Raw genomic sequence first — 57,013 nt, forward strand, 5'->3', positions numbered from 1 at the left:
TGTACCTGATCTCGCGCTATCAGGATATCCTTACGATCCAGCAGGATCCGATCACCTTTTCAGTGAACAAGGGCTATCACACGCAGCAGGCCAAGGGCTTTCAGGAAGAGTTCCAGGACATCCTGAAACGCGATGGCGGCGGCTATTTCCCCGACGCGATCATGTCGGACCCGCCCTATCATACGCGCATCCGCAAGCTGATGGAAAACGCGTTCACCGCGCACCGGGTGAAGGAGCTTGAGCCGCGCATCACCAAGGTTGTCGCCGACCTCATCGACAGCATAGCCGACACCGGCGCCGCGGACGCGATCCACGATTTTTCGGTGCCGCTGACCATCCGTATCATCTGCGAACAGCTCGGCCTCGACTGGGATATCAAGGATCGCATCCAGCGCTGGTCGATCGCGGTCACGGCGCAGATCGGACGGATGCAGGACCGCGAGCAGATGGTCGCGCATGCCCGGGAAATCTGCGAGCTGCAGCAATATCTCATCGGCAAGATGAAGGAGCGGAAGGACGATCCGCGCGAGGACATGATCTCCGATCTCGTCCATGCGAAGATCCAGACCGACGATGGCACGGTCGAGACGCTGACCTTCGAGGAAGCCGTGTCGCTCGTCCGCGCTCTGCTGATCGCGGGCAACGAGACCACTGCGACCGCGCTCGGCAATCTGTTCTACATCCTCGCGACCCAGCCTGAGATCGCGCAACTGCTCAAGGACTCGGTCGATGACGACCGCCTGCTCAATCGCTTCGTCGAAGAGCTGCTCCGCATCGAGCCGCCAGTGCGCGGGCTTTCGCGGATGACGACCAGGGAGGTTGAGCTCGGCGGCAAGACGCTGCCCGCCGGCGCGCATTTGCTGCTGATGTACGCCTCGGCGAATGATCAGGCCGATGTGTTTCCCGAACCGCGTAGCTTCGACATCAACCGGCCCAATATCGGGCGGCACGTGTCTTTTGGGGGCGGCGTGCACCGCTGCGTCGGACTGGCTCTGGCGCGCATGGAGATCAAGGTGGCGGCGCGAGAGATCGTCCGGCGGATGGACAATATCAGGCTCGCTATTCCGGTTGAGGATATTACCTATCTGCCGACCGTCGCCACCCAGTCGATCGAGCGATTGCCCATCACCTTCACGCGACGATGACACGCGCCGAAGTGTTGTTGAAGCAAGTGAATACAAGCCCTTGGAGGGGTGATTGAAGAAAGAACTCGAAGGCAAGGTCGCGGTCGTCACGGGTGGTGCCGGCGGGATTGGCAGGGCGACCGCCGAACTGTTTGCGGCCGAAGGCGCAAAGATCGTCATCGCCGATCTGGATATCGAGGCGGGTGAAGCGCTCGCGGCCTCGATGGGCGACGCGGCTGTTTTTCAGCGTACCGATGTGGCCGACGCAGCGCAGGTGCAGGCGCTCGTGGACAAAGCCGTCGCGCATTTCGGCGGTCTGCACATCATGTTCAACAATGCCGGCATGTCGTGCGCGCCGTTTCCGCGCTTTCTCGACGACACGCTGGCCGACTTTCAGCGGGTCATGGGCGTCAACCTCTATGGCCCGATGGTCGGAACCCAGCGCGCTGCGCGGCACATGAAGGATCATGGCGGCGGCGTGATCCTCAACAACGCGTCGATCGCGGGCATGCTCGCCGGTCAGGCGATGATGACGTATCGCGCGTCGAAGGCGGGGCTTATCCAGTTCAGCAAGTCGGCGGCGATCGACCTTGCCCAATATGGCATTCGCGTGAACTGCCTCGTTCCCGGTCATATCCGCACCGAGCTTTCCTCGTTCAGGCAGGCCGACGCCGAGGATGAGGTGGCCGCGCGTGTCGAGGTGGCGGTGAGCGACGTCTATCTCTCGAACCAGCCGCTCAAGCGCCGTGGCCTGCCGCAGGACGTCGCAGAGGCGGCGCTGTTCCTGGCAAGCGACCGCGCGCGGCAGATCACCGGCATCACGCTGCCGGTGGAAGGCGGCGTCACCGCGGGCGATCCGGTCAATCACCTGCAGGACATTTTGGAGGCACGCGCCCGGGCTATGTCTGGCTGATCGTGGCTGCGTGGCTGGCCATCGCCAGCCAGAGCGCCCTGATCAAAACCGTCAGTGTGATCGTCGTGTGGCGTCGAAGCGGGGCGCCGGCAAGGTGGCCAGCGCGATGCTGCTTGCGACCATGAACACCATGGACAGCCACAAGAAGGGCCCATAGCTCCCATAGGCGTCAAATATCCGCGATGCGGCAAGCGGCCCGGTTGCCGTCCCGATCGACAGGGCGACCAGCAAGCCGCCATAGAGCGCCCCGAAATTCTTGAGGCCAAAATGCTTGGTCGTCAGATAGACGATCACGTCGACCTCTGCACCCAGGGTGAGGCCTATCAGCGCAGCCGCGAGGGCGGCGGAAGCATATCCGTCGCCACCGGCAACGAGCAGCAGGCATGCCGCAACCGGAAGTACGAAGACCGCCGCGCCGACATGAGATCCCCGAAAACGATCAAGCAACAGACCCGTGCCCAAACGGCCGAAAATCGAAAAGAACCCGACGAGCGTGGCAATTCCGGCGGCTTCCAGCTTGTCCATACCGCGGCCGGTGAGGATTGGCAGGAAATGCACAACGAGCGCGAGGATCGTAAAGGTAAAGAGCAGGCTCGCGAGAAGCAGCCGGAGATAGACCGAGGAACGAAGCCCTTCTGAAAAGCTGAAGCCAACGGCTTCCGCCATCTCTGGCGCCGGAGCTTCGTCACGTGCTTTTTTGGGCTGCCTGTCGCGCGCGCCGCGGAAGAAGAGCAGGATGACGGGGAAGGCCACAACCACCCAGACAAGCGCCTGGATGGCCATCGCGGTCTGCCATCCATAGGCCGCGATCAACCTGGTGCCCAGATAGGGAAACAGCGCCGCTGCAACGGACGCTCCGCAGAGAGTGACGGCAAATGCCAGTCCCCGCGACGCTTCGAACCGTGTCGCCACTGCGCTTGTCCAGATCGTCGCCTGAACGGGGAGCGTAGCGGCGGCCATCACGACCCAAAGCATGTACCAGTTGGCAGCCGCGCCCGTCGCCGTTCCGATCAGGGCAAATGCCGCGCAGGTCAGCACCACGCCGACAAGGCCCAGTGGGCGCGGACCGATACGGTCGACAAGGAAACCGATCGGAACGCCGAAAACTGCCTGGATCAGCGTGGCGATCGTCAGCCCGGCGGTGGTTTGCGTCCGCGTCCAGCCGAATTCGGCGCTGATCGGTTCGATATAGGGGCCAAGACCATAGATATGGATTACGCTGGTGGCGTAGCCGAGCGCCGCAGCGATGGGCAGCATCGGATAGCGTTGCCATTCGCCAGCCCGGCCGGTTGCGATTGCGGTCATGTTCCCCCCTTGAGCATCTATCAAGTTCTGCCACGCGAAACGTGATCGCATCCGGCTACTAGTGCGCCTGTTTAACGGGTGTCGTCTGCCGTGAAACGGATTTCGCCCAGTATTTCCTCGCTATGTTCTCCAAGCGTTGGCGTGGCCCCTGCGACGCCACCGGGCGTGCGTGAGAACCAGGTCGGTACGCCCGGGTATCGGACAGGACCGTGTTTGGTCTCGACCGTCTCGAAAAAGCCGACCGCGTTCAGATGCGGGTTGTCGAAAAGCTCCTCGGGCGTTCGCAGCGGGGCGGCAGGGATGCCGAGTTCGCGCAGCAGATCGAGCCATTCCTGCGTCGTGCGTTCAAGGAAGGTTTCGGCCAGCAGTCCGTAGACGCGGTCGATCTGCTTCGCGCGCGCCTCGAGCGTGGCCAGGTCGGGCCCAACCCAGGCGGGCTTCACGGCATTGACGAACAGCGTCCAGTGCTTGTCATTGTAGATAAGCGCGGAGACGTAGCCGTCCTTCGTGCGATATGGCTTGCGATTGGGCGCGACCACGCGCGGATAGCAGGCGGGGCCAAGCGGCGGGTTGAACATTGCGCCATTGGCGTGTTCGACGAGCATGAATGAGGCCATCGTCTCGAACATACCGACTTCGACTTCCTGCCCCTCGCCCGTCCGTTCGCGGTGGAACAGCGCCATGACCGTCGCGTAGAGAGAGGTCAGCCCCGCGACCTTGTCCGCGACGATCGTGCCGACGAAATTGGCCTCGCCCGTCAACATCTGCTGGACGGCGGGCAGCCCGCATTCGGCCTGGATCGTATCGTCATAGGCGGGCTGGTCGCGGTCGGGCCCGCGATGACCATAGCCATAGCAGTTGGTATAGACGATCGAAGGGTTGATCGCGGCGACCGCTTCATAGCTGAATCCCAGCCTGGCGATCGCCTTGGCGCGCATCGAATGGATGAAGACATCGGCGTCCGCGATCAGCGCGCGCAAGGCAGCCTTGCCCTCGTCGCTCTGGAGGTCGAGGACGATGCTGCGCTTGCCGCGGTTCACATTGACGAACACGCCCGACATGCCCGGTTCGGGCGCGACCGAGATGAAGCGGGTATTGTCGCCCGCCGGCGGCTCGACCTTGATCACATCGGCGCCCATGTCCGCCATGATCTGTGTCGCATAGGGACCCATCACCATGGCGGTGAGGTCGATGACGCGGACGCCGGCCATGGGGCCTTTGCCGCGGGTGCCATTACCCATCCATTCCTCCAAACTCACCCTTAAGCGGCTAGTTCAAGCGGGTCGGGAAATCCATTCGCGTTCACTTCGCCCCGCCGATATGTGCAAGGCGTCCGGTTGTGTATGCTCGGGGGCCACTGCTACCCGCAGGGCATCCAATATTCGCAAACGGGGCAGAGAGCCGTGGATTTTTCGTTCACCGACGACCAGCAGAACATCCGGGACGCGATCCTGAAGCACTGCACGCAATATCCTGACGAGTATTGGCTTGAGCGTGACAGGGAAGAGGCGTTCCCCGAGGACTTCTACCGATCGCTTGCCGATGCGGGGTGGCTTGGGGTCGCGATGCCCGAAGCGTTTGGCGGGTCGGGCCTCGGCATCACGGAGGCCGCGATCATGATGCAAGCGATCGCGGAATCGGGCGCGGGGATGAGCGGCGCTTCGGCGGTCCACATCAACATCTTCGGGCTCCAGCCGATCATCCTGTTCGGGACCGAGGAGCAGAAGCAGCGCTCTATCCCCGGCATCATCAGCGGCGCCGACAAGGCGTGTTTCGCGGTGACCGAGCCCAATGCGGGGCTCAACACCACGCAGCTCAAGACCCGCGCCGAGCGCAAGGAGGGCGGCTATCTCGTCAATGGCGAGAAGATCTGGATCTCGACCGCGCAGGTCGCGAACAAGATGCTGCTTCTCGCGCGCACCACGCCTCTCGATCAGGTGAAGAAGAAAACTGATGGGCTCTCGCTTTTCTATACCGACCTCGACCGCTCGAAGATCGATGTGCGGCTGATCCACAAGATGGGCCGTCATGCGATCGACTCGAACATGCTCTTCATCCAGGATCTGTGGATCCCGGAAGAAGACCGGATCGGGCCAGAGGGCGAGGGCTTCAAGATCATCCTGCACGGCCTCAATCCCGAGCGCGTGCTGCTCGCGGCGGAAGCCGTCGGGCTCGGTCGCGCCGCGATCAAACGCGCCGCGCGTTATGCGCGGGAACGCATCGTGTTCGACCGCCCCATCGGCCAGAACCAGGGTATCCAGCATCCGCTAGCCAAATGCTGGGCTCAGCTAGAGGCTGCCAACCTGATGGTGATGAAGGCCGCGTACCTGTTCGACAAGGGCGAGGACTGCGGCGTCGAGGCGAATGCCGCCAAATATCTGGCAGGCGAGTTCGCGTTCGAGGCGTGCCACACCGCGATGCTGACGCTCGGCGGCATGGGCTATGCGCAGGAATATCATGTCGAGCGCTATGTCCGCGAAAGCCTGATCCCGCGCACGGCCCCCGTGAGCCCGCACATGATCCTCAATTTCCTCGCCGAAAAGGTGCTGGAACTGCCCAAATCCTACTGATCAACCGGGGAATGGAATGACGATGTCCGAAGACCTTCCGCTGCAGATGCGGTCCTGGCTGTTCGCGCCGGGGGACAGCGAGAAGAAGATGCAGAAGGCCGCAGCCAGCGCCGCCGACATCGCGATCTTCGACCTCGAGGACGCGGTGGCGACCGAGGAAAAGCCCAAGGCGCGCGTGATGGTGCGCGAATTCCTGGAAAGCCAGCCTGCCGACGCGCTCCACCGCCTTTGGGTGCGCGTCAACCCGCTCGACGGGCCGCACACGCTGGCGGACCTCGCCGCCGTCATGTCAGCGCGGCCCGGCGGCATTATGCTTCCCAAGGTTTACGGCCGCCCCGATGTCGAGCGGCTCGACCATTATCTCTCCGCGCTTGAGGCTGCGCATGGCATCGATCAGGGCGCGACGCGCGTCATCGTGCTCGTCACCGAAACGGCCGCCGCGATGTTCACCACCGGCGACTATGCCGGTGCGCCGCGCGTCGTCGCGCTCACCTGGGGCGCCGAGGATCTGGCGGACTCGATCGGCGCGAGCTCCAACCGCAATGCCGATGGCAGCTACAGCTTCACCTACGAACTGGCGCGCAGCCTGTGCCTGCTCGGTGCGGCGACCGCGGGCGTCGCGGCGGTCGAGACGATCCAGGGCGATTTCCGCGATCTGGAGGGGTTGAAGGCGCGCGCCGAAAAGGTCCGCCGCGACGGCTATCGCGGCATGCTCGCGATCCATCCCGCACAGGTCGACGTCATCAATGCGGCCTTCTCGCCCAATGAGCAGGAGATCGCCGAAGCACAGGAGATCGTCGATATTTTTGCCGCGAACCCCGGCGTCGGCGCGATCGGCTATAAGGGCGGGATGCTCGACCGGCCGTACCTTGCGCGCGCGGAGGCGCTGCTGCGTCTGGCGGGACGTTGATGACCGTCGTCACCGACGCTGACAGGCTTGATCTCAGCCAGTACCTCAAGGCTGGCGACCGGATCGTCATGGGGCAGGCCTGCGGCGAGCCCACGACACTGGTCGAAGCGCTGATCGCGCAAGGCCGCGATATCGGCGGGCTGACCGCCTTCATCGCGACCAGCTTTTCGGGCCTGTTCACGCCCGAAACCACCGACAGCTTCGCCCTGTCGAGCATGGGCGCGATCGGCGCCCTCCGCAGCATGACCAAGGCGGGCAAGCTTGCGGTCATCCCGGTGCATGTTAGCCAGGTCGCGCCGATGATCGCGGCCGACATCATTGGCTGCGACGTTGCCTTCATCCAGGTGAGCCCCGCCGATGCCGACGGCAACCATAGCTGCGGTCTGATCAGCGACTATGTCCGCGCCGCGGTGGACAAGGCGCGCATCGTCATTGCCGAGGTCAATGATCAGGTTCCCTGGACGCCGGGCGAGCTCATCGCGGGCTCGCAGATCGACGTGGCGGTGCATGTCTCGCGCGCGCCCGTGGAGGTGCCGCCGGCGAAGATCACCGGGACCGACGAGGCCATCGCGCGCAACTGCGCCGCCTATATCGGCGACGGCTCGGTGATCCAGACGGGCGTGGGCGCAGTGCCCGACGCGATCCTCCGCCTGCTTCTCGACCGGAAGAATCTGGGCGTCCATTCGGGTATGCTGGGCGACGGTCTTGTCGAACTGGTGGAGGCGGGCGTCGTCACCAATGCATGCAAGGAAATCGACGCGGGCGTTTCGATCAACGGCGCGCTGATCGGCACTGAGCGGCTCTACAAATGGGCGCACCACAATCCGGCGATCCGCATGTGCGCGACCAGCTACACGCACGATGCCGCGGTGTTGGGCCGGCTTTCGCGCCTCGTCACGATCAACTCGGCGCTCGAGGTCGATCTGACCGGGCAGGTCAATGCCGAGCAGAGCGGATCGGCCTATCTCGGCGGCACCGGCGGTCAGCTCGATTTCGTCCGCGCGGGCGCCCGCTCGCCCGGCGGCCACGCGATCATCGCGCTTTCGGCGACCGCAAAGGGCGGTACGCTCAGCAAGATCGCGCCCGCGCTTTCGGGGCCGGTAACCACGGCGCGTACCGAAGTGGACGTGATCGTCACCGAATTCGGTGCGGCCGAGCTCAAGGGGCAGACGCTCGCCGAACGCACCCGCCGCCTGATCGCGATCGCGCATCCCGATTTTCGGGAAGAACTCGACCGAGCGGCGCATGTCATCCAGCAAAGGGGTTTCTAGATGAGCGACGCGGTTCTGTTCGATGCGCGCGATGACGGCATCGCGATCATCACCATTAACCGGCCCGATCAGCGCAATTGCCTCTCGCTTGAGGTGCGCGAAGGGCTGCGCGCAGCATGGACCCGGTTCGAGTGCGACCCCGCGCTGCGCGTCGCCATCCTTACGGGCGCGGGCGAAAAGGCGTTCTGCGCGGGCGGCGATCTCAAGGAAATGGTCGAGACGGGGATGACGGTGCCGCCACGCGACATGTTCGCGCTGCCCTATGACAGTATCGAACTGAGCAAGCCGACGATCGCGGCGGTCAACGGCGTTGCCTTCGCGGGCGGCTGGATGATCGCGCAGGCATGCGACCTCTGCGTCGCGAGCACGAGCGCGAAGTTCGCGATCACCGAGGTCAGGGTGGGGCGCAGCTCGCCCTGGGCCGCGCCGCTGATCCACATGATCCCGCAGCGGATTATGATGGAGATCATTCTGACCGGCAAACCGATCACCGCGCAGCGCGCCTATGAGATCGGCCTTGTGAACCGTCTGGCCGAGCCCGAGAGCCTTATCGCCACGGCGTTGGAATTGGCGGGCGAAATTCTTGACGGCGCCCCGCTTTCGGTCAAGGCTGGCCGCGATACGGTGATGCTGTCGACGGAGATGGGACGCTCCGCCGCGTTGCAGGCCGCCAGGCACGCCTCGGAACATTGCTATATGAGCGAGGACGCGCAGGAGGGCCCAAGGGCCTTTGCCGGGAAACGCCCCCCTGAGTGGAAGGCGCGCTAGGATTTAGAAGCGAGGATAAGATGAACGAGATGAGCAAGGTCGCCGGAGCGGGCGAGGAACTGATCGAGCCGGTCACCGTCCCTGCCGAAGCCTATATCTCGCAAGATTATGCCCGCGCCGAGCGCGAGCGGCTGTGGCATAAGGTCTGGCTGCAGGCGGGCCGCGTCGAGGAAATTCCCGAAGTCGGCAATTTCATCACCTATGACATCATGGAGACCTCGGTCATCATCGTGCGGACCGCGCCCGATGCGATCAGGGCCTATCACAATGTCTGCCCGCATCGCGGCCGCCGGCTGATCGACACCCCAGCGGGCGCACGCAACGCCCGCGGCAAGAAGACCAGTTTCATCTGCGGCTTCCACGGCTGGACCTTCGACAGGGAAGGGCAGTGCACCTTCGTCAACCATCAGGACGACTGGCAGGGCGCGCTTACGCCTGAGCGCACGAGCCTCGGCAAGGTCAGCGTCGACACATGGGGTGGCTGGATCTGGATCAATCTCGATCCTGATTGCGGCCCGCTGGCCGATTATCTCGGCCCGGTGCCGGAGATGCTCGATCCGTTCGAGCTGCAGAACATGCGCTATCGCTGGCGCAAATGGATCGTCTTCGAATGCAACTGGAAAGTCGCGCTCGAGGCGTTCAGCGAAACCTACCACGTCCAGACGACGCATCCCGAATTCAACGCTTTCGGCGAATTCCGCGGCTGGGCGCGCAGGCACGGCCTGCACACCAATATCGGCTATGAAGCGCCCAAGAACATGGACGAGAACCAGGCCAAGCTGCGCATCGGTTCGGGCGAGGATCCGCGCCTCTCCACCGCCGAAATGCAGGTCTATACCTGGGAAAATGCCAACACCAACACGACGATGACGCTGGTCAATGCGGCAAAGCGCCTCAAGGACGAGCTCCCCGAAGGCACCCCCGCGATGGAAGTGCTCCAGCACTGGCTCAAGTCGGCGCGCGCGGATGATGAGCAGCGCGGCGTCTTCTGGCCCGTCGTCGATCCCGCGCATACCGCGAAGAGCGGCACCGCCTGGCAGATCTTCCCCAATTTCCAGATCGGCCACGCCGTCAACAACATGCTCTGCTATTCGGCGCGGCCCTATGGCGGCGATCCCGACAAGTGCATCTTCGAAGCCGCGGTTTACGAGCTGTTCCCCAAGGGCGAAGCGCCCGAGACCGATTGGGAATATACCGATCCCCAGAACTGGCCGCCCGTTCTCCAGCAGGATTTCGCCAATATGGCGGCGGTCCAGCAGGGCATGAAGAATGTCGGCTTCCGCGGCACCCAGCCCAATCCCTATATGGAGCGCGCGATCGCCAGCCTGCATCAAAACCTTGCGGGCTATATGGGCACGGGGGCCCCACAGCCGCTCAAATAGGGTGATCGGGTCAGACTGCAGATTTATCGGCCGCGATGTCTGCCATGGCTGGCTCGTGGACGGGCCTGATCCTCCGGCGTCGCGCGAAATAAGAACCGCTCATCCTGAGGAGCTGTTGAGCGAAGTCGAAACGGCGTCTCGAAGGACGCACCGAGCCAGTCCTTCGAGACGGATCTTCGCCGTCGCTCAGTCCCTCCTCAGGATGAGCGGATTTGTGGTGCTGATATAGCGTACGGTGCTCTAAACCATGCGGATGACACCGCCTTTACCCCGTCTCTATTCCTTCCGCCGCTGCCCCTATGCGATGCGCGCGCGGATGGCGCTGCTGGTGAGCGGCGTGTCCTTCAGCCTGACCGAAGTCTCGCTCAAGGCCAAGCCGCCCGCCATGCTCGCGGCTAGCCCCAAGGGAACGGTGCCCGTCCTCATTTTTCCGGGCGGGCAGGTGCTGGACGAGAGCCTCGACATCATGCGCTGGGCGCTGGGGCAGAATGATCCGGAGAACTGGCTGGTCGATGATCGCGAGGGCAGCGAGACGCACGCCCTGATCGCCCGCAATGACGGCCCCTTCAAGCATCACCTCGACCGCTACAAATATGCGACCCGCTACTCGGACGATGGCGATGCGATGTCGGCGGCCGCCCATCGCGCCGCCGCCATGGAAATCCTCGTCGACCTCGATACCCGCCTTGCGGGGCGCCTCAATCTCGTCGCCGAGCGTCCGACCCTCGCCGATATCGCGCTCTTTCCATTCGTTCGACAATTTGCGAGGCATGATCCCGACTGGTGGGCCAGCCAGCCCTTCGCACATCTTCAGCAGTGGCTCGAGCGGCACCTGTCATCACCGCTCTTCCAGATCGCAATACGCAAGGACGCATCCGTCGACGCGCCATAACGTGCTTGGCCATCTGCATGTCTGAGATGTCGTGGTGTCCGGACATTGCCCTGAGCCCTCTCCCGCCTTCGCGGGAGAGAGTTGGGTGAGGGTCTTCTTCTCTCGCCTCTATTCCGCTCAAGAGGCTGAAAACGAGTAAAAGACCCTCACCGACTTCGACTAGGCCGCGAGCGGCCAAGTCTCCATTGCCTCTCCCGCGAAGGCGGGAGAGGGCTCATATCAAACGTCCGACTTGTGGGCGTGTCCGGACGGTCCGGTTTTGTCGAGGGCAAACGATGTCGCCAGCGTCGAAAAGGTCGGGGTTAGCGGACGTTTCGTAACCTCGTCACCCCGGGCTTGACCCGGGGTCCCGCTTTTCACATCCATCGGTGATGGAGCGCGCGAGACAAGGCGGCTGGGTTTATATCATGGCCGATCTCGCGCACGAAAAACGTTTCAAGCGCTGGCATCGCCAATGGAAGTTCGACCTGATCGAATGCGGCAATCCCGACTGGCAGGATATGTTCGCCTTACTGGCCTGATCCAAAAAGCGGGACCCCGGGTCAAGCCCGGGGTGACGACAAAGGAAGCGTCTCCTTTGCCGGCGTGTCCGGACGGTCCGGATTCTGCATCCGCTTTCGAGGACGGCACCGTCCGAGATTGGGTCGAAACCGGCCGACAAGCGTTCGAGACGCCTCACCGAAAGGCCGGAATGACCTCGTTCGCGAAGAGTTCTGCGTAAGGCACGAATTTCGCGGGCGGCAGGCCGGACGGGAGCATCATCATGAAGTGCTCCACGGGGATCCGCGCCTGCATCGCCCTGAAATAGTTGACCGCCTGTTCAGGCGTCAGGATCTTCAGGATCCCGCTCGTCTTGAAGGCCTCGAGCGACATGGGCTTGAGCGCAACATCGTCGATGCCTGAGGCCTTGTCCTCGTTCAGCCACTGGCCATAGGTATTGTTGACGTGATGGAAATAGGGCGCGAGCTCTTCCATCGCGGCGTCGGGATCGCGCGCGACCGTCAGGAACAGCCCCTGGATGCGGATGCGCGCCTCGGCCGGGTCCTTGCCCTCTTCGCGCAGCTTGTCCGCATAGAGGCCGCACACGTCCTCATTGCCGAAATAGCCGTCGGCATATCTGGCGACGCGCGCCAGCGCCTTTTCGGCAAAGCCGCCGATATAGAGCGGGATCTGGCCGCGTGGGGACGTCGGCATGATCGCCGCGTTGCTGACGTTGTAATGTTTGCCTTCGAAGCTGACCGTCTCACCCGCCCACAGCCTGCGCACGATCTCAAGAAACTCGTCGAACCGGCTGCCCCGCCTGGAGAAGTCGACGCCGTAAGCTTCGGTCTCGCGGCGACGATAGCCGATGGCCAGCGCCATTTCGAGGCGGCCATTGGACAGGATGTCGAGCACCGCGCATTCCTCGGCGAAGCGCACGGGATGGTAGAGCGGGGCGAGCGCGATCGCCGAACCGAGCCTGATCCGTTTGGTGCGCGCGGCAATCGCGGCGAGCGCAACGAGCGGGGAGGGCATATAGCCGTCTTCGGCGCCGTGATGTTCGGGCACCCACGCACCCTCGAACCCGACCGTCTCGCTCCACGCGATGAAATCCAGTATCTCGGCGTAGAGGTCGGCAGATGGCCGCTGCCACTGCGGCGGATTCCGGAAATCGCAGAGATAGCCGAACGTCAGTTTATTGAGCATGGCGCGTTTTCCACCGTTCCGGAGCTTGCAGCCAGAAAGAGCGTTGTGTTCATCCATTGAGTACCCCGGCGAAGGCCGGGGTCCAGAGGCTACAGACCTCCGCGCCCGGGATTCCTGGACCCCGGCCTTCGCCGGGGTACTGGTTCAGAAGCCATCTGCTTATTCGAAGGGCTCTTCGCCCTGCAGCTTGGTCCGGTGCATCATGCGGTTGCATTCGGGATCATATTTCTCGGCGCGGTGCATGGTGCCGGTATTGTCCCAGATCACGAGGTCGCCGACGCTCCATTCGTGGCTGTAGCTGAATTCGTCGCGGGTCGCCCATTCGCGCAGGCCGACCAGGATTTCGGCGCTCTTGGCCGGCTCGACATTGGTGACGCGGTGCGCGGTGCAGCCCAGGATCAGCGACTTGCGTCCCGATTTATGGTTCCAAACCAGTGGCAGTTCATTCTCGCCGATCGCCTGCATGCCCTTGATCTTGGCGAGGCTCGGCTCGGGCTCGTAATAGAACACCGTCGCCCAGACCGAATGGATGACGCGCAGCTTTTCATATTCGGCCTTCTGCTCGTCGGTCAGCGCTTCATAGGCGGCGTAGGTGTTGCAGAAGCCGGTGTTGCCACCCCATGTGGCGGGCACCTTGCACGACAGAAGCGACGCCAGGATCGGCACCTCGTTCATCGTGCCGTCGATATGCCAGTAAAGCGAGCCCTTGAGATATTCGGCGCTCTGCGGGTTTTCCTTCACGTCGAGCGTGATCTTGTGGATCTTTTCCTCGCCGCCGTCGCGCATCTCGGGCGCGAATTCGCCGAGCGTCTTGGTGAAGGCGATCTGCTCCTCGTCGGTGAAGCTGATCTTCGGGAAGACGAGCACGCCGCGCTGTTCGAGGAGTTCGCGGATCTGCGGGCCGAGCTCGCCGGCGAGCAGCTCTTCCTTGGTGTTCAGAATGCGGCTGCCGATGCTCGGCTTGATCTCTTCATGTGCAAAGCGCGTCATTTCCCCGACGATCATCGCCGACTCTCCTCTCGATGCGAATGTGTTGAACACATGTTCAGCACGAGCGTCATCCGGAGTCAAGATTCCTGGCTCGGCCCGGCGCGCGCTGGCAGCAATTCGTCCAGCCATTTGTCGACAAAGGCGCGGGCTTCCGCATGTCCGGAATGCACGCCGAGCGCACCTTCCATCACCAGCGCGCGGCCAATACCGGCGAGCAACAGGCTGAGACCTGCGGGCGCGCATCCACCCGAACCCGCCAGCCGTTCGCCCAGAATCTGCTCGAACAGTTCCGATTGACGCGCGCGCATCGCCTCGCTGTGCTTTGCGATTTCGGCCCGGATGGCCTTGCGGTGGTTGGCCAGCGCCATGAACTCCAGCGCCAGCGCCGTGCGGCTGGTATCGGCGAAGAAGCGCCAAAGCGATCGTACGGGATCCTCGCTCGTCAGCGCCTGTTCGATCATGGCATCGCTCTGTTCGGCGCCGCGCTGGAAGACCGCGAGGAACAGGTCGTCGGTCGTCGGGAAATAGTAATGGACAAGCGAGGGTTGCAAGCCCGCATGTTTGGCCACCTGCCTTGTGCTGGCGGCGGCATAGCCCTCGTCGCGGATAACCTGCTCGGCCGCCTCGACAATGCGCGCGCGGGTTTCAGAGCTTTTTGCGCCAATTCGCCGTTTTTGCGTCATGGCGCAAGCATAGGAGCCGGACGGCATGGCGCAAGAACGTAGCGCGGGACGCGCACCGGGCTAATCATATTGGCGCGGCTCAGCCGTTTTTCACGATCAGCGCAAGGTCCCTGCGTCTGGCCCGACTTTCCTGTTCGGCTTGCGGTTCGTGCGCCGGTATTGCCAGCAGCCGCTGCAGCATGGCCACAAGGCGCATCGCAATGGGCGAGAGCACTTGCCCTCTCATCGTCACGATGCAGATTTCGCGGGAGAGCGGCGGATCCACGATCGGCAGCGCGACCAGCCGAACGTCAGGCGTCGCGGGAATAGCGATGCGCGGCACGATGGCGGCGCCAAGGCCCGCCGCCGCCATCGCAATCTGCGTCTGCACCTGGCGCACTTCATATTTGATGTTCAGCTTCACGCCTGCGATGTGCTGGGCATCGTCAAGCACGGACTGGATGGCCGACGAATTGGTCACGACGAGCAGCGGCAACCGCGCCAGTTCGGCAAAGGCGATGTTCCGCGCGCCCGCATAGCCGAGATGCGCGGGGATAAGTGCGCAAATCTCGTCCACCATGATCGGTTGAAACTGGAACTCGGTTGCGTTGGGAACACGGGGTCCGATTCCAAAATCCACGTCCTGCCGGCGGATCGCATCCAGCATCTCGGCCGAAGCGATCTCGCGGATGTCGGCAGTGACGCTGGGCAAGGATTTCTGGAGTGCGTTCAGGATTTCGGGAAGACGCGTCGAGGCGATCGTTGGCACGCAGGCAAGCGACAGGTGCGCGCGTTGCATGTCCACCACGTCCCTGATCTTTCTCAGACCCGTCTCCAGCTCCTGAATCGCCTTGCGCGCGGAATCGAGCAGCATTTCGCCTTCGCGCGTCAACTGGACCGTGCGCGTCGTTCGCTGAAACAGGGATACTCCCAGTTGCAGCTCTAGCTGGCGCACCTGCATGCTGACCGCGGACTGTGACCGGTTGGATTCCTCGGCGGCACGCCTGAAGCTGCAATGCTCCGCCACCAGTAGGAAGGTGTGGAGCAGCTTCAGGTTGATGTTCATTTGGCGAATGCCTGGACCGAAATGCCGCTCATCGCGCTCCAGCCCGCATCGTTGTTGAATGAGGCGCCGGTTGCGAAACTGGACTCGTCGCTGGCGAGGAAGAGCGCCATCATCGCCATTTCCTCGGGCTGCGCCATGCGGCCGAGCACACCCATCCGGTCGATCAGCGCATTGGACGTCGGCAGGCCCTGTTTCTGCATTTCTTCGCGCTGGTGGCGCGCCATCGGGGTCTCGGTCGCGCCGGGGCAAAGCGCGTTGACGCGGATCCCGTGGGGTCCGAGCTCGACCGCGGCGACCTTGCTCAGCATCACCACGCCCGCCTTGGACGCGCAATAGCCCGCCGAACTGCACACGGTGAACGCACCGATCGAAGCCGTGTTGATGATGGAGCCGCCGCCCGCCTCGATCATCCGGGGCGCGACATGCTTGATCATCAGCCACACGCCCTTGAGGTTCACCTCGACGCAGCGATCGAAGGCCTCCTCGGAGATGTCGAGGATCGACTGCTTGTTCTCGGTATCGACGCCCGCATTGTTGAACAGGACGTTGGGCAGGCCCAGTTCGGCGACCGTGCGATCGGCGATGCGCTGCACGTCCGCCGTGCGGCTGATATCAGCGCCGATGACGATCGCCGTGCCGCCCGCCGCGCGAATGGCGTCGACAACGGGCGCGACGCGGGCCTCGTCGAGGTCGACGGCGGCGACCTTGGCGCCTTCGCGCGCAAAGAGCAGCGCGGAGGCCTCGCCCATGCCGCCCGCGGCGCCCGTGATGATGGCGATCTTCCCCGCGAGCCGCATGATCCGTCCCTTCCGTTATCTGTTAGTGCGAGCCCATGTAGCGGCCGCCATTGGTGCTGATCGTCTGGCCGGTGATGTAGCTTGCCTCTTCGGAGGCGAGATAGGCGCAGGCGGCGGCGATATCCTCGGGCTTGCCGACGCGCTTCATCGGCAGCGTCTGCGCGAAGGCCTCGACGTCGATGGGCGCGGCCCGCAGCATCGGGGTATCGATAAAGCCTGGTGGCACCATGTTGAACGTGACGCCACTCGGTGCGAATTCGAGCGCCAGCGCCTTGGTCATGCCCATCAGACCGCCCTTCGAGGACACATAATGCCCCTGCGCGAAGGAACCGGACTGGACCGAGGAGGATGTGATGTTGATGACCCGCCCCCAGCCGGCGGCCAGCATATCGGGCAGCACTTCCTTGACGACCAGATAGGGGCCGCGCAGGTTGATGCGGATGACCTTGTCGAACAGGTCGTCGTCGATGTCCATGAACGGCGTGAAGGGCGCGATCCCTGCATTGTTCACGAGGATCGCGACAGGCCCCAGCTTGGCGCGCGTTTCCTCCGCCGCGGCGTGGATCGCGGCCTTGTCAGAGCAATCCGCATCAATCGCAATTGCCGTTCCGCCCGCGTCCTCGATCATCTTCGCGGTTTCGGCGGCGCCTGCGGCGTTGATGTCCCAAATGGCGACCTTGGCGGTGTCCTCGGCAAGGCGGATCGCGATGGCGCGGCCAATGCCCGACCCCGCGCCGGTAACCACGGCTGCCCTGCCGTTCAGAGACCTCGTCATCGCAATTCCTTCCTGTGCGTGTGTTCTGCTGAGCCGGCGTCAGGCGCCGACGAGTTGCTCGATCGCCTCGATCGTCGTGCGGTGCATCATGCGATTCTCTTCCAGCGGATAGGGATCGACGCGATGCATGGTGCCGGTATTGTCCCAGATGAGCAGGTCGCCCTCGGTCCAGTCATGGCGGTAGACGAATTGCGGCCGGATCGCCCATTCGCGCAATTTGGACAGCAGCACGCGCCCCTGCGCCGGGTCCATCCCCTCAATATGATCCGCCGTCGATCCCAGCACCAGCGACTTGCGCCCGGTCTCGTGGGTCCAGACCAGCGGATGCACCTTGGGCGTGCGCATCTGCCAGAAGTTCAGCTCGCCGACCGTTGGTTCCGGGTTCACGTAACGCTGCGACGTTTCAAAGCTATGGACGACGCGCAGCCCGTCATAGGCCTGCTTCTCGTCCTCGGGCAGGTCGTCCCAGGCGGCATAGGTGTTCGCGAAATAGGTGCTGCCGCCGGTCTTCGAGAGCGCCTTGGCATTCAGCGTCGCGGCGAAGTTCGGCACATCGTCGCTCGCGCCGTCGATATGCCAGAAAAAGGCGCCCTTGATATATTCCGCGCCCGGATTTTCCTTGGGATCGATCGTGACCTTGAAAATGCCGCCTTCGCCCTGCGGCTGCACCTGGCCCAGCGTATGCGAAAAAGCGAGTTGATCCCCGCGGCTGAGATGCAGGCCGCGCATGACGATAACGCCGCGTTGCTGCAACAGCTCGCGAATCGTATCGGCATGTTTGCCGGACACGAGCGTTGCCGCGTCCGTCCGGATTTCGGTGCCGATGCGTGGAGTCAGGTCGATAGTTTCAAGGCCCATTATCCACTCCAATGCCGCACCCCGCGCGGTCTATTCTGCGCTTCATGAACAGCATTGTTGATTAGAGTGTCAAGCAAGCCTCGTCTTAAATCGCCTCGGCGAAGCATCGCGCTTTCGGCAGGGAAATCAGCCGAAAATCGCGATTGGGGCGGTCATAACCGCGTCCGGTTTCAGGTGCGCCCGCCGCGGGCAAAGAGGCTGGTGAGCAATTCGCCATAGCTCGGATCCTTTTCAGGATCGGGCTTGTCGCCATGATCCGCCGCAGGCTGGATCAGCTTCATGTCGAAGGACACGACGCGCTTGGCGAAACGCCATTTGCCGTTTTCTCGGCGGTAGCGATCGATATAGCGCACGCCCTGAATATCGTGGAGCAAACCGCCCTTGCCGTCGGGGATCAGATGCCAGGCAATGGCATAGACTTCACCTTCCCCCGTATCACCGTTGACTGTCACCAGATGGTTGCAGACGAAATGGCCGCCGACATGCATGTGCGGCAGGGATCGCTCGAGAAAGCCGATATATTCGTCCGCCGGCCCATCGAAATGGTGACCGTGACGGTCGATTCCGTCGGCCGTGTAGAGCGTCTTGAGCAGGCCGATGTCCTTGCGGTCGACGCCGCGCGAATAGAGCTGTGCCAGTTCGCGGATTTCGTCCTTGGCGACCAGCATTTCGAGCGCGTCCATCAATCCCTCCTCATTCGTTGAGGGGGAGCCTAGCCTTACGTCCGGTCGCAGGTCACCACCGCATTGCGCAATTCATAGCTCTGCAGCATGTCCGACCAGCCAATATCGGGGGCGCGATCAAGGCGGATACCGGGCACGCGGAACAGGGCGTCGAGGAACATGCGCGTTTCATGCAACGCCACCTGCGAGCCCGGACAGAAATGCGCGCCGTCGCCAAAGCTCAGGAAGGAACCATTGGCCTTCACCTTCGTCGCGCGGTCCGGATCGAGCGCGTGGGGGCAGGCACCGACGGCGGCTTCATCCATATTGGCGTCGCGCAGGCAGAGCGCATAGAAGCCTGTATCGGATTTGCCCCCCGTGGGCGCAGTCGGGTCCGCTTCCGCCCGGCGGTATAGGAACGCGGCAATCGGCTCCAGCCGCAATATCTCCTGCAGGATGGTGAACTGGTCGTCCTCGCTGCCGTTCAGAAAGCGCTCGCGCAGCGCATCATTATCGAACATGTGCCACGCGGCCATCACGATGAACTCGCGCGTCGTCACCATGCCCGCGGCGGCATAGGTCATGCACTCGATCAGGATAGACTTGTCCGAATAGCCCTCCTTGACGAGGTGGGAGAGGACGTCGTCCTGCGGATTGGCCCGGCGGTCGCGGATCGCCGGCTTTACGTCGTTGTAGAAGAAGTCGATCGAATTGAAGAACTTCGTGGCAACAGCATAAAGGCGGCCAAGATAGTTGCGCTGGTGATAAAAGGCGGCCGACAGCGATACCGCGAGCCTCCGCGCCATCTTCTTCCGGTCGGTGACGGTCAGGCCGACAATGTCGGCCGCGACCGCGACGGCGAGGTCGAAGCTCATCAGGTCGAGCCTACCCTTGCCCGTGCGGCGCAGTTCGCCAAGCTGTTCGGCGGTCACCTGCTCCATGATGATATGGTAGCGGTTGGCGATGGCCTTGGGCGTGAAGTAGCGGGCGATGGTGGCGCGCTTTTTCTTGTGCGCCGGCCCGTCGAGAAAGAAAACCGGCGCGTGATCCGGGTTGCTCGTGTCGAAATGCTCAGCGCCGCCGCCGGCCTGCTTCATTGTCGTGCTGCGCAGGACCTCGCGTGCCTGGGCAAAGCTGGTGATCGGCGTGGAGCCTTGCTCCCGCTTCGCGCGGGCGGCAACGATGTCCGCGGTCTTGCGATCGTCGCGATTTGCAGCAAAGGTTGAGGAATGCGCTTGTCCGACGGTCGCCATGTTGAAACCTCGCCTTCTTATGATACACTGTGTATCATAGAAAAATGAGCACCTTTCAGTCAACCCTGACCGACGCCCGACAGGTCCGTACGCGCGGCAACCTGTTTGAGGCGCTTCTACGTTTGATCGAGACGCGCCCGTTCGAACAGGTGACGATCCGTGAAATCGCGCGCGAGGCGGGCATCGGCTATGCCACCTTCTTTCGCCATTATGCCTCGAAAGAGGCGCTGCTTCACGATCTTGCGGCCAATCAGATCGCCGAGCTGCTGAACCAGGCGCTGCCGGTGCTGTTTTCGGTGGACAGTCGTCAGTCCTGCATCGCGCTGTTCGACTATGTGGCCGAACGGCGGGTGCTGTGGTCGGCGCTTCTCACCGGCGGCGCGGCCACCATGCTCAAGCAGGAATTCACGGCGCAGGCAAAGCGGATTGCGGACGCCCAGGGGCCGGTGGATGGATGGCTGCCAGACGATCTGCGCGTCACCTTCGCGGTTAGTGCGACGGTCGAGATCATTGCCTGGTGGTTGCAGCAAGCGCCCGACTTCCCCGTGGCGCGTATGGCCGAAATCCTCGACCGCCTGGTCGTCATGCCCGCCATCGCCACCGACTGAGCAGGGCGCAAAACCGCTCCCTGCCATAGGCTTGCATCGCCCTGCCGATGCCTGCCGCGAGGTGGCGGTTGGCATTGTGCGCAGAGCGGTGTTTCCAATAGCCTGCCAGCCGAAAGGCAGGGCAGGCATGCAGCGTGTTGCTCAACTCATCGACAAGGCCAAGGCCGCGACGGGCCTTGTCGACTTCGGCGACGTCTCTTTCCGCGAAGGCCTGGAAATCCTGACCGGCTCCGTCGATCGTGAGGCGCGCTTCACCGAAATGGGCGCCGCTGCCTTCGACATGCAGATCGTCGATCTTCTGGGCTGCCGGTTGCAGGTCGAGGACTGGTATCGGCGCCATCCCGAGATCGACGCGCAGGAGATTGTGGCGCCGCTGGTCGGGCTCGGCTTGCCACGTACGGGATCGACCGCGCTTTCGCATTTGCTCGGCGAAGACCCCGCGGCGCGATCGATCCGCGGCTGGGAGGCGATGGCGCCTTGCCCGCCGCCCGAACTTGCCACGCAGGACAGCGATCCGCGCATCGTCAAAGCCGAGGCGTCGATGGAACGCCGCAACCGGCTGTTCCCGCGCATGAAACAGATGGTACCGAGCACCGCGACGTCGCCGACCGAATGTCAGACCTTCATGGGCTATGACTTCAAGTCGCAGCTTTTTCAGGCCTTCGCGCATGTGCCGACCTATGTCGAATGGCTCAATCACAAGGCCGATCTCGTTCCTACCTATGCCTATGTGAAGCGCGTGCTCAAGCTGCTCCAGTGGCGCTGCCCGCCGACCCGCTGGCGGCTCAAGAACCCGTCGCACATCCTCTTCATCGGCGCGCTGACAGAGGTCTTCCCCGACGCGCGTTTCTGGATGACCCACCGCGATGTCACGAATGTCATCCCGTCGGTCGCCGATCTCTATTGCGAACTCTCCAGCGCCTACTCCGATCAGATCGACAAGGCGTGGCTCGGCGCGGTGACCACCGATTTCTGCGAGCTTGGCATGCGTCGCATGATCACCTTCCGCGACGCCGGCCATGACGACCGCTTCTTCGACATCCAGTTCGCGCCCTTCATGAAAGACCCGTTCCCGGTGATCGAGCAGCTTTACGGCTGGATGGGCGAGGATTTCACCGAAGAGGCGCGGGGACGGATGCAGGCATGGCGCGCGAATACGCCCAGAGACAAGCACGGCAGCCACACATATGACCCGGCGGAATTCGGCCTCGACATCGCCGCGCTGCGCGCGCGTTTCGCATTCTATTCCGATCGGTATGGCGTCAATTAGGAGAGGCAGGAATGCAAGCTGGCCTGTGGACCGCGGGGCTGGAGCCCGAAAAGGATCTCGTCTTCCCGGCATGCCCCGACAATCCCGACATGCGCGAAAGCGTCTCGCTCTGGTTCTTTGAGGAGAATGGCCGCTTCGCCGCCCCGCGCATGGGGATAGAGGCGGAGGCGTCGTCGTGGGAGGACCGGCTCTACCAGGGCAATTTCGCTGCCGAAGGCGGGCGCGTGCTGATCGGGCCGGGGAAGGGGCCAGCGCCCTCTGCCATCGACGCCAACGGGCAGCCGACGATCATCGGCGCCGGGCCCGTGACCTTCCAGTGCATCGAGCCCTTCAAGCGCTGGACCGCGCGCTTCGACGGGACCGCCGCCGACGGCCATGTTTCCGAGCAGATCGCGCGCACTCTCGACCCGCAACGGCGTTCGCCGCTTTCATTCGAGATCGAGATGGAAATGGCGGTGCCGCCCTGGGGGCAGATCGTATCGGGCGATGACGCGGAGGCGGGCTTCATGGGCGTCGGTTATCGCTTCGAGCAATTGTTCCGCGCGCACGGAACGGTCGAACTCGACGGCGAGCGCCGCGCGATCAGCGGCACGGGCCTGCGCATCCACCGCCAGAGCGTCCGCCAGCTCGAGGGCTTTGCGGGCCATTGCTGGCAGTCCGCACTGTTCCCCGACGGTCGCGCCTTTGGCTATATCGCCTATCCGCCGCGCGACGACGGCAAGCCGAGCTACAATGAGGGCTATATCTGGGACGGCAAGCGGATGATCGCCGCGCGCGCTGCCGAGGCTCCATGGCTTCGCCGCATCATGCCAGAGGGGCTGGACGTGTCGCTCATCCTCGAATCCGAGCTTGGGCTGACGCACATCAAGGGCAGCACCACGCTGTCGACCTTCCGCGTCGGCAATCCCGATATCGGCGGGCTCAACCTGCAGCAGAGCGGGGTGCTGTATGAGTGGGACGGGCAGCAGGCCTACGGCATGATAGAACGGTCGGCGCATGAAAGCCTGACCGCCATCGGATAGGGGGAATGATGGAAGACCTGACAATCACCACGACCGCGGGGGCGGTCCGGGGCGAGAACCATAATGGCGTGCACCGCTGGATGGGCGTGCCCTATGCGCATGTCGAGCGTTTCGCAGCACCCGGGCCCGTAGAGGCGTGGGACGGGGTGCGCGACGCAACGCAGCCGGGTTCGCAATGCCCGCAAATGTTCGGCAACAGCCCCAAGCGCGCGATGCTCGCGGCGCCCGAATTCGCCGAGGATTGCCTGTCGCTTAACATCTATGTGCCCAAAGGTGGCGCGGATCTGGGCGGGAAGCCGGTCTATGTCTGGATCCATGGCGGCGCCTTCGTCGTCGGTTGCGGCAGCACCTATGACGGGTCGGAGATGGCGCGGCGTGGTGACATCGTCGTCGTCACGATCAACTACCGTGTCGGCGTGCTCGGCTTCGTGAACTTCGGTGAGGCGCTGGGCCTGCCCGACATCCCCTCCAATCTCGGCCTGCGCGATCAGATCGCGGCGCTCGAATGGGTGCGCGACAATATCGCGGCCTTTGGCGGCGATCCCGACCGGGTAACGATCGGCGGGCAGTCCGCGGGCTCGATGTCGGTCTCGCTGCTCCTCCACGCCAAAAGCGCATGGCCGCTCTTTCGCGGCGCGATCATGCAGAGTGGCGCAATCAGCCTGATCCACAGCCGCGAGATGAGCCGCAGGATCGCGCGGCGTTTCGCGGAGATTCTCGGCCTCGATCAGGGAAACCTTGAAGCGCTCAGGACGATGGACCTCAAGCGCTTGTTCGAGGCTCAGGGGCAGGTGGGCGCCGAAAATCCGGGGACGATCCCCGCCGCGCCGTGGTTCGACGGCGACCTGCTCCCCGCCTCGCTGGAGGAGGCGATTGCAAGCCCCACCGCGCCAATCCCCCTCATCGCTGGCGCGGCACGCGACGAAATCCGCCTGTTCGAGCTTATGCCAGGCGATATCCTGCCCACCAAATGGCCCGAGCTGGAGGCGCTGCTCGAGGGGCAGCTCGGCGCGGAGCACGCCGCGCGCGTGCTCGCCGCCTATCCGCGCACCAAGGCGGGCCGGCGCGCGCTGGCGAGCGACCTGACCTTCCTGATGCCCACGCGCAACTTCGCCGAGCGCCATGCCCGGCACAGCCCGACCTGGTGCTACCGTTTCGATTATAGCCACCCCATTGCGGGCGCGACCCATGGGCTCGACCTAACGATCACCTGGCCAATGCAGAGCTTCCGCGCGACGCTGGCGCGCGGCGGCCCGATGCGCGGCAAGCGCGCCGAACTGGGCGGCCGAATGACCGGCCATTATGCGCATTTCGTCCGCCACCTGACGCCCGGTGCGGGCTGGCCCGCCTACGCGCCGGAGGAGCGCCCGGTGATGATCTTCAATCTGGAAGATCGGATCGAAGCCGACCCCGAAGCCGCACGCTTCGCAGCCTGGGGCGGGCGTGACGCGGGGCCAGGGATCGTCGAAGGCTAGGCTCGCAGAACGGAATCCAGCAGGGCGAGCGTACCCGCCCAGGATACCCGATCGGCGAGCGCGTCATAAGCGACCCCCGGCCGCCCGAGCGAAGCCGCGTCGCGATCGGTGAAGCTATGTGCGGCGCTGGCAAAGACGGTGATCTGCGATGACGCGCCCGCCGTCGCCATTTCGGCGCGGAACCCCTCGATATGGCCGGACGGGACAAAGGGATCCTGCCCGCCGCACCATGCCGCGACCTCGCCCCTGATCACACCGGGCGTGGCGGGAAGCGAGGTGGTCAGCAGGCCGTGAAAGCTGACGGCCGCCTTCACCGCCGCGCCGCTGCGCGCGAGCTCGAGAACGCAAAAACCCCCAAAGCAGTAGCCGATCGCCGCGGTCCGGTCGATATCGACATCGGGCAGGCCGGCAAGCCTGTCATGCCACGCCACGACGCGGGACCGCAGCACATCGGGCTGCGCCTGCAACGCCGCGAAATAGGCGCCCGCCCTGGCCGGATCACCACCAAACTCGGCACCGAACATGTCGGTCGCGAGCGCGGCAAAGCCGCGTTCGGCGAGGTCAGCCGCGACTTCGCGCACCTGCGCGCCCAGTCCCAACGCATTGTGCATCACGAGCACGCCGGGATGCACACCGGTCCCCTTGGGAAGGAAGAGTTCACCGTTGAGCACGGCTCCCTCATGCGCCAGCGTGACCGGCTGCATCATGCCGTCCCCAGCTTCGCGATCACATCCTGTCCGAAGCGCTCGGCATTGTCGCACCATTCGGCGCGCGTGCGGCCCTCGATGTTCATGCCCGCCGCGACGACGCCCATTTCGGCGAACTGTCCGGCGCGGTCGACGATCATCTGCGGTGTCCAGCTCTCGCCGGGCTTCACAATGCTGCCGATCGCGACAACGGGCGGGTTTTCGCGGCCCACGGCCTCGCAATGCGCGCACATATAGACGAGCGCCTCGGCAAGGTCTTGCTCATTGGTGATGTCGGCCGTCCGCGTCGTCGTGGTCGAGACGCCGCCGACGGTAAAGAACGGATACCAACCGTCGCCAAGCTCGACCGCGCGACGGATGGCGCGCCTTGCATTGCCGCCGACATAGAGCGGCGGGTGCGGCCTTTGCACCGGGCCGGGTTGGATGCGGTTGCCGAACGCCTGATAGCCCGTGCCCTCAAAGGCGAATTCCTCCCCCGAGAGCGCAAGCTTCAACGCCTTCAGATATTCGTCCATCAGCACGTTGCGCTGCTCGAAATCGACGCCCAGCGCGCGATATTCGCCTTTCAGGTAACCCGCGCCCATGCCGATCGTCACGCGCCCGTTCGAGAAACGGTCGAGCGACGCGATCGAGCGCGCGACGATGAAGGGGTTGCGATAGGGGAGGACGAGAATGCCCGTCTGCAGCCGGATTCGCGTCGTCACTGCCGCGACCAGCGACAGCATCACGAACGGGTCCTGCGCATGGTGCCCGCCCGCATCGAGCCAGCGTCCGGTGGGGCAGGGATGATCGGTAACGAGACAGGCCGAAAAGCCAGCGCGCTCGATCGCGGCACCGACATCGCGCACCGCCTCCATCGTCAGGAATTCCTCGCCGGCGGCCAGATGATCGAAGGGAAGGGGGATATTGAACTGGAGCATCGGCTTCGTCCCTGTTCTCAGATTTCGCTGAGGACCCATTTGCCCTGGCGATCACGCACCCACCCGCTCGATGCCCAACTGCCGCCGTCAACGGGCAGGACAATGCCGGTGACATAGCTGCTGGCGGGCGAAGCGAGGAACAGCGCGGCCTGCCCGCATTCTTCTGCCAGCCCCGGTCGTCCCAGCGGGATCCGCCGGGCGATGCCATTTTCCTGCTCGGGCGTGGGCTGGATCCACTTGCTCTCGTCCACGGGCCCGGTGACGTTGCCGCGCAAGCCGGGCGTGGTCGTGAAATCGGGCGCGATCGCGTTCACGCGGATGCCGTCATCGGCGAGTTCCAGTGCCATGGTGCGCGTGAAATTGTTCATCCCCGCCTTGCATGCGGCATAGACCGCATAGCCCGGCGCAGCACGCGCGGCCTCGATGCTCGTCACGTTGATGATCGCGCCTCCGCTGCCGCCGCGGACCATGATCGGGATGGCGGCCGAGGTTGCCGCAAGCATGCTCACCAGATTGAGGTCTATATGCTTGCGCCACGACCGTTCCGACTGCTCCGAAAACGTCCGCCGCGAAACGCCACCCGCATTGTTGACGAGGATGTCGAGCCGCCCGAACGCGGCATCCGCCGCCTCGATCGCGGCACGAATCTGGTCGGTGTCGGTCACGTCGGTGGGGCAGGCTACCGCCCGGCGGCCAAGTTCGCGCACGCGCGCAGCCGCTTCGTCGCAACGCTCGGGAACGATGTCGGCGATCGCGATGTCCGCGCCAGCGCCGGCAAATGCCAGCGCGATGGCGCGACCGATACCGCCGCCACCGCCTGTGACAAGCGCTGCTTGTCCTGCGAGCGGCTGGATGGGGTCTAGCGCCATGTCCGCCTTTCTCCTCTCAGGTCCGAAACTGGCGGAGAGGCTTTGGCCAAGTCAAATGGCAGGCATCGGTGAGCGTCTCATATCGGGCAGGCGATGGACGTAGCGCCCGATTTCAGGGCGAGCTCAAGATCTTCCGGCGTGTCGACGTCGATCTGGAGGCCAGGACGCTCGACGAGCGCGGCATTGGGCAACAGCGCCCGATGTCGTGCGAAACTGCCCTCTCCGAACGCAGGGACAAATGACGTGGCCTGGGTAAGCGCCAGCGCATTGGTGCCCGTTCCCAACCGATCGGGCGCAATCGCCGCGCCGGCGTCAACCGCTTCGCGCAGCAGCGCCTCCACCTCGTTCGCGGCGAGCAACGGCAGGTCGGCGTGGATGACGAGCACACGTTCGCCGCCCAGCACGCGGGCAAGTTCCTGATTGAGCCCGTCGCCTGTGTCCTTCAGCCATTGAACGCCGGAAAAACCGGGCTTTGCGGGCGACAGAACACGAACCTCGGCAACACTTGGCGCGGCGCGGAGCTGATTGATGACATGCAGCGCCATCGCTTCGACAAGGTGTTCCCGTTCGCTGGCCGAGAGGCGCCCAGCAAGCCGTGTCTTGCGCTCCCTGCCCAGATTGAGCGGGATGATCGCCCTCCAGCCGGTCACGCCTTCAACGCTTTTGCAAAGGCGATCGCACCCCTCGCGACGCGGATCTTGTCGTCGAGACTGGTCATCAGGGTTGCGGTCGAATGCGCGGGCACGGACGTCGGCGGCGTGTCGCCGCTATCATGCAGCAGGCCGCTGACAAGACCCGCATAGTGACGGGCAATGGCCTCATTGTCCGCATCGATGCCAAGCTCGGCCATCAATTTGGTCGTCGGCCCTTTGACCGCCTTGCCGCCGACCAGCGGCGAGATCGCGATGACGGGAGCGGATATTGCGCGCAAGGCCGCGGCGATGCTGGGTACGGCAAGCACTGGATCGACCGAAAGCCATGGATTGGAAGGCGCGATGAAGACTGCGTCCGCATCGGCCAGCGCTTCCAGTACGCCGGGTGCCGGGCGAGCCTCTTCGGCACCCTCGAAGCGGATCGCGCGCGTGACCGGGCGGCACTGTCGCTCGACGAAATAGCTCTGGAAGGGCAGCGCTCCTTCGTCGGTTTCCAGCCAGGTCGCGACCGCATTGTCGCTCATCGGCAGCACCGACGCGGCGATTCCCCAAGCTTGGGCGAAACCGGCGGTGAGCGTGGACAGCGTTTCGCCTTGCGCAAGTCGCTCCGTCCGCAGCACGTGAAGCGCAAGGTCGCCATCGCCGAGGTTGAACCAGTCCGGGCCGCCGAGCCCTTTAAGCGCCGCCATGAAATTCCAGCTTTCGCCCTCGCGCCCCCAGCCTTGCATGGCGTTGGCCTGCCCGGAAAGCGTGTAGAGCAGCGTGTCGATATCGGGTGAGACGTGCAGCCCCAGATGCCGGAAGTCATCGCCCGTGTTCACGATCGCTGTGAGCTGGGCGACCTCCGCGCAGTGCTGCAGTCCGAGGACGAACTTGGCGCCACCGACGCCGCCGGTCAGGACCACGACCTTCACCGGAACAGGTCCTCCTCAACCGCGCGGACAAGCGCGGATGCGGGCTGGGGTGCACCCGACAGGGTGAGACCGCGGATCAGCACCGCGGGCACGCCTTCGTCCGCTTCGCCCATGGCCAGCCCTGCGGCGGAAGCGATCAGGTCGCCATAGGCAATCAGGGTAGCCTGCAATGTCCGACCGTCGCGATCAGTCTCGCCGCGCTTGTCATGAATCGATGGAACGCCAGCGCAGCCGACCGCGACATTGACCACACCGTTGCGCCACGGACGCCCGAAACTGTCGGAGATGACGACGCCAGGACGAACGCCGCACAGCGCTTCGACCGCATCGGCAATCCGCTCGGCCGACGCATCTGGATCCAGCGGCAGCAGCAGCGCGCGCTCACCCGATCCCGCACCGACATTGGAACAATCGATCCCCGAATTGGCCATCACCAGCCCCAGCCGGTGACGCGTGATGAGTACGCCGCGTTCGGCCCGGAGCACCTCGACGGACTCCGCCAGAACCAGTTCGACGAGACGCGGATCCTTGCCAATCGCTCCGGCGATTTCGGTCGCGCGCTGACCCGGAACGACATCTTCCAGCGCCACCATTTGCCCCTCGGCCTTCGAAACGACCTTCTGCGTTACAACAAGAAAATCGCTGCTTTTCGGGGCTATTGGCGCGAGCGCACGGGCAAGAATACCGCCCAGATCTTCGCCTTTTTCGATTTCCCCGATGCCCGTGATCGGGCGAATCTCGATCATTGTTTTGAACTCCTGAACTTGCTTAGTCTGTAGCATGTTGTCGCGCGAATGAAGGCGCGAGGGAGAAGGACCCGATCGCGCGTGATGCACATTGCCGGACATGATGAGGAACAGGACGTGCTGCTGCGCGCGCGGCTGCTCGACGACGCGCCTGACCTGCTCATGGCCGAAGCGCGTGCGCTACGAGATGCGGGCCACGGTCTGATCCAATCCTTTTCGCCCAAGGTCTTCATTCCGCTCACCCGGCTGTGCCGCGACTATTGCCACTATTGCACCTTCTCGCGACCGCTCGAGCGGGGCGAGACGCCGTATCTGACGGCCGATGAAGTGTTGGCGATCGCCCGCGAAGGCGCGGCGCAAGGCTGCACCGAGGCGCTGTTTACCCTTGGGGACAAGCCCGAGCTGCGCCATGCCGCCGCGCGTGAGGCGCTGGACGCGATGGGCTATGCTTCCACCATCGCCTATCTCGTCGACATGTGCGCGCTGGTGCTGAAGGAAACCGGCCTGCTGCCGCATGTAAATGCGGGCGTGATGGGTCGGGATGATCTGCTCGCGCTGCGTCAGGTTTCCGTTTCACAGGGCCTCATGCTGGAAACCGTGGCCGAGCGACTCGGCGAAAAGGGCGGTGCGCATTACCGCTCGCCCGACAAGGTGCCCGCCGCGCGGCTGGAAACGATCCGGCTGGCGGGCGAGCTTGCGATTCCCTTCACCAGCGGCATCCTGATCGGCATTGGCGAAACGCGGGAGGAGCGGTTGGACGCGCTGTTCGCGATCCGCGATCTGCACCGCGAACATGGCCACATCCAGGAAGTGATCGTCCAGAACTTCCGCGCAAAGCCGCGCACGCCCATGGCCGACGCGAACGAGCCCGACATGGCTGACCTGCTCTGGACCATCGCTGCGGCGCGCCTGATCCTCGGTCCGGGCATGAACATTCAGGCGCCGCCAAACCTGTCCGCGGACGATTTCCCGCGGCTGTTGGACGCGGGCATCAATGACTGGGGCGGTATTTCTCCCGTCACTCCCGATCATGTGAATCCCGAGGCGCCGTGGCCCGAACTCGCGCGGCTCAAGGCGGGGACGGCGGAGGGCGGACGTGTGCTGGTTCGCCGGTTGCCGGTCTACCCGGCATGTCTGGCCGAGGCGAAGCGCCGGATCGCGCCCGAGGTCCTGCCCGCCGTCCTGCGCCACAGCGACGCGCATGGCTGGGGTCGCGACGATCTTTGGCACAGCGGGGACAGCGCGATCGCGCCCCCGCAGCGGGTCGCGATTTCCGGGCCGGGTGATCCCGCAATCGCACAGGCGCTTGCCGCATTGAAACAGGGCCGGGATCCTGACGCCAATCTGGTCGAGCTGCTCTTTTCAGCGCGCGGCGGCGATGTGGAGCGCGTCTGCGCGGCCGCCGACGATCTGCGTCGGCGCGTGAATGGCGATGCGGTCGGCTATGTCGTCAACCGCAACATCAACTACACCAATATCTGCGCATATGCCTGCGGCTTCTGCGCCTTTTCAAAGGGGCGGACGCACGAGGATCTGCGCGGGCGTCCCTATGATCTCGACCATGACGAGATCGCGCGGCGCGTCCGCGAAGCGGCGGCGCGCGGCGCCAGCGAGGTCTGCCTTCAGGGCGGCATTCATCCGGCCTACACAGGCCAGACCTATCTCGACATACTCCGGACCGCCAAAAACGCGGTGCCCGGCATCCACGTCCACGCCTTTTCTCCGCTGGAAGTCATGCACGGCGCGAAGACGCTCGGCCTCAGCGTGCGGGCCTTTCTTGAGCGGCTAAAGGCCGAAGAGCTTGGCTCGCTGCCCGGAACAGCCGCCGAAATCCTCGATGAGGATGTCCGCGCCATCATCTGCCCCGACAAGCTGACCGCTGCCGAGTGGCTGGAGGTCGTGGGCACCGCGCACGAGGTCGGGCTCAGGACCACGGCCACGATCATGTTCGGCCATGTCGAAACCCCGGCGCACTGGGCGAAACACCTGCTTTCCATACGCGCGCTTCAGATGCGCACCGGTGGCATCACCGAGTTCGTGCCCTTGCCCTTCGTCCACATGGAAGCCCCCCTTGCGCGCAAGGGACAAACGCGCGCCGGCCCCACCTTCCGTGAGGTGCGGCTGATGCACGCCGTCGCGCGGCTGGTGCTTCATCCGCACATCACCAATATCCAGACGAGCTGGACCAAGCTGGGTCCGAGCGGCGCGGCCCAATGCCTTCAAGGGGGCGCCAACGACATCGGCGGCACGCTGATGAACGAGAGCATCTCGCGCGCCGCGGGCAGTGCCCATGGACAGGAGTTTCCGCCGCGGGAAATAGAGGCGTTCATCGGCTCGATCGGCCGCGTTCCGCATCCGCGGACGACGCTCTATGTCGATGCCGATGCCGACATGATCGATCGCGCACACAATGCCGCGCCCCTTGAGCCGGTTATCCAGACCCCGCCACGCAAACGGCCCGTCGGCGCCGCATTGGAGCTTCACGCATGACAGTCGAAATCCCGAGCATGAAGATCGCGGTCCTTGGCGGTGCTGGCAAGGAAGGCAGCGGCCTCGCGCTGCGCTGGGCGGATGCCGGGCACAGCGTCATCATCGGTAGCCGTGACCCGGCCCGCGCGCAGGAAGCTGCTGCCGAGATCAACACCACACTCGGACGCGAAGCCGCGACGGGCGCGGACAATCTGTCCGCCGCCGCTGAGGCCGAGCTGATCGTTCTCGCCGTGCCTTATGCCGCGCAACAGGCGACCGTTGAAACCTTGCGCGGTTGTCTTGCCGGCAAGATCCTGATCGACGTGACCGTCCCGCTCGTGCCGCCCAAGGTTGCCCGGGTGCAATTGCCCGAAGGCGGCTCGGCGGTCGAGGCGGTCCAGCGCATGCTGGGCGAGGAGGTGAGGGTGGTCTCCGCCTTCCAGAATATCTCGGCGCATCACCTGAAGCATCTGGGCGAGGAGATCGATTGCGATGTCCTTGTCTGCGCCGATGACGCCGAAGCGGGCGAGCTTGTCGTCAGGCTCGCGCGGCAGATCGGCCTTGGCGCGTTCTATGGCGGCGTGCTCGCCAATTCGGTGGTGGCTGAAGCGCTGACCAGCGTCCTGATCGCGCTCAACAAGCGCTACAAGGTACCGGGCGCGGGTATCAGGATCACGGGTATCCCGCGGGATTGAAACGCCGTCAGCCCGTGCGGGTCATTTCATAGTCGCCCGCGATGTCGACGATCGTCTTCCAGCCGGGATAGACGACGATCGTCGTGAAGCTTTCCTCGATGATGGCAGGGCCGTTCACGATATGCCCGGGTTGCAGATCGCATCCGAGAAAGATCGGCGTATCAGCATAGCCGCTCCCCAGATTGGCGCGGCGCGATTTGGTAGGAACCGGATTTCCCGTGCTCACCGGAAAGCCCTTGGCGAAGACAGGCGAGGGCGTGTTCACATGGGTGGCGAGACGCACGCCGGTCACCTCTGGCACCTCATGCTCTCGAATATGGCTGTATTCGGCCATGTGCCGCTGGTTGAACAGCGCGATCGCGCGCGCGCCGAGATCATCATCGATGAAGGACAGGTCGTGCAGCCTGCGGTCCGGCGCGACGTCGAAGGTGAGCGAGAAATTCTGCCCGGCATAGCGCATGTTGAGCTGGTAGTTGGCGACCACCTGATCCGAATTGAAGCTGGAATCCGCGAAGAATTTTCTCGCCCGGGCGCCAAGCTCGGTCCACAGCGACCTGAGCTGGTCCAGATCGAGCGCATCGGCCTTGGCGATGCATGAGCGTTCCTCGTCGATGCTCGGATTCGCGACCAGCGTGCCAAGCGCCGAGAAGGTCGGCGACGCCTTGGGCACCAGCACCTTTTCGATGCCGAGTTCTTCTGCCTGCGTCGCGGCAAAGGCGGGGCCATTGCCGCCATAGGCAAGCATGACCAGATCCTTGGGATCGATCCCCTTGCCAGCGGTCGTGCGCCGCACGCCTTGCGACATCCTGGCGTTGACGACGCGCCAGCAATCGAATGCGGCCTGCTCAGCGCTCGTCCCCATCGCCTCGCCAAGCTTGGCGAAGGCTGCTTCGACGCCATCGCGTTTCAACGTGAAGCTGCCGCCGGCAAAGCCTTCTTCGGTTGAAAGTATGCCGAGCATGACAAGCGCATCTGTTACCGTCGGCTCGATCCCGCCGCGCCCATAGGCGATGGGGCCGGGTTCCGATCCCGCCGAGCGCGGCCCGACCTGCAGCGCGCCGCCATTGATCTGGCAGATCGATCCACCGCCGGCGCCCAATGTCTCCACCTTCACCATCGGCACGCCGATCAGGTAGCGATGGTGCATGGTCCAGCCCGCCTCGGCCGGAGCAGCGCCGTCCAGCACCAGCGACATGTCGTAGGAGGTGCCTCCCATATCGACGCAGAGCAGGTTGGGATGGCCCTTTGCATTGCCGACATGCGCCGATCCGACGACGCCGCCCGCGGGGCCGGATGCGAGAACGCGGATGGGAGAGCCCCGGATATAGTCCACGGTCATCACGCCGCCCGAGGCCTGCATGACCATCAACTGGTTCCTGTATCCTCCCTCGCCGAGGCGGGTCACCAGACTTTCGAGATAGGAGGTCACGCGCGGCGCAACATAGGCGTTGACCACGGCAGTGCTCGTCCGGTCATATTCGGGGCCGCGCGGCAGCACCTCATGGCTCAGCGAGACCTGCACACCCGGCAGTTCCTCTTCGATGATCTCGCGCGCGCGCCTTTCATGTGCCGCGTTCACGAAGGAGAAGAGGAATGAGACGGCGATCGATTCCACGCCCTGCTTCTTCAGCTTGCGGCATGCCTCGCGCACCGCGGCCTCATCGAGCGGCTTGTGCACAGACCCGTCATGCAGCACGCGTTCGGGCACGGTCAGGCGGCGACGGCGCGGCGTGATCTGCCTGGGCGGTTCCAGCCGGACGTCCCAGATGTCCTCTTTGAATCCGCGGCGATACTCGATCTCGTCACGGAAACCCTCGGTGGTGATGAGACCGGTGACCGCACCGTTCATTTCAATGAGCGTGTTGTCCGCCACCGTCGTGCCATGGACGATCGCGTCGCAGCGCCCGAGAAAGTCGGTGAGCGACAGCCCCTCCTTCTGCGCAAGGCTGCCGAGCCCCTCCATCACGCCGAGCGACCGGTCCTGTGGAGTGGAGAGGTTCTTGTGGACGATGACATCGGCGCCTTTGAGCAGCGCGAAGTCTGTAAAGGTGCCGCCAATATCGATGCCGACGCGGTAATTCACTCTACGGCCTCCAGAGCGGGCAGCTTTCCGCCCATTTCCTTGCGCAGCGCCTCGGTCGCGGCGTGATCAACCGCGAGATCATAGTCCTCGAGGCTGCCCGTGAGCACGACGCCATATTTCTTGCGCGCCGCTTTCAGGCTCACATACTCGTCGAGCACATCCTCCCTCACGGCCTCAGGATCGCGCAGCAGCGGCGAACCAAAGCCCGCCCCGCCGCCATGCTGGTAGGCGATGACCGCATCGGCGGGGAGTTGCGCCTGTGCCGTGCGCTCGATCTTGTATTCGCCCGACGTTCCGACCTCAAACCGGTTGGAATAGGGGATGGCATCATCCCCACCACACATGCCGCGCAAGGGATGGTCGGCCGATACCATCCACGCCATCGCCATGGTGGGCGCCAGAACCTGCTTCACGTTGAGGCTGCCCGGCGCGCCGCGCCACTGGCCAGCACCACCGGCATCGGTCGTCATCTCACGGCTGATATTGAGGATCGGGAAACGGCATTCGGCGTCCTCGGCCTCGGAAAGGATCAGATTGCCGAGGCTGACGGGGCAGGAGCCCCAGCCGTCGATGCCCTGCACCGCGGATACGTCCATCGAGCGGCAATCGACGCCCTGGTCCATCCACATCTGGCCGTTCTCGTCGAAGCCGATCACCGCATTGGGCATGCCGATCTTGTAAAGTTGCGGCGCGGATCGTTCGGGCACGACCTGCGACAGCGCCAGGCACACCGCCTCGGTGATCTCGCATGCCGGGTGGAAGGAACCGAGCGCCGCCGGCTTGTTGGGCGGTGGTTGAGCGATGCAGCCTTCGGGAATGATGATCTCGACCGCGTTGAACATCCCTTCGTTCTTGACGATCGTTGGGTCGACCGCCGCGCAGAGCTGCGTCATGACATAGGACCGGCTGTTGGCGAAGGTGTTCCATACGCCGACGAGATTGGGCCGGTCGTCGGTGCCCGTCAGGTCGACGGTCAACTGGTCGGCCTTCACCGTGCACGCGACATGAACCTTCACGTCCTTCGTCCCCACCGTGTCATGGTCGATCAGCACCGTCGCCTCATAGATGCCGTCGGGCCAGCGCGCGACTTCCTCGCGGACAAGGCGTTCGGTGTGGTCGATCGATTGGTTGATCGCTGCCTTCACGACATCGGCACCCCATTTGCCGATCATGCCGTCGAGCATCTTCGCTCCACGTTGAACCGCGCCGATCATCGCCGCGAGATCGCCCGCAAAGGTGGCGAAGCGGTTATTGCGCTCGATCATGTGGATCACGTCGCTGCGTTTCTCGCCGCGATGCACGAGCTTCACACAGGGGAAGGACACACCCTCAGTGAAGATGTCGGCCGCCTCCAGCGTGAAGCCGCCCGGATCCTTGCCGCCGGTATCGCCCTGATGCGCCTGAAGCGTCAGGACGACGATCAGTTCGCCCTTGTCGTCATAGACCGGGGAATAGACACAATAATCGGGCAGGTGCCCGCCGCCATGATCGGGGTCGTTCGAGAGAAACACGTCGCGCGGGCCCCAGTCATAGACCTCGACATTCATCAGGCCCCAGCGAACCATCATCTGGTTGACGAAGGTCAGGTGCGGTGTTCCGATCGCGCCCATCGCCAGCCGGCCATTGGCATCGACGATGGCTGCATTGCGTTCGTTCGACTGGTTGATGATCGGGGAGGAGGCCGCGCGGCCCAGATGCGTCGCCGCCTCGAAGCAGACCGTCTCGAACGCGCCGCGGACGATGTCGGCCGTCACGGGATCGATATTGATCGACGTCGGCAGCGGATCGCGCCTTGCCGCAAGCTTGCGGTTCAGTTCGAACGACATAGGCCGGCTCCTATCCTGGCGACCTTGCGTTCACTCCGGTTGGCCGGGGGAGCATAGGCCTTGCCATGGTGGATAGAGCCGGCCCGAGACGCAATCTGAACAAGTCGCGCGAAGCGATGTGCGTTTCGCGCAAGCTGGCTCGAGGGCCGATCTACCAGACGAGCGGCAGCGCTTTCGGTCCCACGACACCCCCCGGGTAATATTCGATCGCCGCGCCGGGCTTCACGCTGAAATCGGGGATGCGACGCAGCCATTCCTGCAGGCCGATCTTGATTTCCAGCCGCGCCAGATGCGCGCCGATGCAGCTATGGACGCCGCCGGCAAAGGCCAGGATCGGTTTGCGCTGGCGGTTGAAGTCGATTTCCGTCGGGTTGGGGAAGATCTCGGGGTCGTAGTTGCACGCCGGCAGGATGCTCATGAACTTGTCGCCGGCCTTCATCTGCACGCCGCGCATCTCCAGATCCTGGGTCAGCGTCCGGCCGGAGAAGGTGACGGAGAAGACGCGCAGCAGCTCTTCCACCTGCCCGTTGATATTGCCGGGATTCTCAATGATCTCGCGGCGCCGGTCGGGGGTGTTGGCGAGCCACAACCACATGTTGTTGAGCGTCGCGAACACCGTGTCGAGGCCGGCGATGAACAGGAAGAAGGTGAAGCCGAAGATCTCGCGCTCGGTCAGTGGCACGCCATCGGGCCGCGCCTGGATGATCGTGCCGATCACACCATCATCGGGATTGGCGGTCTTTTCCTCGATCACCTTGGCGAGATAGGCCTCGATCCCGCGCATCGCCATGCCGGCGGTCATGCGGTCGCCCGAATGAAGCAGATCCACCGCCCAGCCGACAAAGGTGTCGCGCATGTCCTGTGGCAGACCCATCAGGTCGAGGAAGATCGAGACGGGGAGCGGACGGCCGAAATCTGTCGTGAACTCGCATTCGCCCTTGTCGATGAACTCGTCGATCAGGTCGTTCGACAGCTTGCGCATATAGCCTTCGAGCTTCGCCACGCCCTGCGGCGAGAAGGTCTTGTCGAGGATCGCGCGGTACTTGCGGTGATGCGGCGGATCGATTTCGAGCGGGATGAAGTAGAAATAATTGTTGGGGTCGCGCGGGAAGGGCGTCGCGCCCGCCGTCGTGAAATATTCGGGGTGGCGCAGCGCGAAGAAGGCGTCCTCATGCTTGATTGTTGCCCACGAGTTACCCGTCAGCGGATTTACGCTGTAGAAAAGCGGCGGGTGGGTCTCGTGCAACTCCGCCATGAACTTGTGCGGCGCGGCCAGGAATTCCGGCCCGGTGGTCAGCCCGATCTCGCGGATCAGTTCCGGCGGGACGTGCGAGGGGATTTCGGCGGCGGGGGCGGTGGCCATGATCGCTCTCCTGTGGCTCTTATCAGTATTGGGCTTCGGGCAGGTGGACGACGATGCCATCCAGCGCTGGCGCCATGACGATCTGACAGCTCAGACGGCTGGTCGGTTTGCGCTCTGACGATGTGGATTCGAGCATGTCGAGTTCGGCCTGATCCGCCGCAGGAAGCCTGTCAGCCCATTCATCGTCGACATAGCAGTGGCACGTCGCGCAGGCGAGGCCGCCGCCGCACTCGCCGACAATGCCGTCAATGCCGTTGTCAAGCGCGCCGCGCATCACATTTTCGCCCTCGGGCAGATCGACCACATGCTGCGCGCCATTCGCTTCGACATAGGTGACGGATATCATCAACCTCTCCTTATCCGACTGTCATGATTGAGAACGTCGTTCTCTTGGCTGGTACTATAGCGCGAGGCTGCTAAAAGGGAAGAACATTGTTCTCATCGGGAAGGGGCGGAATGCACAGTGCAGCAATGCAGCCGGTTGAAGCCGAAGCCGATGCGGACGCGCTGGATCGCACGCGCCAGATCGTGGCGGCCGCCTACGAACTGCTCGACGAAGCAGGACTCGAAGGGCTGACGATCCGGGCGGTGCTCAATCGCACCTGCCTCGCACGGCGCGCCTTTTACGACCGGTTTGCGGGCAAGGACGACCTCGTGCTCGCGGTCTTTGCCGATACGCTGCGTCTTGCCGCCACTTTCTTTGGCGAACAGGTCCGCGCGCTTCCCGACCCGATGGCGCGGCTCCACCATATCGTGACGGGCATCGTGCTGGGGCGCGGCTCGATCGATGATAGTGCAACAGGGCGCGGCGACCGGCGCGGAGCTGCCTTGAGCCGCGAACATCTACGCCTTGCCGAGGCACGCCCGGCCGAACTGCAAAAGGCGGTGAGCCCGCTGATCGACCTGATTGCCGACCAGCTATCGGACGGCATAAGAGTGGGCCAAGTGCGCGAGGCGCCGGTGCATTGGATGGCGATGCTCGTCTATAATCTCGTCTCGACCACCGTACACACCGAATTGCTGTCGGAAGAAGCGGCGCATCGTGACCCGCAGCGCCGTCAGCAGCTTGCGGAGGAAATCTGGGAATTCTGCCGTCGCGCCATCGCGGCCTGAGCTAAAGCCCCAGACGCTGGCGCTGGATGCCGCGAAAGCGCTCGATGAATTGCACGTGCCGCGCCTCGGGCGTCGCGCGCGCGCTGTCGGCAGGTAAAAGGTCCGAGAGATCGGCGCGTTTGACAAGCCGCGTCTCGATTGCCGGGCCGGAGGCGCTCATGAGCATGCGGATGGCGAGATTGCCCTGTTCGAAACCACTGGTGTCCATCCAATTGTGAAATCCCGGGTCTTCGGCGCAGAGGATCAGGCGGACGTGGCCGTCGCTGTCCGTTCGCGCCCTTGACGGCGTGTAGCTCACAGGCCGGTAGAGATAATCGAGACTGTTCATGAAGACGCCGCCCAGCGACGCCATCCAGAAACCGTCGCCGGGCTTGAAGCTCACGACCAGCGCCTCGTCCGGCGCGAGCGCCCACACCATGTTCGCGACCGCTCGGCCGCGCTTACCATCGCCGGCATCGCTGGAAGGCAGTGGTGGAAAACGGTTCATCGAAGCGGGGTCAACCGCGCCGCCACTGTAAAGATAGGGATGATCGGGCCAGTCACGCATCAGGCCGGTGACGAACTCTCCGGCCCAGTCGAATGCGCCGATCATCTCCGCGGGCGTCGGCATCGGGCGCGGCTCGACCATGCCGATCCGCTCGATGCGCAGAGTCCAGTGCGTCTCATCCCAGCGGTCGAAGCCCTGCCGGATGAAAAGCTTGCGCGAGCCCGGAGTCGTCGGGAGCCAGTTGCACGCCCGCTCCGGCCCGCCGACAAACAACTCGAAGCTGCCATCGGGCGCGGTTTCGATCTGGTGGCCGAAAAGATTGGCCTCGGGAACGTCGCCAAAAGGCTCATGCAGGCTCGGCCAGCCCGTGCCCGACTGGGTCTCGGGTCGCGGTCCCTGCACGGTGATGTTGAAGAAGCGCGCGGTGCCCTTGGCCCCGGTGATGCGATAGGCGCTTTCGCCGTCGATCCAGGCCTGCTGATAGGTGAAGTCCGCAGCATCCGCGCCCAGCTTGCGGAAGGGCGTGCAGAAGGCGTGGATGTGGGGATAGCGCGGATCCCTGGTTTCGAGCGCTAGGTCGAATGCCTGTCCGAGATTTTGAGTCAGGAAGCGGAAGGCATCGGCACGGTGAAGGTCCAATGAGGGGTTGTGATCCTTGAACACCTGATCCCCCGCGGCGCGGAGGCGGTCGCAGAATTGCTCCCAGCCAGCGCGGAGGGCTTCATCGTCCGTGCCATCACCAAATGCCATGGTCAGGCTCCAAGTCTCTCGAGCATCGCCGACACGTGTTGAGCGGCGCGGGTGGTCGCCGCGAGATGCCCCTCGGCGTCGATACGCGGGCCAATCAGTTCGATATCGAAGGCACCCCCGTAGCCGGCGTCGAGCAACTCGCTGATGATCGCCTCGAGCGGGATAACGCCGTCGCCCGGCACTGCGCGGGCCGGCAGCGACCGATCGCCGAGCACATAGTCGCTGAGCTGCACCAGTCCGCAACGCGGCAGCGCATGGCGGAGCAGATCGCCAAGGCCTGCGTCGCCCCAGCAAAAGAAGAGTTCGACGCACACGCCGATCTTCGCCTGTTCGGCGAGGCGGATCGTGTCGGCGAGGCTGTGGGCGATATGGATGTCGGCATAGAGCGCCGGAGCATTTTCGATCATGAGCGCAAGGCCAGCCTGACGTGCGGCTTCGGCGCAGGGCGCGACGCGCTCGGCAAATCCGTCGGCGGCCGCTTCCCAACTCAGGCCGCCCCGTCCACCGGTCAGCAAGTAAATGGATCTGGCGCCCAGCTCCGCGCCGATGTCGATAACGCGCATCAGCGTCTCGGCGGCTCGGCCTTCATCTTCCTCCAGATTTGCGTGGATGCCGAAGGGATGGTTGATTGTCTCGATGATCAGGCCGTGGTTGCGGACCGCCGACCGCGATTCCGACGTGCCGCCCTCCGTCAGCAGGGAAGGGCTCGCAATGCTCATCCGTCCCGCGCCGATCGTGCGGCAACTTTGGGCAAAGGCGCTGATGCTCGATGCGGGGAAGCAGACCTGATGGATCGAGATCCGCTCGTGCATCGCGCCCTAGCCCCGTTGCTCGATATCGAGGCCGAAGCGTTCACGATAGGGCGCGAATTCCTCGTGGAGCGCCGCGATATCGCCATCGATCAGGTCGGTCGAATAGCAGAACTTGCCGTAGCGATCGCCGCGGTTGGTGGCGAGATAATCGCGCATTGCGGTTTTCGCGTTTGCGGTCAGCTCGTAATCCGCAAAGTCGTAGAAGCCGCGGATCACGCTCACCTGATCGGTCACGAAATCCTGATAGCGGACATGGTGGATCCGCGGATCGTCGATCATCGGATTGTCCAGGATAGCCTTGAATCCCGCGCGGCCAAGCCGGGTGTGAAGCTCGGCAATCGCTTTCAGATCCACGCTGCCGGTCAATCCCTCGGTCAGGTCTGCCGCCATCTGGATGCGCGACGCGATCGACTGCACCGGATCGCGGTGGATGTAGAGCACGCGCGCGTCGGGATAGGCTTCGAAAAATGCGGGGAAACGTGTCGCGTGAAACCCCTTGAGCACCCACTTCTTTTTCGGCCGCCCGTGCTGGATCGCCTGCAGCATCATCTTGTGGATGCGGTACTGCGCTGGTGGGTCGGAAGGTAGCCCACCCACAACCATGCCCATCGGCAGGCGCCACCAGGCGGTGGGGGTGAGCACGCGGAAATCGAAAGCCCAGCTCCGCTCGCATTCGGGAAGGCCATCGCCCAGCATGTCGTTATAGGGATGGCTCTTGAGCCAGTTGGGCAAGCGCGCGTTGATCTCGCTCCATTCGGCATCGGCTTGCGCGCGCCGGGGATCGTCAGGCGCGACAAGCCCCGGCGGCGGGGAAGGGTGCATCACCTCCCAGAAGCGCAGCGCTCGCGCGTCCGGATCGACCGAAAGCAGGGCGTGGAGCAGTGTCGTCCCCGAGCGCGGTTCGCCGGTGACGAACAGCGGCCGCTCGATCACTTCCTCGTCGAGACCATAGCGCTTGTGATCGTCGAAGAAGCGCAGCCGGTCAGTCAGCAGCCAGAGGCAGTTGGCGGCGGCAATCTGCTCGCCCGCTTCGTCCATATTGGCTGACCGGATCAGGTCCACTGCTTGGCCAAAGCGATCGCGAAAGCTCGGGTCCCCCCAGTCTGACAGCCCCGTCTCTGCCTCCGCTGCCGCCAACAGGGCTTGGGTGTCCAGCGGCACCGCCATCGTCACACGCCCTCGCACAGGCGCAGCAATTCATCCTCGGCCTCGCGCACCTTTCCAGGGGATTTTGCACCATAGGCCAGCCCCGCCATGCCGCCATAGTCGAGGATCTTGGGCACGCGCAGGCCCGCGTCGCAGAAACTCTTCACGATCTTCGCTACCTGCTTCGGCGTTCCGTGCGGAATGAGGTCGAGGATCATTTCGGGATAGACCTGCTCGCAAAACGCGAGAAAGCGTTCGCGCGTCAGAACGGCGGGGTCGATATCGACGAAGCCGCGCCAGTTCTCGCCCAGAGGATGCTCATGTCCATGCTTCCGCAATTCTGCCGCGGATATCTGGAGGACGATCGCCTTGACGAGAGGCGCCGCCAGCATCTCCGCAAGTTCGGCGTCATCGCCGATCAGGCAGGTCTGGATGAAGGCGGGCGTGATCGCCATCGGGTCGCGTCCGGCCTTTTCGGCGGAGGCGCGGACGGCGCCCAGCTTCTCGGCATAATCCTCCGGGCTCCACGCACCCGCCGGCCACCAGCCATCGGCAAATCGTCCGGTGATCTCCAGCATGCGAGGGCCGCCCGCGCCGATCCAGATCGGCGGGCATTGGCCGTCGTAGAGTTCGGTGTCCATGCGCGCATGATGGAGGTGGAAGAACTTGCCCTCGAAATCGACGGGCCCTTCGCTTTCCCACAAAAGCTTGATGACCTGCAGCGCTTCCTCGAAGCGGCCGACGGGCTTCGAAAAATCGAAGCCGTAAGGCACCGTATTCTCCATCTCGCCGCTGCCAAGGCCCAGGATGAAACGGCCCTTGGACAGATGATCGAGCGTCAGTGCGGTCTGCGCGAGCATCGACGGATGGCGGCGGACGGTATCGACCACGCTGGTCGCAATCGGCACATTTTTCGTCAGCGCCGCGGCCGCGCCCGCGACCGCCATGGCGTCGAGGTGCCTGTGGGGCGAGGGCGAAACGGTGGCGAGATCGGTGAATTCGGGCGTCCAGATCGAGTCGGGCCAGAAGCTCACCATATGGTCGGGCAGCCAGATAGAATGATAGCGGCCGGTGTCGAGGTCGCCGATCTGGTCGATGCCCAGCGGCAAGGTTGTTCTCAGGAACGCAGCCGGCTGAACCTTCATGCATTCTCTCCCGATGTGCCGGCTTGAACGCCGTTCTTCGCAAGGGTTTATCAGCCCTCAGGCAGCCAGCAACAACCCGCCGACCATAATATCGGCGGGCCGATGCCTCCGTTCATGCTTGTGGTTTATTGAACCAGTTTCAAATGCTTGCGGAAAAATCCTGTCATCACATCGAAAGCCTCGCGTGATTCCGGCAGGGCGGGGTCGTAGAAGAAGGCGTGGCCAAGGCCGTCCCACATGTGCAGGTCCGCTGTCGCGCCGGCTTTCACGAGTTCGCGGTGCGTGTTGACCGCTGCGCTCATTTCGAACGCCCTCGTTCCGGTGACAATCAGCGTCGGCGGGAAGCGCTTGAGCGTCTCCGGCGAGAGAACCGGGGACACCATCGGGTCAGTGAGATTCACGCCCTTGAAGTACGCCGGGCCGTCCTCGCGCGGCGGCAATGCCTCGAACGGGCGGCCAAAGGCGCGGCTATCTCCGCCCCAGCGGGCGTCGGCCGATGCGCAGAAGATGCCGATGGCGGCGGGAAGCGGCAGCTTCTCCCTGGTGAAGGCGGCCATGGCCTGCGCCGTCAGCATGCCGCCGGCCGAACATCCGAAAATGGCGATGTTCTCCGGCTTATGGCTCTTGAGCAGCTCGCGATAGACTTTGACCACGTCCTCGGTCGCCGCCGGATAAACGTGTTCCGGTCCTTGCCGATAGGTGATGCTGACGATCTCCACCCCGGCAAGGCCAGCCAGCGGGATCGACTCCATCATGCCAGTGCCACCGGCAACGCCCATGACAAAGCCGCCGCCCGGCAGATTGAGCATGATTTTCTTGGCATTGGCCTTGGGGACGCCACCGGCCGGAGCGGCATAGACAGCAGGGACGCCCGCGATTTCCGCGTCGCGGGTGCTCACCTTGTACATCTCCTTCAGCTTGTTCAGCCGTGGCGCCACGATCTGCGGCATGCGTTGCCGCATCGCACCGGTCTGCCCGGCCGCAATGATACCGGCCAAAGGCGCCATTTGATCGGTTGGCGTCCTGGGCAGCGCCTTCTTGGCTTCCTCGCTCAGATAGATAGAGGGCGGCAGCCGGAAGGAGGGAACGACGACAGTGCCGTCCGGCTCGATCGAGCCATTGGCGGGCCTGGCTTCCTGTGCGCTGGTGAGTTGAGCGGGCGAGACGGTCAGAGCTGTGACCGCCACGGCGACGGCAAGACGGCGAAGGCTCAGCTTATTGGGCACCGCAATTCTCCCCACTATCATCCGCGCAGAGTCGCACGGTAGTTATGTTATGAAACATAAGATACATGCTTGAGCTTGCGGTGCAAGGGGGGTAGGCGACGAAATATGGACAAGCCCGAAGATCACAGGACCGCGATTTCCGATCCTTTGCAGGCGATGCTGGGTTTCCAGCTCCGCCGGACCTCGGTCGCGGTGATGGCGGCGCTTGGCGATGAACTGGACCCGCTTGGCATCAATCCGAGCGAGGCGTCGCTGCTGATGCTGATCGGGGCCAATGAGGGTTGCACGCAAAGCGACATCAGTCGGGCATTACGCGCCAAGCCGGCCAATCTCGTGCCGCTGATCAACAAGCTTGCCATGGCTGGCGCACTGGATCGCGCGCCCGGCAAGGGCCGGACCATCGCGCTATCGCTATCCGATCGGGGGCGGGCGCTGCATGTCGAGGTCAGGCAAGCCTTTGCGCGACACGAAGCGCGTATCACGCGCAATGTGCCCGAAGATCGCCGCGCCGACATTGTGGACCTGTTGCGCCAGATCTGTCTGGACGCGTGCTGTTCCTCGCACGGGACCGAAGGCGACGCCTAGCAGCTTCCGCGTCGTCACTCCGCGTCGGGTTCGACCCACTTCGTCGTCAGCGCGCGCGGCGACAGATATTTGGTCGAAGTCCAGCCGCCATCCACCACGATCGTCTGCCCGTTGATGAACCCCGCGCCCGGCGAACAGAGGAAAGCGATGGTGCTCGCAATGTCCTCGACCTCGCCGAGACGCGGAAAAGGCGTGGTTTCGACATTGACGCGCTTGAACATCTCGTCTTCGAAGCGGTGGCGCACCATGTCGGTCATCGTCACCCCCGGCGCGACGCAATTGGCGCGGATGCCCTTCGGCCCGTAATCGCAGGCGATGTGCTCGGTGAGCGAGGTGAGCCCGCCCTTCGCCGCCGAATAGGCCCCGCCGCGCCGCCCGCCGATCACCGCATAGGTCGAGGTGACGTTCACGATGCCACAGCCTTCGCCCATATGGCCGATCGCTTCCCGGCACAGGCGGAATGGCGCGCGCAACATCAGATCGAGGAACTGATCGAGCGTCTCGTCATCGGTTTCGTGCAGCGGCTTGGGGCTGCCCGCGCCGGCATTGTTAATCAGGAAGTCGATCCGCCCGAACCGATCCAGCGCCAGCGCGACGATCCGCTGCGGGGCATCATCCTCGGTCACATCGATCGAAAGCGTCGCGACGCGTTCCGGATCGCCCAGCGTCGATTCGAGCGACGCGAGCTTTTCCGGATCGCGCCCGACCCCGACAACGGCCATGCCCATGTCGTACAGCATCTTCGCGGTGCCAAGACCAATGCCGCTGCCGGCTCCCGTGATGATCGCAACCTGCATGTCGTGCCCAAACCCTTCTGCCAACGCCGGCAACCCTCATATCCAAACATGCGCCCGCAGCGAACCTCCCGGCAAGGAACGTCGCCTGTGCGATGACTTCTATATGATCGACGACGGCTGCCGCATCTGCCTTTGAAGGTCACCGCAGCACGTATAAGCCAGCCCAAACGCGCTGAACTGATGCAGAAATGGCGTCATCGACATGGGTGGGAAAGTTGCTCTGGTTTCACGAAGAGCATGACGCACGGATCTGTCAGCCCGTTTGAGTAAGAGGACTGTGGCATGACTGAACTGAGATTCGACGATCGCGTTGCCGTCATCACTGGCGCAGGCCGGGGGCTTGGCCGCGCATATGCGCTGCTGCTCGCATCAAAAGGCGCAAAGGTGATCGTCAACGATCCGGGCGTCGGTCTGAAGGGCGACGGCGTCGACGTCGGCCCTGCCGAGGAAGTGGTGCAGGAGATCAAGGCTGCTGGCGGCAAGGCCGTGGCGTGCACCGAGTCGGTCGCCACGCCCGAAGGCGGCAACGCCATCATTCAGGCGGCTCTCGATCAATACGGACGGATCGACATACTGATCCACAACGCCGGCAATGTGCGCTACGGCGCACTGGATGAAATCCCGCAGGAGGATTTCGACGCGGTCCTCGACGTCCATCTCCATGGCGCGTTCCATGTCGTCCGGGCTGCTTTCCCGATCATGTGCGCGGCGGGCTATGGCCGCATCGTGCTGACGTCGTCGATCGGCGGGCTCTATGGCAACCACAAGTGCGTGAACTACGGCGTGTCGAAGTCGGGCATGATCGGGCTCAGCAACGTCACTGCGATCGAGGGGGCGGACAGGGGTGTGAAAAGCAACATCATCGTCCCCGCCGCCGTAACCCGCATGGCGGAAGGGCTCGACACCAGCGCCTATCCGCCGATGGGGCCCGAACTGGTCGCGCCCGTGGTGGGCTGGCTTGCGCACGAAAGCTGCTCGATCACGGGCGAAATGCTGGTTTCGGTCGCCGGACGGGTGGCAAAGGCCTTCATCGCCGAAACAGAAGGCGTCTATCGCCCGTTCTGGACGATGGAAGAGGTCGGCCAGGACATCGACGCCATTCGCGATACCGAAAAGCAGTGGATCTTCGCGCCCGTTCCTGCGGGGCATGCCGAGCATATCGGCAAGAGCTTCGAGATGGCGAGGAAGGGCGGCTGACCGTGCGGGATGCGCCGGACAGGAGAAGCCTCATGAGAGGTAACGATCCCGAACTTCCGCCGCGCATCCCGCCCGTTCCGCGCGAGGGATGGACCGACGAGATCCGGCAGTTCTTTGCCATCATGGAAGGGCCGCAGACGATCGAGCAGGGGACGCGCTTCAATGCCCAAGCCATCATGGCGAACCATCCCGAACTCTCCACGGCATGGGCGCACTACAACAAGTTCGTTGCGCGCGAACTCGAGATCCCGGATTCCCTGAGAGAGATCGCTATCTTGCGGACGGCGTGGAACCTTCAGGCGGGATATGAATGGTACCAGCACCGCATCATCGGACGCCGGTGCGGGCTCAGCGAGGAGCAACTGGAAGCGCTGAAGGAGGGGGAGGGTGCTCCCGTCTGGAGCGAGGACGAGCGGCTCGTCATCCGCGCCGCGGACGAGATTTGCGCCAATGCGGAGGCATCGGCGGAGACGATTGAAAGCCTGCTCCAGCGCTTCGGCCCGCGCCAGCTCCTCGAAATCCTGTGGACCATCGGCACCTATGGGATGCTGGCCTGGATCTTCAATTCGCTGCGGATCCCGATCGAGGATTTCTGCATCACCTGACGGGCGACGCACACCATCCGCTCAGGTCGCTGTAAGTGTTGCCCGGATCGCCTGTTTCAGCACCTTGCCCGCGTCATTCTTGGGCAGGGCCTCCCACAACGCCACGGCTTCGGGATATTTGAACCGCGCCACGCCATAGCCGGCAAGAAACTCTCCGAGGGACGGGACATCGGGTGCGGCCCCATCCCGCGGCACGATCACGGCCACTGCCCGCTCGCCCGTGCGCGCATCGGGGATGCCGACAATCGCGATCTCGGCGATGCCCGGATGGGCGATCAGCAAATCCTCAATCTCCTTGGGCGAAATGTTCTCGCCATTGCGGATGATGAGGTCCTTGATCCGACCGGTCACGACCAGATGATTACCGTCCACCCAGCGCCCCTGATCGCCTGTCCGGTAGAAGCCTGCTTCGTCGAAGGCGCTGGCTTCATCTTCGGAATGGACATAGCCGACCATCATCTGCGGCCCGCGCGCGCGGATCTCGCCATCTTCAGCGATCTTCACGGTGGCGATGCCGGAGCACCCGTCCGTCTCAGCCGCATGCTCTACATCATCGGGACTGATGACGCCGACGGTGCTGACCGGAACCTCGGTCGAGCCATAGACGCGCGACACGATCGCCCGCTCGAAATAGCTTGAAGCTTCGCGGATCAGCGCGGGCGGCACCGACGCGCCGCCGCAAATGAAGAGTTTCAGCGAGGGCAGATGTGTCCCTGCCTTTCGTGCGGCCGCCAGCAATTGCTGCAGAAACGGTGTTGCGCCGGCCATGTGGGTGCAGTTCGCGCTGTCCATGGTCCGCACAGCGTCATCGGCATCCCATTGGTCCATCAGGATCGCGGTCGCACCCAGCAGCAACGGAGTCTCGAACGCGTAGATCGACCCCCCGATATGGCTGATCGGCGACGGCACGAGGAAGCGATCGCCCGGCTCGACCAACCAGTGCCTGCCAATCTGGCGGATCAGCGCGTTGATCGAATTGTGCGTGTGCAGAACGCCCTTGGGTCGGCCGGTAGTGCCGCTGGTATACATGACCATGCGGACCTCGTCGGGGTCCAGAGTCGGCAGAGGTGACGCAGAAGCCGCGCTCTGCTCCAATAGCTGCGGACAGGACGTATGTGGACCGGATTCACCCCGGACGACAACGATCTCGGGTGGATTCTCGAGCTGTTCAGCCACCCGTCCAAGCATCGCCGAATAGTCGTGGCCGCGAAATTCGGCGGGTACGAAGATCATGCGGCTGCCGACATCGGCGAGCATGAAGCGCAGGTCATGGTCGCGGAGCGAGGGCAGGATCGGATGCGCCACCATGCCGGCCAACGTCGCCGCCATATAGATCACGGCAGCTTCGTGCCAGTTGGGCAGCATGAATGAAACAACGCTGCCGGGGGCAAAACGGGCAAGCATGGCATGCGCGAGCCGCTGCGCCTGATCGTGGAGTTCGGCCGCCGAAAGGCGCACATTTCCGTCGATGACGAGAGTCCGATCGGGATCCTCCCCCGCAATCCGGCGGAGCGCGTCGACGCAGGTTTCCTCGCGCCACCAGCGATCGGCATAAGCCTGGCACGCGAGGTCATCATTCCACCGGATGCTCCATCCGCCGGCCGTCAATCGTCGTGCATCGCGCATATCGGTCATGATCGGCTCAATCCGGTCATCTGGTTTGGCTCAGCCCTGTGCGGAAGAAGCCGCGTCCACGCAAGCGAGGCGCGCAATCCACCGTCCCGGCGATCAGCCCAAAGCGTCAGTCCCTTTTGTCGGCCTTCCATTCGGCCGCGACGGCCGCACCGTCGCGCGCCGGTCCTATCGCACCAGGCGTTCGCGAAAAGCGCGGAACCGGGGCGACCTGTTCCATGCCGTCATGCATCACATAGACGCCGCGGGCAGCCATATGCGGGTGGCTGGCGGCTTCGCTGAGCGGAACGACAGGCGCAAAGCATGCGTCAGTACCCTCCAACAGCGTCGCCCATTCGCTGGCGGTACGGCCGCGGAAGATGCTTTCCAGGGTCGCGCAATGGTCGGGCCAACGCGATGCGTCGCGCTGCTCGTCAAGCAGGCGCGATGGCGCCCCGATCAGGTCCAGCATCTGGCCATAGAAATGCGGTTCGATCGGGCCGATCGAGATTTCCTTGCCGTCGGCGCAAATGTAATTGCGATAAAAGGGCGCTGCCCCGCCGAGCAGATTCGTGTCGCGCTCCATCGAAATCGCCCCGCGCGGGAGCAGGCCCGCGAACATGCTCATCAGCGACGACGTGCCATCCACGATCGCGGCGTCGATGACCTGCCCCTTGCCTGATCGTTCGCGCTCCCAGAGCGCGGCCATGATGCCAAAGGCTAGCAGCATCGATCCGCCACCGAAGTCGCCGACCAGATTGAGCGGTGGCTGCGCGGGCTCGCCGGGCCGGCCCATTGCCGCGAGTGCGCCGGTGAGCGCGATATAGTTGATGTCGTGCCCGGCAGATTTGGCCAGTGGCCCGGTCTGCCCCCATCCCGTGATGCGACCGAAGACCAGCCTCGGATTGCGCGTAAGCAGCACGTCGGGGCCAAGGCCGAGGCGTTCCATGACGCCCGGACGGAAACCTTCGATGATCACGTCGGCAGAGTCGGCAATATCGAGGCAGTAGTCGCGCCCAGCGTCGCTGCGGAGATCGACAGCGACCGTGGCGCGTCCGCGGTCCACCACCGGGTTCTCCCAGCCATTGCCACCTTCGCGGTCGATGCGAACGACGTCGGCGCCGAGATCCGAAAGAAGCATCGCGCAGTGCGGGCCGGGGCCGATGCTGACGAACTCGACGACGCGAAGCCCGGCGAGCGGGCCGGTGCCGGCACCCGAGAGGGCATCGTTTGTCATCGCGGCTTCCTCTTGTTGGACGCTGCCCGGCTCACACCATCTCGGGCTCGGCGACAAGCCCCGCCAGCCGCCCGCGGATGATCGCTTCGGCTTCGCGCACGATCCGCGCTATCAGCTCGTCACAGGTCGGGATGTCGTGGATCAGGCCCTGCACCTGACCAGCCCAGATGAGCCCCGCATCGACATCGCCGGTCTCGAGCGCGGTCCTGCCCTTGGCGCCCGACACGAGCGAACGGACGTCCTCGAACACCGCATTTGGCCGGCTTCCGAGTTCAACCACCTCATCCGACACCGAATTCTTCGCAACGCGACCGGTGTTGCGGAAGGCGCGAAAGATCAGATTGGTCGCACGCTCGTCATTGGCGACGAGAAGCTGCTTTACCTTGTCGTGGATCGGCGCCTCGACCGTCGCGCAGAAACGCGTGCCCATGTTGATGCCCTCCGCGCCGAGCGCCAGCGCTGCGGCGAGGCCGCGCCCGTCGCCGAAACCGCCGCTGGCGATCATCGGGATCTTCACCTGGTCGGCCGCCGCGGGGATCAGGATAAGCCCCGGAATATCGTCCTCGCCCGGATGGCCGGCGCATTCGAAGCCGTCGATCGAGATTGCATCGACGCCCATCCGCTCGGCAGACAATGCGTGGCGCACCGCAGTGCATTTGTGGATCACCTTGACGCCATGCGACTTGAACTCGTCGACATGCTCTTGCGGCTTGTATCCCGCGGTTTCGACGATCCTGATCCCGCTGTCGATGATCGCGCGGCGATATTCGGCATAGGGCGGTGGTGAAACCGAAGGAAGAATCGTCAGGTTCACGCCAAAGGGCTTGTCGGTCAGCGCCCGACACCGTTCAATCTCGCGACGAAGATCGTCCGGAGTCGGCTGGGTAAGCGCGGTCACGATGCCGAGGCCACCGGCGTTCGAGACAGCGGCGGCCAGCTCTGCGCGGCCGACCCACATCATGCCGCCCTGTACGATCGGATGCTCGATGCCTGCCAGTTCGGTGAAGCGCGTGCGGATTCCCAATTTCCTGTCCTTTGGCTATTCTCGACTCATTGGTCTATTATCTACTCACCAGTAACCTCACCATGGCGGTGTGTGTTGTCAACACGCCGCGCCCGCCGATTCAACGGGGTGCGAGCCCGCCGGTGAGGATATCAACCATCTGCGTTGCGACGGTTTCCGCGCTCTCTCCACCGTCGGTCCGATGCCAGCGGGCCGGCCAGTTCAGCGCACCTGCGAGCGTGAACGCCGCAAGCTTGACGTTGACGGGGGCAATCGATCCATCGGCTATGCCCTCGGCAATCAGCGCGCGCATCGCCCCGTCGATTTCTCGCTTGAGCTCGCGAAAGCGGTCGGCGCTCTCGGCTGACAGCACTTCATCGGACGTGCGGATCACGCAGCGACCGAAATCCCCCATGGTGATTTCGGCATAGTGGCGCAGAAAGCTGCGCAGCCGGTCGAGGCCCGACCCCGGATGTTCGCGCGCGGCGCTGGCGGCATCGCGCAACTGCTCGATTCCGCGCGTCACGCATTCGAACAGAACCTGATCCTTGTTTCCCAGATAATGGTAAATCGTCGGCTTGCTGACCCCCAGGCTCGCTGCGACATCGTCGAGCGATGCCGCGTGGAAGCCATGTGTGTTGAACAGGCGGACGGCAGCGCGGAGCACGGCCTCGCGCTTCTGTTCGCGCTCGACCTTGCGTTCTTCCACTGTGCGAAACGGCGACGTCTGCATCGCGTCCGTGATCCCTCCAGCCCGTATCCGACCTCCGCAATTGACGAAGCGGTTGCCGATAAACGATATACTCGCTGGTAAAATATAGACCAAAGAGTTTTGTGGGGAAGGACACTGAACTGTCCAGGACTCGCGCAGAACGCCCTCAATTTAGGTGAACCTATGGCCATCTCTCTTGCTGATCCCTCCCTGCTGCGGGAGCAGTGTTTCGTCGACGGAAACTGGATCGGCGACTCCGCGATCGCGGTCACCGATCCGGCATCGGGCGAGAAGCTGGCTTTCATACCCGAGCTTCGCACGAACGAGGTCCGCGCCGCGATTGCGGCGGCGGAGGGCGCGCTGTCGGCATGGCGTGCACGCACCGCCGGCGATCGTGCGCGCATTCTGCGCCGCTGGTTCGATCTGATGATGGCCAACCAGGAGGATCTGGCGATGATCCTCACGCGCGAACAGGGCAAGTCGCTTGCCGAGGCGCGCGGGGAAATCGCCTATGCCGCATCCTTTATCGAGTGGTTCGCGGAGGAAGCAAAGCGCGTTTATGGCGAGGTGATCCCGAGCCATCGTACCGACAGCCGGATCGTCGTTATCCGTCAGCCCGTAGGCGTGGTCGCGGCGATTACGCCGTGGAACTTCCCCTCGGCGATGATCACGCGCAAGGCGGCGCCCGCGCTCGCTGCGGGTTGCACGATGGTGCTCAAGCCGGCGACCCAGACTCCACTGAGCGCGCTGGCGCTCGCGGTCCTCGCCGAGCGCGCAGGCATTCCGGCGGGCGTGTTCAACGTCGTCACGGGATCGTCGCGTGTGATCGGGGCGGAGCTCACGAGCAATCCGTCGGTGCGCAAGCTCAGCTTCACCGGCTCGACCGAGGTCGGCAAGACGCTGATGGCGCAGTGCGCGCCGACGATGAAGAAGGTCTCGATGGAACTGGGCGGCAACGCGCCTTTCATCGTTTTCGCCGACGCCGATCTTGATGCGGCGGTAGAGGGGGCAATCGCCTCCAAATACCGGAACAGCGGCCAGACCTGCGTGTGCGTCAATCGCATCCTTGTGCAGCGCGATGTGGCCGCCGTGTTCGAGCAGAAGCTGGCCGAGGCTACTGCAAAGCTTCATGTTGGCGCGGGGATCGAGCCGGGCACGACGCAGGGCCCGCTGATCGACGAGGCGGCGGTCGCCAAGGTCGAGGAGCATGTTGCAGACGCGCTCGCCAAGGGAGGCCGCGTGGTCACAGGCGGGAACCGGCACGCGCTCGGTTTCAGCTTTTTCGAGCCCACCGTCATCGCCGGATGCACGCCCGAGATGGCGTTGGCGCGCGAAGAGACCTTCGGGCCGCTCGCCGCACTCTTCACCTTTGATACCGAGGAAGAGGCGATCGCACTCGCCAACGACACCGAAGTCGGGCTCGCCGGCTATTTCTATACCCGCGATCACGCGCGCGTGTGGCGCGTAGGCGAAGCGTTGGAAGTCGGCATTGTCGGGATCAATACGGGCATCATCTCAACCGAGGTGGCGCCATTCGGCGGCATCAAGGAGTCGGGCATGGGGCGCGAGGGTTCGCGCCATGGCATCGACGACTATACCGAACTCAAATATCTCTGCATGGCGGGCATCTGAGGCGCCAGGCGATTGCGCGAAGCGGCATCATTTTGGGAAAGGACTGAACAATGGCGGGGATAGTCGCAGTGACGGGTGCCGCGGGTGCGCTTGGCCGTAAGACTGTCGAGGTGTTGGGTGAGGCGGGATGGAAGGTTGTGGGAATTGATCTCGCCGACGTCTCCGGTGAGACTGTCGCGCTCGCGCTTGGCAATATCGACCTGACCAACGAGCAGGCAATGCAGGGTGTGGCACGCCGGATCGAGGCGGAACTCGGCGGGCTGGACGGTCTGGTCAACATTGCCGGCGGCTTTCGCTGGGAGACGGTGCTCGACGGCGACGTCGCGACCTGGGACCGCCTCCATACGATGAATCTCAAGACCACGCTCGTCGCGTCGCGCGCGCTGCTTCCACTGCTGCGGACGTCACAGGGCGCAATCGTCAATATCGGTGCCGCCGCGTCCAGCAAGGCCGGAATGGGGATGGGCGCCTATGCGGCGTCGAAGGCGGGCGTGGCGCGCCTTACCGAAGCTCTCGCCGAGGAGCTCAAGGACGAGCGCGTACGCGTCAATGCCGTGCTGCCGAGCATCATCGATACGCCCGCGAACCGCAGTGACATGCCCGATGCGGAATTCGATCGTTGGGTCACGCCCGAACAACTGGCGAACGTCATCGCCTTCCTGCTGTCTCCGGCAGCGAGCGCGATCACCGGCGCGCTGCTGCCGGTCACCGGCCGCGTTTGATTGAGAGGTGAGGGCGACCTGAACCGGCCGCCCCCGATCATGCCATGGTCGGAATGACGAAGCTCTGGTCGAGCACGGCGCCGCCGCTCGGCCAGCGCTGCGTCACGGTCTTGGTCCGCGTGTAGAAGCGGATACCGTCCATGCCGTACTGGTTGAGGTCGCCGAAGCCCGAGCGCTTCCAGCCGCCGAAGCTGTGGTACGCGACGGGCACCGGGATCGGCACGTTGATGCCGACCATGCCAACTTCGACGCTGCTCGCGAACTTGCGTGCAAAGTCGCCATTGCGCGTGAACAGTGCGACGCCGTTCCCGTACTGGTGCTGCGTCGGATAAGAGACCGCTTCCTCGAAGGTCTTCGCCCGCAGGATCTGAAGCACCGGGCCGAAGATCTCTTCCTGATAGCTCCGCATCTCGGGCGTAACGCGATCAAGCAGCGTGGGCCCCATGAAATAGCCGTCTTCATAACCCTGAAGCGAAAGCCCCCGCCCGTCGACGACCAGCTCGGCCCCTTCGTCGACTGCCATCTGGATATAGTTCTCGACCCGCGCCTTGTGAGCGGCGCTCACGACGGGGCCGTAATGCGCGTCAGGGTCGGTCGGAACACCGACGCGAAGGTCGGCGATCGCCGCGACCAGCTTCTCGCGAAGCCGGCTTGCGGTCTCTTCGCCCACCGGCGTCACCACGGGCAACGCCATGCAGCGCTCGCCCGCCGAGCCATAGGCCGCGCCGATAATGTCGGCCACCGCCTGGTCGAGGTCTGCGTCGGGCATCACGATCCCGTGATTCTTCGCGCCGCCCATGCACTGCATGCGCTTGCCGGCCCCGGCGCCGCGTTCATAGACATATTGCGCGATGTCGGACGACCCGACGAAGCTCACCGCCTTGATGTCCGGGTGATCGAGGATCGCGTCGACGACCACCTTGTCGCCGTGAATGACGTTGAGGATGCCCTTGGGCATACCCGCCTCGAGCGCCAGTTCGGCGAGGCGCACGGGCACCGAAGGGTCGCGCTCGGAAGGCTTGAGGATGAAGGCATTGCCGCACGCGATCGCCGGCGCGCACATCCACAAGGGGATCATTGCCGGAAAGTTGAACGGCGTGATGCCTGCCGCGATGCCGATCGGCTGACGCATCGAATAGACGTCGATGCCGGGCCCCGCGCCCTCGGTATATTCGCCCTTGAGCAGGTGCGGCACGCCGCACACGAACTCGACGACTTCGAGCCCGCGCTGGATGTCCCCCTTCGAATCCGCGATCACCTTGCCATGTTCGCGCGACAGCAGCGCCGCGAGTTCGTCCATATGGTGCTCGATCAGTTCCTTGAAGCGGAACATCACGCGGGCGCGGCGCTGCGGGTTGAGCGCGGCCCAGGCGGGCTGAGCCGCCTTCGCGTTGGCTACCGCGCGCTCGACGAGCGCGATGTCGCCCAACGACACCTGCGCCTGAACCTTGCCGAGCGCCGGATCGAAGACGTCGCCCAGTCGCTGAGGCGTGTCGGACAGCGCGGCGCCGTCGATGAAATGCTGGATCAATCGCATGGGCAGAATCCTTCCTTGGTTTCCGCAGCCATAGCCTTCACAATCTTGTTCATATATGGGGGTGTAATGCGAAACTGCTGTGCGAAAATGTAAGTGCCGGATTGGGATGATCTCCGCCTGTTCCTGTCGGTCGTGCGCTGCGGGAGCTTTGTGGCGAGCGGACGACAGCTCGCCTTGAACCACGCCACGCTTGCGAGGCGGCTGTCCGCGCTGGAGCAGTCGCTGGGCACCCGTCTTTTCGATCGCTCGCCGCGCGGCGTGCAGCCGACACGGGCTGGACTCGAACTGCTCGGGCATGCCGAGCGCATCGAAGCCGAAGTGCTGGCGGTCGGCCGCAGCCTTGCGGGTCAGGAGCAGCAATTGTCGGGTAGCGTGCGCCTCGCGACTCCCGAGGCATTCGGAACCTTCTTCGTTGCGCCGCGCGTGCATCTGTTCGCCGCCGACCATCCGCGCATCGAACTCGAACTTGTGCCGGAGTCGCGAACGGTGAACCTTTCGAAGCGCGAAGCCGACATCGCTATCGGTCTGCACAGGCCCGATCAGGGCCGGCTCCGTGCGGCGCGATTGGTCGACTATCGCATCGGACTTTATGCCTCGCAGGACTTTCTCGACCGGACCGGCCCGGTCGAGAGTATGGCAGATCTGCGTGACCGGCCATTCATCTCGTATATCGAGGAAATGATCGATCTGCCCGAGCTGCGTTATCTCGATGAATCGCTGGCCGGACGGTGCGTCTTCCGCTCGAGTTCCGTGGCCGCGCAGATGGGGGCCGTGGTTTCCGGTTTAGGCTTCGGACTGCTGCACTGTTTTGCAGTCACGCCGGAGATGCGGCTTGTTCGCGTATTGCCCGGAGATGTCGAAGTGATCCGCAGCTATTGGCTCATCTATCACGCAGATCTGGCGCGATCGCCGCGCCTGCGTGCAGTTGCCGATTTCCTGACGCGAGAGGTGCGGTCGCGCGCTGCGCAATTCTGATCACCGCAGAAGCGAGGAGCTATCGAATGTGTATATACGTAGCTGTGGACGGGCTGCGTTTGAAAGTCTGAGGAAAGCAGGATGTCGGATTCGGTTCGGGTGGCGTTGGTTGGCTATGGTCTGGCGGGTAAAATCTTTCACGCTCCGCTGATCACGTCGACCGAAGGGATGACGTTGACCACCGTTGTATCCAGTGACCCGGACAAGGTGCACGCAG

General features: G+C 64.0%; 55 protein-coding genes (2 of these 55 cut by a window edge). 23 read left to right on the forward strand and 32 right to left on the reverse strand.

Translation table 11 applies throughout. The features are described from left to right. Both D3876_RS14170 and D3876_RS14175 read left to right on the forward strand, forming a co-directional pair. On the forward strand, positions 1–1,145 hold the 3' portion of the coding sequence (locus D3876_RS14170) for a cytochrome P450 (protein ID WP_238475378.1). Its footprint begins 91 nt before the window's first position; only the last 1,145 of its 1,236 coding nucleotides appear in the window; its start codon lies off the left edge, out of view; the stop codon is at positions 1,143–1,145. A 52-nt stretch (positions 1,146–1,197) separates the two neighbouring features. Next, positions 1,198–2,037, forward strand: coding sequence for an SDR family NAD(P)-dependent oxidoreductase (locus tag D3876_RS14175; RefSeq protein ID WP_119763183.1), 840 nt, complete (start codon positions 1,198–1,200; stop codon positions 2,035–2,037). A gap of 51 nt (positions 2,038–2,088) precedes the next feature. Here D3876_RS14175 and D3876_RS14180 read toward each other — a convergent pair whose 3' ends face one another. Then, entirely contained in the window at positions 2,089–3,342 is a 1,254-nt protein-coding gene (locus tag D3876_RS14180) for an MFS transporter (protein WP_119763184.1), read from the reverse strand. A 71-nt stretch (positions 3,343–3,413) separates the two neighbouring features. Beyond that, complete coding sequence (locus tag D3876_RS14185) at positions 3,414–4,583, reverse strand: CaiB/BaiF CoA transferase family protein (protein ID WP_220475466.1); 1,170 nt, start codon at positions 4,581–4,583, stop codon at positions 3,414–3,416. A 162-nt stretch (positions 4,584–4,745) separates the two neighbouring features. Here D3876_RS14185 and D3876_RS14190 point away from each other — a divergent pair, with 162 nt between their 5' ends. The 7 genes from D3876_RS14190 (at position 4,746) to D3876_RS21315 (ending at position 11,656) form a co-directional block, all read left to right on the forward strand. Next, on the forward strand, positions 4,746–5,912 hold the full coding sequence (locus D3876_RS14190) for an acyl-CoA dehydrogenase family protein (protein ID WP_119763188.1): 1,167 nt from the start codon (positions 4,746–4,748) through the stop codon (positions 5,910–5,912). A gap of 22 nt (positions 5,913–5,934) precedes the next feature. After that, on the forward strand, positions 5,935–6,822 hold the full coding sequence (locus D3876_RS14195; protein WP_420801964.1) for an HpcH/HpaI aldolase/citrate lyase family protein: 888 nt from the start codon (positions 5,935–5,937) through the stop codon (positions 6,820–6,822). After that, complete coding sequence (locus D3876_RS14200) at positions 6,822–8,093, forward strand: acetyl-CoA hydrolase/transferase family protein (RefSeq protein ID WP_119763192.1); 1,272 nt, start codon at positions 6,822–6,824, stop codon at positions 8,091–8,093. Before D3876_RS14195 ends, D3876_RS14200 begins: the two co-directional genes overlap by 1 nt. Then, positions 8,094–8,861, forward strand: a complete 768-nt coding sequence (locus D3876_RS14205; RefSeq protein ID WP_119763193.1) for an enoyl-CoA hydratase/isomerase family protein — start codon at positions 8,094–8,096, stop codon at positions 8,859–8,861. A 20-nt stretch (positions 8,862–8,881) separates the two neighbouring features. Next, entirely contained in the window at positions 8,882–10,243 is a 1,362-nt protein-coding gene (locus tag D3876_RS14210; RefSeq protein WP_119763195.1) for an aromatic ring-hydroxylating oxygenase subunit alpha, read from the forward strand. A gap of 247 nt (positions 10,244–10,490) precedes the next feature. After that, positions 10,491–11,135, forward strand: coding sequence for a glutathione S-transferase (locus tag D3876_RS14215; protein ID WP_238475379.1), 645 nt, complete (start codon positions 10,491–10,493; stop codon positions 11,133–11,135). A gap of 371 nt (positions 11,136–11,506) precedes the next feature. Further along, positions 11,507–11,656, forward strand: coding sequence for a GIY-YIG nuclease family protein (locus D3876_RS21315; protein WP_476661961.1), 150 nt, complete (start codon positions 11,507–11,509; stop codon positions 11,654–11,656). Positions 11,657–11,810: 154 nt separating this feature from the next. Here the strand turns inward: D3876_RS21315 and D3876_RS14220 are convergent, their stop codons facing one another. From D3876_RS14220 to D3876_RS14260, 9 genes are all read right to left on the reverse strand, one after another. Next, positions 11,811–12,821, reverse strand: a complete 1,011-nt coding sequence (locus D3876_RS14220; protein ID WP_119763907.1) for an LLM class flavin-dependent oxidoreductase — start codon at positions 12,819–12,821, stop codon at positions 11,811–11,813. Between the two features lie 159 nt (positions 12,822–12,980). Then, complete coding sequence (locus tag D3876_RS14225) at positions 12,981–13,826, reverse strand: TauD/TfdA dioxygenase family protein (protein WP_119763197.1); 846 nt, start codon at positions 13,824–13,826, stop codon at positions 12,981–12,983. A 62-nt stretch (positions 13,827–13,888) separates the two neighbouring features. Beyond that, positions 13,889–14,494, reverse strand: a complete 606-nt coding sequence (locus D3876_RS14230) for a TetR/AcrR family transcriptional regulator (protein ID WP_119763199.1) — start codon at positions 14,492–14,494, stop codon at positions 13,889–13,891. 79 nt (positions 14,495–14,573) lie between these two features. After that, entirely contained in the window at positions 14,574–15,539 is a 966-nt protein-coding gene (locus D3876_RS14235; RefSeq protein WP_119763201.1) for a LysR family transcriptional regulator, read from the reverse strand. Next, positions 15,536–16,336 (reverse strand): SDR family NAD(P)-dependent oxidoreductase, encoded by an 801-nt coding sequence (locus tag D3876_RS14240; RefSeq protein ID WP_119763203.1) that lies wholly within the window; start codon positions 16,334–16,336, stop codon positions 15,536–15,538. The genes D3876_RS14235 and D3876_RS14240 overlap by 4 nt, the downstream gene beginning before the upstream one ends. 22 nt (positions 16,337–16,358) lie before the next feature. Continuing rightward, positions 16,359–17,111: an SDR family NAD(P)-dependent oxidoreductase gene (locus D3876_RS14245; protein ID WP_119763205.1), complete on the reverse strand. Its 753-nt coding sequence runs from the start codon at positions 17,109–17,111 to the stop codon at positions 16,359–16,361. Positions 17,112–17,150: 39 nt separating this feature from the next. Next, positions 17,151–17,969, reverse strand: coding sequence for a TauD/TfdA dioxygenase family protein (locus tag D3876_RS14250; protein ID WP_119763207.1), 819 nt, complete (start codon positions 17,967–17,969; stop codon positions 17,151–17,153). 170 nt (positions 17,970–18,139) lie between these two features. After that, positions 18,140–18,652 carry a nuclear transport factor 2 family protein gene (locus D3876_RS14255; protein WP_238475380.1) on the reverse strand — a complete coding sequence of 171 codons (513 nt, stop codon included), beginning with the start codon at positions 18,650–18,652 and terminating at the stop codon, positions 18,140–18,142. 35 nt (positions 18,653–18,687) lie between these two features. Continuing rightward, entirely contained in the window at positions 18,688–19,884 is a 1,197-nt protein-coding gene (locus D3876_RS14260) for a cytochrome P450 (protein WP_119763211.1), read from the reverse strand. Between the two features lie 44 nt (positions 19,885–19,928). Between D3876_RS14260 and D3876_RS14265 the strand changes: the two genes are divergently transcribed. The 4 genes from D3876_RS14265 (at position 19,929) to D3876_RS14280 (ending at position 24,259) form a co-directional block, all read left to right on the forward strand. Continuing rightward, the gene (locus tag D3876_RS14265) at positions 19,929–20,492 is read left to right on the forward strand and encodes a TetR/AcrR family transcriptional regulator (RefSeq protein WP_119763213.1); all 564 of its coding nucleotides are present in this window, start codon (positions 19,929–19,931) and stop codon (positions 20,490–20,492) included. 127 nt (positions 20,493–20,619) lie between these two features. After that, positions 20,620–21,762, forward strand: coding sequence for a sulfotransferase family protein (locus tag D3876_RS14270; RefSeq protein ID WP_119763215.1), 1,143 nt, complete (start codon positions 20,620–20,622; stop codon positions 21,760–21,762). Between the two features lie 11 nt (positions 21,763–21,773). Further along, positions 21,774–22,784 (forward strand): hypothetical protein, encoded by a 1,011-nt coding sequence (locus D3876_RS14275; protein WP_119763217.1) that lies wholly within the window; start codon positions 21,774–21,776, stop codon positions 22,782–22,784. Between the two features lie 8 nt (positions 22,785–22,792). After that, positions 22,793–24,259: a carboxylesterase/lipase family protein gene (locus D3876_RS14280; protein ID WP_119763909.1), complete on the forward strand. Its 1,467-nt coding sequence runs from the start codon at positions 22,793–22,795 to the stop codon at positions 24,257–24,259. Here D3876_RS14280 and D3876_RS14285 read toward each other — a convergent pair. The 6 genes from D3876_RS14285 to cofE form a co-directional block, all read right to left on the reverse strand. Then, complete coding sequence (locus D3876_RS14285; protein WP_182912016.1) at positions 24,256–24,966, reverse strand: dienelactone hydrolase family protein; 711 nt, start codon at positions 24,964–24,966, stop codon at positions 24,256–24,258. The two genes, D3876_RS14280 and D3876_RS14285, sit on opposite strands and share 4 nt — an antisense overlap. After that, entirely contained in the window at positions 24,963–25,886 is a 924-nt protein-coding gene (locus tag D3876_RS14290) for an LLM class F420-dependent oxidoreductase (protein ID WP_119763221.1), read from the reverse strand. The genes D3876_RS14285 and D3876_RS14290 overlap by 4 nt, the downstream gene beginning before the upstream one ends. 17 nt (positions 25,887–25,903) lie before the next feature. Beyond that, positions 25,904–26,755 carry an SDR family NAD(P)-dependent oxidoreductase gene (locus D3876_RS14295; protein WP_119763223.1) on the reverse strand — a complete coding sequence of 284 codons (852 nt, stop codon included), beginning with the start codon at positions 26,753–26,755 and terminating at the stop codon, positions 25,904–25,906. 77 nt (positions 26,756–26,832) lie between these two features. After that, positions 26,833–27,405, reverse strand: coding sequence for a 2-phospho-L-lactate guanylyltransferase (gene cofC / locus D3876_RS14300; protein WP_119763225.1), 573 nt, complete (start codon positions 27,403–27,405; stop codon positions 26,833–26,835). After that, positions 27,402–28,322, reverse strand: coding sequence for a 2-phospho-L-lactate transferase (gene cofD, locus D3876_RS14305; RefSeq protein ID WP_119763227.1), 921 nt, complete (start codon positions 28,320–28,322; stop codon positions 27,402–27,404). The genes cofC and cofD overlap by 4 nt, the downstream gene beginning before the upstream one ends. Then, positions 28,319–29,068, reverse strand: a complete 750-nt coding sequence (gene cofE, locus D3876_RS14310) for a coenzyme F420-0:L-glutamate ligase (RefSeq protein ID WP_119763229.1) — start codon at positions 29,066–29,068, stop codon at positions 28,319–28,321. The genes cofD and cofE overlap by 4 nt, the downstream gene beginning before the upstream one ends. Positions 29,069–29,152: 84 nt before the next feature. Between cofE and cofH the strand changes: the two genes are divergently transcribed. Continuing rightward, positions 29,153–31,558: a 5-amino-6-(D-ribitylamino)uracil--L-tyrosine 4-hydroxyphenyl transferase CofH gene (cofH, locus tag D3876_RS14315; RefSeq protein ID WP_119763231.1), complete on the forward strand. Its 2,406-nt coding sequence runs from the start codon at positions 29,153–29,155 to the stop codon at positions 31,556–31,558. Continuing rightward, a complete protein-coding gene (gene npdG, locus D3876_RS14320) occupies positions 31,555–32,232 on the forward strand; it encodes an NADPH-dependent F420 reductase (RefSeq protein ID WP_119763233.1) in 678 nt (225 codons plus the stop codon). Before cofH ends, npdG begins: the two co-directional genes overlap by 4 nt. A gap of 7 nt (positions 32,233–32,239) precedes the next feature. Here npdG and D3876_RS14325 read toward each other — a convergent pair whose 3' ends face one another. The 4 genes from D3876_RS14325 to D3876_RS14340 form a co-directional block, all read right to left on the reverse strand. Continuing rightward, on the reverse strand, positions 32,240–34,315 hold the full coding sequence (locus D3876_RS14325) for a hydantoinase/oxoprolinase family protein (protein ID WP_119763235.1): 2,076 nt from the start codon (positions 34,313–34,315) through the stop codon (positions 32,240–32,242). Continuing rightward, on the reverse strand, positions 34,312–36,141 hold the full coding sequence (locus D3876_RS14330; protein ID WP_119763237.1) for a hydantoinase B/oxoprolinase family protein: 1,830 nt from the start codon (positions 36,139–36,141) through the stop codon (positions 34,312–34,314). The genes D3876_RS14325 and D3876_RS14330 overlap by 4 nt, the downstream gene beginning before the upstream one ends. 151 nt (positions 36,142–36,292) lie before the next feature. Next, a complete protein-coding gene (locus tag D3876_RS14335; protein ID WP_119763239.1) occupies positions 36,293–37,504 on the reverse strand; it encodes a cytochrome P450 in 1,212 nt (403 codons plus the stop codon). A 22-nt stretch (positions 37,505–37,526) separates the two neighbouring features. Continuing rightward, positions 37,527–37,850: a 2Fe-2S iron-sulfur cluster-binding protein gene (locus D3876_RS14340; RefSeq protein ID WP_119763241.1), complete on the reverse strand. Its 324-nt coding sequence runs from the start codon at positions 37,848–37,850 to the stop codon at positions 37,527–37,529. A gap of 110 nt (positions 37,851–37,960) precedes the next feature. Between D3876_RS14340 and D3876_RS14345 the strand changes: the two genes are divergently transcribed. Next, complete coding sequence (locus D3876_RS14345) at positions 37,961–38,617, forward strand: TetR/AcrR family transcriptional regulator (protein ID WP_238475381.1); 657 nt, start codon at positions 37,961–37,963, stop codon at positions 38,615–38,617. A 1-nt stretch (position 38,618) separates the two neighbouring features. On the opposite strand, the gene D3876_RS14350 is transcribed toward D3876_RS14345, so the two are convergent. The 5 genes from D3876_RS14350 to D3876_RS14370 form a co-directional block, all read right to left on the reverse strand. After that, on the reverse strand, positions 38,619–39,854 hold the full coding sequence (locus tag D3876_RS14350) for a DUF1214 domain-containing protein (protein ID WP_119763245.1): 1,236 nt from the start codon (positions 39,852–39,854) through the stop codon (positions 38,619–38,621). A 2-nt stretch (positions 39,855–39,856) separates the two neighbouring features. Next, positions 39,857–40,666: a sugar phosphate isomerase/epimerase family protein gene (locus D3876_RS14355; protein WP_119763247.1), complete on the reverse strand. Its 810-nt coding sequence runs from the start codon at positions 40,664–40,666 to the stop codon at positions 39,857–39,859. Between the two features lie 6 nt (positions 40,667–40,672). Next, positions 40,673–41,833, reverse strand: a complete 1,161-nt coding sequence (locus D3876_RS14360; protein ID WP_119763249.1) for a sulfotransferase family protein — start codon at positions 41,831–41,833, stop codon at positions 40,673–40,675. A gap of 2 nt (positions 41,834–41,835) precedes the next feature. Further along, positions 41,836–42,957 (reverse strand): LLM class flavin-dependent oxidoreductase, encoded by a 1,122-nt coding sequence (locus D3876_RS14365; protein WP_119763251.1) that lies wholly within the window; start codon positions 42,955–42,957, stop codon positions 41,836–41,838. Positions 42,958–43,082: 125 nt separating this feature from the next. After that, a complete protein-coding gene (locus tag D3876_RS14370) occupies positions 43,083–44,183 on the reverse strand; it encodes an alpha/beta hydrolase fold domain-containing protein (RefSeq protein WP_238475382.1) in 1,101 nt (366 codons plus the stop codon). 105 nt (positions 44,184–44,288) lie between these two features. Between D3876_RS14370 and D3876_RS14375 the strand changes: the two genes are divergently transcribed. Beyond that, positions 44,289–44,768, forward strand: a complete 480-nt coding sequence (locus D3876_RS14375; RefSeq protein ID WP_119763255.1) for a MarR family winged helix-turn-helix transcriptional regulator — start codon at positions 44,289–44,291, stop codon at positions 44,766–44,768. A 14-nt stretch (positions 44,769–44,782) separates the two neighbouring features. Here D3876_RS14375 and D3876_RS14380 read toward each other — a convergent pair whose 3' ends face one another. After that, entirely contained in the window at positions 44,783–45,565 is a 783-nt protein-coding gene (locus D3876_RS14380; RefSeq protein WP_119763257.1) for an SDR family NAD(P)-dependent oxidoreductase, read from the reverse strand. A 282-nt stretch (positions 45,566–45,847) separates the two neighbouring features. Here D3876_RS14380 and D3876_RS14385 point away from each other — a divergent pair, with 282 nt between their 5' ends. Both D3876_RS14385 and D3876_RS14390 read left to right on the forward strand, forming a co-directional pair. Beyond that, positions 45,848–46,762: an SDR family NAD(P)-dependent oxidoreductase gene (locus D3876_RS14385; protein ID WP_119763259.1), complete on the forward strand. Its 915-nt coding sequence runs from the start codon at positions 45,848–45,850 to the stop codon at positions 46,760–46,762. 32 nt (positions 46,763–46,794) lie between these two features. After that, positions 46,795–47,367 (forward strand): carboxymuconolactone decarboxylase family protein, encoded by a 573-nt coding sequence (locus D3876_RS14390; RefSeq protein WP_119763261.1) that lies wholly within the window; start codon positions 46,795–46,797, stop codon positions 47,365–47,367. A gap of 21 nt (positions 47,368–47,388) precedes the next feature. Here the strand turns inward: D3876_RS14390 and D3876_RS14395 are convergent, their stop codons facing one another. The 4 genes from D3876_RS14395 to D3876_RS14410 all read right to left on the reverse strand — a co-directional run bounded on the left by D3876_RS14395 (position 47,389) and on the right by D3876_RS14410 (position 51,951). Further along, on the reverse strand, positions 47,389–49,002 hold the full coding sequence (locus D3876_RS14395; protein WP_119763263.1) for an AMP-binding protein: 1,614 nt from the start codon (positions 49,000–49,002) through the stop codon (positions 47,389–47,391). 106 nt (positions 49,003–49,108) lie between these two features. Further along, positions 49,109–50,215, reverse strand: coding sequence for a CaiB/BaiF CoA transferase family protein (locus D3876_RS14400; RefSeq protein WP_119763272.1), 1,107 nt, complete (start codon positions 50,213–50,215; stop codon positions 49,109–49,111). Between the two features lie 31 nt (positions 50,216–50,246). Continuing rightward, positions 50,247–51,239 carry an NAD(P)H-dependent flavin oxidoreductase gene (locus tag D3876_RS14405; RefSeq protein ID WP_119763274.1) on the reverse strand — a complete coding sequence of 331 codons (993 nt, stop codon included), beginning with the start codon at positions 51,237–51,239 and terminating at the stop codon, positions 50,247–50,249. A gap of 100 nt (positions 51,240–51,339) precedes the next feature. Beyond that, positions 51,340–51,951: a TetR/AcrR family transcriptional regulator gene (locus tag D3876_RS14410; RefSeq protein WP_119763276.1), complete on the reverse strand. Its 612-nt coding sequence runs from the start codon at positions 51,949–51,951 to the stop codon at positions 51,340–51,342. A gap of 162 nt (positions 51,952–52,113) precedes the next feature. On the opposite strand from D3876_RS14410, the gene D3876_RS14415 reads away from it, so the two are divergent. Both D3876_RS14415 and D3876_RS14420 read left to right on the forward strand, forming a co-directional pair. Beyond that, positions 52,114–53,562, forward strand: a complete 1,449-nt coding sequence (locus D3876_RS14415; protein ID WP_119763278.1) for an NAD-dependent succinate-semialdehyde dehydrogenase — start codon at positions 52,114–52,116, stop codon at positions 53,560–53,562. A gap of 50 nt (positions 53,563–53,612) precedes the next feature. Continuing rightward, complete coding sequence (locus D3876_RS14420; RefSeq protein WP_119763280.1) at positions 53,613–54,284, forward strand: SDR family oxidoreductase; 672 nt, start codon at positions 53,613–53,615, stop codon at positions 54,282–54,284. Between the two features lie 37 nt (positions 54,285–54,321). Here the strand turns inward: D3876_RS14420 and D3876_RS14425 are convergent, their stop codons facing one another. After that, positions 54,322–55,821 (reverse strand): CoA-acylating methylmalonate-semialdehyde dehydrogenase, encoded by a 1,500-nt coding sequence (locus tag D3876_RS14425; RefSeq protein WP_119763282.1) that lies wholly within the window; start codon positions 55,819–55,821, stop codon positions 54,322–54,324. 93 nt (positions 55,822–55,914) lie between these two features. Here D3876_RS14425 and D3876_RS14430 point away from each other — a divergent pair, with 93 nt between their 5' ends. Further along, complete coding sequence (locus D3876_RS14430; protein WP_119763284.1) at positions 55,915–56,796, forward strand: LysR family transcriptional regulator; 882 nt, start codon at positions 55,915–55,917, stop codon at positions 56,794–56,796. A gap of 81 nt (positions 56,797–56,877) precedes the next feature. After that, positions 56,878–57,013, forward strand: partial view of an oxidoreductase gene (locus D3876_RS14435; RefSeq protein WP_119763286.1) — the start only. Its footprint extends 899 nt past the window's final position; only the first 136 of its 1,035 coding nucleotides appear in the window; it begins with the start codon at positions 56,878–56,880; its stop codon lies beyond the right edge, outside the window.

The sequence above is a fragment of the Sphingomonas cavernae genome (assembly GCF_003590775.1).
Classification (GTDB): domain Bacteria; phylum Pseudomonadota; class Alphaproteobacteria; order Sphingomonadales; family Sphingomonadaceae; genus Sphingobium_A; species Sphingobium_A cavernae.

Bases quoted from the DNA above. Each gene is read 5' to 3' on its own strand.
- D3876_RS14275 (WP_119763217.1), top strand. From the start codon at position 21,774: ATGCAAGCTGGCCTGTGGACCGCGGGGCTGGAGCCCGAAAAGGATCTC.
- D3876_RS14230 (WP_119763199.1), bottom strand. From the start codon at position 14,494: ATGACGCAAAAACGGCGAATTGGCGCAAAAAGCTCTGAAACCCGCGCG.
- D3876_RS14395 (WP_119763263.1), bottom strand. From the start codon at position 49,002: ATGACCGATATGCGCGATGCACGACGATTGACGGCCGGCGGATGGAGC.
- D3876_RS14365 (WP_119763251.1), bottom strand. From the start codon at position 42,957: ATGAAGGTTCAGCCGGCTGCGTTCCTGAGAACAACCTTGCCGCTGGGC.
- npdG (WP_119763233.1), top strand. From the start codon at position 31,555: ATGACAGTCGAAATCCCGAGCATGAAGATCGCGGTCCTTGGCGGTGCT.
- D3876_RS14335 (WP_119763239.1), bottom strand. From the start codon at position 37,504: ATGGCCACCGCCCCCGCCGCCGAAATCCCCTCGCACGTCCCGCCGGAA.
- D3876_RS14280 (WP_119763909.1), top strand. From the start codon at position 22,793: ATGGAAGACCTGACAATCACCACGACCGCGGGGGCGGTCCGGGGCGAG.
- D3876_RS14195 (WP_420801964.1), top strand. From the start codon at position 5,935: ATGTCCGAAGACCTTCCGCTGCAGATGCGGTCCTGGCTGTTCGCGCCG.
- D3876_RS14265 (WP_119763213.1), top strand. From the start codon at position 19,929: ATGAGCACCTTTCAGTCAACCCTGACCGACGCCCGACAGGTCCGTACG.
- D3876_RS14340 (WP_119763241.1), bottom strand. From the start codon at position 37,850: ATGATATCCGTCACCTATGTCGAAGCGAATGGCGCGCAGCATGTGGTC.
- D3876_RS14185 (WP_220475466.1), bottom strand. From the start codon at position 4,583: ATGGGTAATGGCACCCGCGGCAAAGGCCCCATGGCCGGCGTCCGCGTC.
- D3876_RS14420 (WP_119763280.1), top strand. From the start codon at position 53,613: ATGGCGGGGATAGTCGCAGTGACGGGTGCCGCGGGTGCGCTTGGCCGT.
- D3876_RS14295 (WP_119763223.1), bottom strand. From the start codon at position 26,755: ATGGCGCTAGACCCCATCCAGCCGCTCGCAGGACAAGCAGCGCTTGTC.
- D3876_RS14390 (WP_119763261.1), top strand. From the start codon at position 46,795: ATGAGAGGTAACGATCCCGAACTTCCGCCGCGCATCCCGCCCGTTCCG.
- D3876_RS14215 (WP_238475379.1), top strand. From the start codon at position 10,491: ATGCGGATGACACCGCCTTTACCCCGTCTCTATTCCTTCCGCCGCTGC.
- D3876_RS14375 (WP_119763255.1), top strand. From the start codon at position 44,289: ATGGACAAGCCCGAAGATCACAGGACCGCGATTTCCGATCCTTTGCAG.
- D3876_RS14330 (WP_119763237.1), bottom strand. From the start codon at position 36,141: ATGTCGTTCGAACTGAACCGCAAGCTTGCGGCAAGGCGCGATCCGCTG.
- D3876_RS14235 (WP_119763201.1), bottom strand. From the start codon at position 15,539: ATGAACATCAACCTGAAGCTGCTCCACACCTTCCTACTGGTGGCGGAG.
- cofH (WP_119763231.1), top strand. From the start codon at position 29,153: ATGCACATTGCCGGACATGATGAGGAACAGGACGTGCTGCTGCGCGCG.
- D3876_RS14220 (WP_119763907.1), bottom strand. From the start codon at position 12,821: ATGCTCAATAAACTGACGTTCGGCTATCTCTGCGATTTCCGGAATCCG.
- D3876_RS14425 (WP_119763282.1), bottom strand. From the start codon at position 55,821: ATGCGATTGATCCAGCATTTCATCGACGGCGCCGCGCTGTCCGACACG.
- D3876_RS14355 (WP_119763247.1), bottom strand. From the start codon at position 40,666: ATGCACGAGCGGATCTCGATCCATCAGGTCTGCTTCCCCGCATCGAGC.
- D3876_RS21315 (WP_476661961.1), top strand. From the start codon at position 11,507: ATGGAGCGCGCGAGACAAGGCGGCTGGGTTTATATCATGGCCGATCTC.
- D3876_RS14385 (WP_119763259.1), top strand. From the start codon at position 45,848: ATGACTGAACTGAGATTCGACGATCGCGTTGCCGTCATCACTGGCGCA.
- D3876_RS14400 (WP_119763272.1), bottom strand. From the start codon at position 50,215: ATGACAAACGATGCCCTCTCGGGTGCCGGCACCGGCCCGCTCGCCGGG.
- D3876_RS14290 (WP_119763221.1), bottom strand. From the start codon at position 25,886: ATGCTCCAGTTCAATATCCCCCTTCCCTTCGATCATCTGGCCGCCGGC.
- D3876_RS14180 (WP_119763184.1), bottom strand. From the start codon at position 3,342: ATGACCGCAATCGCAACCGGCCGGGCTGGCGAATGGCAACGCTATCCG.
- D3876_RS14380 (WP_119763257.1), bottom strand. From the start codon at position 45,565: ATGCAGGTTGCGATCATCACGGGAGCCGGCAGCGGCATTGGTCTTGGC.
- D3876_RS14205 (WP_119763193.1), top strand. From the start codon at position 8,094: ATGAGCGACGCGGTTCTGTTCGATGCGCGCGATGACGGCATCGCGATC.
- D3876_RS14250 (WP_119763207.1), bottom strand. From the start codon at position 17,969: ATGGGCCTTGAAACTATCGACCTGACTCCACGCATCGGCACCGAAATC.
- D3876_RS14360 (WP_119763249.1), bottom strand. From the start codon at position 41,833: ATGGCGGTGCCGCTGGACACCCAAGCCCTGTTGGCGGCAGCGGAGGCA.
- D3876_RS14225 (WP_119763197.1), bottom strand. From the start codon at position 13,826: ATGATCGTCGGGGAAATGACGCGCTTTGCACATGAAGAGATCAAGCCG.
- D3876_RS14200 (WP_119763192.1), top strand. From the start codon at position 6,822: ATGACCGTCGTCACCGACGCTGACAGGCTTGATCTCAGCCAGTACCTC.
- D3876_RS14245 (WP_119763205.1), bottom strand. From the start codon at position 17,111: ATGACGAGGTCTCTGAACGGCAGGGCAGCCGTGGTTACCGGCGCGGGG.
- D3876_RS14255 (WP_238475380.1), bottom strand. From the start codon at position 18,652: ATGGACGCGCTCGAAATGCTGGTCGCCAAGGACGAAATCCGCGAACTG.
- D3876_RS14240 (WP_119763203.1), bottom strand. From the start codon at position 16,336: ATGCGGCTCGCGGGGAAGATCGCCATCATCACGGGCGCCGCGGGCGGC.
- D3876_RS14260 (WP_119763211.1), bottom strand. From the start codon at position 19,884: ATGGCGACCGTCGGACAAGCGCATTCCTCAACCTTTGCTGCAAATCGC.
- D3876_RS14285 (WP_182912016.1), bottom strand. From the start codon at position 24,966: ATGATGCAGCCGGTCACGCTGGCGCATGAGGGAGCCGTGCTCAACGGT.
- cofE (WP_119763229.1), bottom strand. From the start codon at position 29,068: ATGATCGAGATTCGCCCGATCACGGGCATCGGGGAAATCGAAAAAGGC.
- D3876_RS14270 (WP_119763215.1), top strand. From the start codon at position 20,620: ATGCAGCGTGTTGCTCAACTCATCGACAAGGCCAAGGCCGCGACGGGC.
- D3876_RS14350 (WP_119763245.1), bottom strand. From the start codon at position 39,854: ATGGCATTTGGTGATGGCACGGACGATGAAGCCCTCCGCGCTGGCTGG.
- D3876_RS14410 (WP_119763276.1), bottom strand. From the start codon at position 51,951: ATGCAGACGTCGCCGTTTCGCACAGTGGAAGAACGCAAGGTCGAGCGC.
- D3876_RS14210 (WP_119763195.1), top strand. From the start codon at position 8,882: ATGAACGAGATGAGCAAGGTCGCCGGAGCGGGCGAGGAACTGATCGAG.
- D3876_RS14415 (WP_119763278.1), top strand. From the start codon at position 52,114: ATGGCCATCTCTCTTGCTGATCCCTCCCTGCTGCGGGAGCAGTGTTTC.
- D3876_RS14345 (WP_238475381.1), top strand. From the start codon at position 37,961: ATGCACAGTGCAGCAATGCAGCCGGTTGAAGCCGAAGCCGATGCGGAC.